Annotated in this window: 54 protein-coding genes (1 of these 54 only partly in view); 29 read left to right on the top strand and 25 right to left on the bottom strand. The window is 60.8% G+C overall.

The window, feature by feature from the left end; translation table 11 throughout:
- On the bottom strand, positions 1-786 hold the beginning of the coding sequence (secA, locus tag PMI29_RS27640; RefSeq protein ID WP_033051925.1) for a preprotein translocase subunit SecA. Its footprint begins 1,950 nt before the window's first position; the window shows 786 of its 2,736 coding nt (coding positions 1-786); the start codon lies at positions 784-786; its stop codon lies off the left edge, out of view.
- A 307-nt stretch (positions 787-1,093) separates the two neighbouring features.
- On the opposite strand from secA, the gene PMI29_RS27645 reads away from it, so the two are divergent.
- Complete coding sequence (locus PMI29_RS27645; protein WP_007993705.1) at positions 1,094-1,549, top strand: DUF721 domain-containing protein; 456 nt, start codon at positions 1,094-1,096, stop codon at positions 1,547-1,549.
- A gap of 37 nt (positions 1,550-1,586) precedes the next feature.
- Here the strand turns inward: PMI29_RS27645 and PMI29_RS27650 are convergent, their stop codons facing one another.
- A complete protein-coding gene (locus PMI29_RS27650; protein WP_033051927.1) occupies positions 1,587-3,065 on the bottom strand; it encodes a helicase HerA-like domain-containing protein in 1,479 nt (492 codons plus the stop codon).
- Between the two features lie 188 nt (positions 3,066-3,253).
- Here PMI29_RS27650 and PMI29_RS27655 point away from each other — a divergent pair, with 188 nt between their 5' ends.
- The 4 genes from PMI29_RS27655 to PMI29_RS27670 all read left to right on the top strand — a co-directional run bounded on the left by PMI29_RS27655 (position 3,254) and on the right by PMI29_RS27670 (position 8,229).
- Positions 3,254-5,143 carry a methyl-accepting chemotaxis protein gene (locus PMI29_RS27655; RefSeq protein WP_007993700.1) on the top strand — a complete coding sequence of 630 codons (1,890 nt, stop codon included), beginning with the start codon at positions 3,254-3,256 and terminating at the stop codon, positions 5,141-5,143.
- 212 nt (positions 5,144-5,355) lie between these two features.
- Complete coding sequence (locus tag PMI29_RS27660; RefSeq protein ID WP_007993698.1) at positions 5,356-6,468, top strand: glycosyltransferase family 4 protein; 1,113 nt, start codon at positions 5,356-5,358, stop codon at positions 6,466-6,468.
- Entirely contained in the window at positions 6,461-7,237 is a 777-nt protein-coding gene (locus PMI29_RS27665) for a DUF2334 domain-containing protein (protein ID WP_033051924.1), read from the top strand. The genes PMI29_RS27660 and PMI29_RS27665 overlap by 8 nt, the downstream gene beginning before the upstream one ends.
- The gene (locus tag PMI29_RS27670) at positions 7,234-8,229 is read left to right on the top strand and encodes a lysylphosphatidylglycerol synthase transmembrane domain-containing protein (protein WP_007993695.1); all 996 of its coding nucleotides are present in this window, start codon (positions 7,234-7,236) and stop codon (positions 8,227-8,229) included. Before PMI29_RS27665 ends, PMI29_RS27670 begins: the two co-directional genes overlap by 4 nt.
- On the opposite strand, the gene PMI29_RS32225 is transcribed toward PMI29_RS27670, so the two are convergent.
- Both PMI29_RS32225 and purU read right to left on the bottom strand, forming a co-directional pair.
- Positions 8,216-8,392 carry a hypothetical protein gene (locus PMI29_RS32225; protein ID WP_007993693.1) on the bottom strand — a complete coding sequence of 59 codons (177 nt, stop codon included), beginning with the start codon at positions 8,390-8,392 and terminating at the stop codon, positions 8,216-8,218. The genes PMI29_RS27670 and PMI29_RS32225 overlap by 14 nt on opposite strands.
- An 86-nt stretch (positions 8,393-8,478) precedes the next feature.
- Entirely contained in the window at positions 8,479-9,327 is an 849-nt protein-coding gene (gene purU, locus PMI29_RS27675) for a formyltetrahydrofolate deformylase (protein ID WP_007993692.1), read from the bottom strand.
- A gap of 336 nt (positions 9,328-9,663) precedes the next feature.
- Here purU and mvaT point away from each other — a divergent pair, with 336 nt between their 5' ends.
- Positions 9,664-10,041 carry a histone-like nucleoid-structuring protein MvaT gene (mvaT, locus tag PMI29_RS27680; RefSeq protein ID WP_007933316.1) on the top strand — a complete coding sequence of 126 codons (378 nt, stop codon included), beginning with the start codon at positions 9,664-9,666 and terminating at the stop codon, positions 10,039-10,041.
- A 99-nt stretch (positions 10,042-10,140) separates the two neighbouring features.
- On the opposite strand, the gene sbcB is transcribed toward mvaT, so the two are convergent.
- A complete protein-coding gene (sbcB, locus tag PMI29_RS27685) occupies positions 10,141-11,571 on the bottom strand; it encodes an exodeoxyribonuclease I (RefSeq protein ID WP_007993690.1) in 1,431 nt (476 codons plus the stop codon).
- A gap of 186 nt (positions 11,572-11,757) precedes the next feature.
- Here sbcB and PMI29_RS27690 point away from each other — a divergent pair, with 186 nt between their 5' ends.
- Genes PMI29_RS27690 through PMI29_RS27715 form a run of 6 tightly spaced genes read left to right on the top strand, consistent with a single transcriptional unit; the run spans position 11,758 to position 18,459 of the window.
- A complete protein-coding gene (locus PMI29_RS27690) occupies positions 11,758-12,483 on the top strand; it encodes an RDD family protein (RefSeq protein ID WP_007993688.1) in 726 nt (241 codons plus the stop codon).
- A complete protein-coding gene (locus tag PMI29_RS27695) occupies positions 12,480-13,457 on the top strand; it encodes a stage II sporulation protein M (protein WP_007993687.1) in 978 nt (325 codons plus the stop codon). Before PMI29_RS27690 ends, PMI29_RS27695 begins: the two co-directional genes overlap by 4 nt.
- On the top strand, positions 13,444-14,976 hold the full coding sequence (locus PMI29_RS27700; protein WP_007993686.1) for a DUF4129 domain-containing protein: 1,533 nt from the start codon (positions 13,444-13,446) through the stop codon (positions 14,974-14,976). Before PMI29_RS27695 ends, PMI29_RS27700 begins: the two co-directional genes overlap by 14 nt.
- Positions 14,973-16,136 carry a DUF4350 domain-containing protein gene (locus PMI29_RS27705; RefSeq protein ID WP_033051922.1) on the top strand — a complete coding sequence of 388 codons (1,164 nt, stop codon included), beginning with the start codon at positions 14,973-14,975 and terminating at the stop codon, positions 16,134-16,136. Before PMI29_RS27700 ends, PMI29_RS27705 begins: the two co-directional genes overlap by 4 nt.
- A complete protein-coding gene (locus PMI29_RS27710; RefSeq protein ID WP_007993684.1) occupies positions 16,133-17,134 on the top strand; it encodes an AAA family ATPase in 1,002 nt (333 codons plus the stop codon). Before PMI29_RS27705 ends, PMI29_RS27710 begins: the two co-directional genes overlap by 4 nt.
- Entirely contained in the window at positions 17,131-18,459 is a 1,329-nt protein-coding gene (locus PMI29_RS27715) for a DUF58 domain-containing protein (protein WP_007993683.1), read from the top strand. The genes PMI29_RS27710 and PMI29_RS27715 overlap by 4 nt, the downstream gene beginning before the upstream one ends.
- Before the next feature lie 37 nt (positions 18,460-18,496).
- Here the strand turns inward: PMI29_RS27715 and PMI29_RS27720 are convergent, their stop codons facing one another.
- Entirely contained in the window at positions 18,497-18,856 is a 360-nt protein-coding gene (locus PMI29_RS27720) for a PilZ domain-containing protein (protein WP_007993681.1), read from the bottom strand.
- Positions 18,857-19,089: 233 nt separating this feature from the next.
- The gene (locus PMI29_RS27725; RefSeq protein ID WP_007993678.1) at positions 19,090-19,473 is read right to left on the bottom strand and encodes a tetratricopeptide repeat protein; all 384 of its coding nucleotides are present in this window, start codon (positions 19,471-19,473) and stop codon (positions 19,090-19,092) included.
- A 171-nt stretch (positions 19,474-19,644) separates the two neighbouring features.
- Between PMI29_RS27725 and pyk the strand changes: the two genes are divergently transcribed.
- Complete coding sequence (gene pyk / locus PMI29_RS27730; protein WP_007993677.1) at positions 19,645-21,096, top strand: pyruvate kinase; 1,452 nt, start codon at positions 19,645-19,647, stop codon at positions 21,094-21,096.
- Positions 21,097-21,285: 189 nt separating this feature from the next.
- Here the strand turns inward: pyk and PMI29_RS27735 are convergent, their stop codons facing one another.
- The 3 genes from PMI29_RS27735 to PMI29_RS27745 are packed head-to-tail and all read right to left on the bottom strand — an operon-like array spanning position 21,286 to position 24,099.
- Positions 21,286-22,035 carry an enoyl-CoA hydratase-related protein gene (locus tag PMI29_RS27735; protein ID WP_007993675.1) on the bottom strand — a complete coding sequence of 250 codons (750 nt, stop codon included), beginning with the start codon at positions 22,033-22,035 and terminating at the stop codon, positions 21,286-21,288.
- A gap of 29 nt (positions 22,036-22,064) precedes the next feature.
- Positions 22,065-23,000: an iron-sulfur-binding ferredoxin reductase gene (locus PMI29_RS27740; RefSeq protein ID WP_007993673.1), complete on the bottom strand. Its 936-nt coding sequence runs from the start codon at positions 22,998-23,000 to the stop codon at positions 22,065-22,067.
- On the bottom strand, positions 22,993-24,099 hold the full coding sequence (locus tag PMI29_RS27745; RefSeq protein ID WP_007993672.1) for a GGDEF domain-containing protein: 1,107 nt from the start codon (positions 24,097-24,099) through the stop codon (positions 22,993-22,995). The genes PMI29_RS27740 and PMI29_RS27745 overlap by 8 nt, the downstream gene beginning before the upstream one ends.
- Before the next feature lie 495 nt (positions 24,100-24,594).
- On the opposite strand from PMI29_RS27745, the gene PMI29_RS27750 reads away from it, so the two are divergent.
- The 7 genes from PMI29_RS27750 (at position 24,595) to PMI29_RS27780 (ending at position 33,063) form a co-directional block, all read left to right on the top strand.
- Entirely contained in the window at positions 24,595-26,118 is a 1,524-nt protein-coding gene (locus tag PMI29_RS27750) for a fumarate hydratase (RefSeq protein WP_007993671.1), read from the top strand.
- Between the two features lie 165 nt (positions 26,119-26,283).
- Positions 26,284-26,502, top strand: a complete 219-nt coding sequence (locus PMI29_RS27755) for a hypothetical protein (RefSeq protein ID WP_007993670.1) — start codon at positions 26,284-26,286, stop codon at positions 26,500-26,502.
- A gap of 480 nt (positions 26,503-26,982) precedes the next feature.
- Complete coding sequence (locus tag PMI29_RS27760; protein ID WP_007993668.1) at positions 26,983-28,749, top strand: sensor histidine kinase; 1,767 nt, start codon at positions 26,983-26,985, stop codon at positions 28,747-28,749.
- On the top strand, positions 28,743-30,077 hold the full coding sequence (locus PMI29_RS27765; protein ID WP_007993665.1) for a sigma-54-dependent transcriptional regulator: 1,335 nt from the start codon (positions 28,743-28,745) through the stop codon (positions 30,075-30,077). The genes PMI29_RS27760 and PMI29_RS27765 overlap by 7 nt, the downstream gene beginning before the upstream one ends.
- 301 nt (positions 30,078-30,378) lie before the next feature.
- Positions 30,379-31,698 (top strand): MFS transporter, encoded by a 1,320-nt coding sequence (locus PMI29_RS27770; RefSeq protein ID WP_007986116.1) that lies wholly within the window; start codon positions 30,379-30,381, stop codon positions 31,696-31,698.
- A 224-nt stretch (positions 31,699-31,922) separates the two neighbouring features.
- Positions 31,923-32,156: a hypothetical protein gene (locus PMI29_RS27775; protein WP_007993663.1), complete on the top strand. Its 234-nt coding sequence runs from the start codon at positions 31,923-31,925 to the stop codon at positions 32,154-32,156.
- A 283-nt stretch (positions 32,157-32,439) separates the two neighbouring features.
- Positions 32,440-33,063, top strand: a complete 624-nt coding sequence (locus PMI29_RS27780; RefSeq protein WP_007993661.1) for a flavin reductase family protein — start codon at positions 32,440-32,442, stop codon at positions 33,061-33,063.
- A gap of 5 nt (positions 33,064-33,068) precedes the next feature.
- Here PMI29_RS27780 and PMI29_RS27785 read toward each other — a convergent pair whose 3' ends face one another.
- Both PMI29_RS27785 and PMI29_RS27790 read right to left on the bottom strand, forming a co-directional pair.
- Positions 33,069-33,299, bottom strand: a complete 231-nt coding sequence (locus PMI29_RS27785; RefSeq protein ID WP_007986112.1) for a hypothetical protein — start codon at positions 33,297-33,299, stop codon at positions 33,069-33,071.
- Positions 33,300-33,340: 41 nt separating this feature from the next.
- Positions 33,341-33,694, bottom strand: coding sequence for a putative quinol monooxygenase (locus tag PMI29_RS27790; RefSeq protein ID WP_007993660.1), 354 nt, complete (start codon positions 33,692-33,694; stop codon positions 33,341-33,343).
- Positions 33,695-34,033: 339 nt separating this feature from the next.
- Between PMI29_RS27790 and PMI29_RS27795 the strand changes: the two genes are divergently transcribed.
- Positions 34,034-34,963, top strand: coding sequence for an AraC family transcriptional regulator (locus PMI29_RS27795; RefSeq protein WP_007993658.1), 930 nt, complete (start codon positions 34,034-34,036; stop codon positions 34,961-34,963).
- A 130-nt stretch (positions 34,964-35,093) separates the two neighbouring features.
- Here the strand turns inward: PMI29_RS27795 and PMI29_RS27800 are convergent, their stop codons facing one another.
- The 6 genes from PMI29_RS27800 to PMI29_RS27825 all read right to left on the bottom strand — a co-directional run bounded on the left by PMI29_RS27800 (position 35,094) and on the right by PMI29_RS27825 (position 42,594).
- The gene (locus PMI29_RS27800) at positions 35,094-36,149 is read right to left on the bottom strand and encodes an ABC transporter ATP-binding protein (protein ID WP_007993656.1); all 1,056 of its coding nucleotides are present in this window, start codon (positions 36,147-36,149) and stop codon (positions 35,094-35,096) included.
- Between the two features lie 18 nt (positions 36,150-36,167).
- Positions 36,168-37,016, bottom strand: coding sequence for an ABC transporter permease (locus tag PMI29_RS27805; protein ID WP_007993655.1), 849 nt, complete (start codon positions 37,014-37,016; stop codon positions 36,168-36,170).
- Complete coding sequence (locus PMI29_RS27810) at positions 37,013-37,921, bottom strand: ABC transporter permease (RefSeq protein WP_007993653.1); 909 nt, start codon at positions 37,919-37,921, stop codon at positions 37,013-37,015. Before PMI29_RS27810 ends, PMI29_RS27805 begins: the two co-directional genes overlap by 4 nt.
- Positions 37,922-38,087: 166 nt before the next feature.
- Positions 38,088-39,191 (bottom strand): ABC transporter substrate-binding protein, encoded by a 1,104-nt coding sequence (locus PMI29_RS27815; protein ID WP_007986100.1) that lies wholly within the window; start codon positions 39,189-39,191, stop codon positions 38,088-38,090.
- A 320-nt stretch (positions 39,192-39,511) separates the two neighbouring features.
- Entirely contained in the window at positions 39,512-40,960 is a 1,449-nt protein-coding gene (locus PMI29_RS27820; RefSeq protein ID WP_007993649.1) for an aldehyde dehydrogenase family protein, read from the bottom strand.
- Positions 40,957-42,594 carry a 5-guanidino-2-oxopentanoate decarboxylase gene (locus PMI29_RS27825; RefSeq protein WP_007993648.1) on the bottom strand — a complete coding sequence of 546 codons (1,638 nt, stop codon included), beginning with the start codon at positions 42,592-42,594 and terminating at the stop codon, positions 40,957-40,959. The genes PMI29_RS27820 and PMI29_RS27825 overlap by 4 nt, the downstream gene beginning before the upstream one ends.
- Before the next feature lie 159 nt (positions 42,595-42,753).
- Here PMI29_RS27825 and PMI29_RS27830 point away from each other — a divergent pair, with 159 nt between their 5' ends.
- Complete coding sequence (locus tag PMI29_RS27830) at positions 42,754-43,635, top strand: LysR substrate-binding domain-containing protein (RefSeq protein ID WP_007986091.1); 882 nt, start codon at positions 42,754-42,756, stop codon at positions 43,633-43,635.
- Positions 43,636-43,765: 130 nt separating this feature from the next.
- Here the strand turns inward: PMI29_RS27830 and PMI29_RS27835 are convergent, their stop codons facing one another.
- Both PMI29_RS27835 and PMI29_RS27840 read right to left on the bottom strand, forming a co-directional pair.
- Complete coding sequence (locus PMI29_RS27835) at positions 43,766-44,380, bottom strand: NAD(P)-dependent oxidoreductase (protein WP_007993647.1); 615 nt, start codon at positions 44,378-44,380, stop codon at positions 43,766-43,768.
- A 102-nt stretch (positions 44,381-44,482) separates the two neighbouring features.
- Positions 44,483-45,367 carry an MBL fold metallo-hydrolase gene (locus PMI29_RS27840; protein ID WP_007993646.1) on the bottom strand — a complete coding sequence of 295 codons (885 nt, stop codon included), beginning with the start codon at positions 45,365-45,367 and terminating at the stop codon, positions 44,483-44,485.
- A gap of 226 nt (positions 45,368-45,593) precedes the next feature.
- On the opposite strand from PMI29_RS27840, the gene PMI29_RS27845 reads away from it, so the two are divergent.
- Entirely contained in the window at positions 45,594-46,499 is a 906-nt protein-coding gene (locus PMI29_RS27845) for a LysR family transcriptional regulator (protein ID WP_202948966.1), read from the top strand.
- 204 nt (positions 46,500-46,703) lie between these two features.
- Positions 46,704-46,880: a hypothetical protein gene (locus PMI29_RS32220; RefSeq protein WP_007993642.1), complete on the top strand. Its 177-nt coding sequence runs from the start codon at positions 46,704-46,706 to the stop codon at positions 46,878-46,880.
- A 9-nt stretch (positions 46,881-46,889) separates the two neighbouring features.
- Here PMI29_RS32220 and PMI29_RS27850 read toward each other — a convergent pair whose 3' ends face one another.
- On the bottom strand, positions 46,890-47,786 hold the full coding sequence (locus tag PMI29_RS27850) for a helix-turn-helix domain-containing protein (protein WP_007993640.1): 897 nt from the start codon (positions 47,784-47,786) through the stop codon (positions 46,890-46,892).
- A 190-nt stretch (positions 47,787-47,976) separates the two neighbouring features.
- On the opposite strand from PMI29_RS27850, the gene pobA reads away from it, so the two are divergent.
- Both pobA and PMI29_RS27860 read left to right on the top strand, forming a co-directional pair.
- A complete protein-coding gene (pobA, locus tag PMI29_RS27855) occupies positions 47,977-49,161 on the top strand; it encodes a 4-hydroxybenzoate 3-monooxygenase (RefSeq protein WP_177323263.1) in 1,185 nt (394 codons plus the stop codon).
- 78 nt (positions 49,162-49,239) lie between these two features.
- A complete protein-coding gene (locus tag PMI29_RS27860; RefSeq protein WP_007993635.1) occupies positions 49,240-50,757 on the top strand; it encodes an MDR family MFS transporter in 1,518 nt (505 codons plus the stop codon).
- A 160-nt stretch (positions 50,758-50,917) separates the two neighbouring features.
- Here the strand turns inward: PMI29_RS27860 and PMI29_RS27865 are convergent, their stop codons facing one another.
- The 3 genes from PMI29_RS27865 to PMI29_RS27875 all read right to left on the bottom strand — a co-directional run bounded on the left by PMI29_RS27865 (position 50,918) and on the right by PMI29_RS27875 (position 53,848).
- On the bottom strand, positions 50,918-51,790 hold the full coding sequence (locus PMI29_RS27865; protein ID WP_007993633.1) for a hypothetical protein: 873 nt from the start codon (positions 51,788-51,790) through the stop codon (positions 50,918-50,920).
- A 117-nt stretch (positions 51,791-51,907) separates the two neighbouring features.
- Complete coding sequence (locus tag PMI29_RS27870) at positions 51,908-52,900, bottom strand: NAD-dependent epimerase/dehydratase family protein (protein WP_007993631.1); 993 nt, start codon at positions 52,898-52,900, stop codon at positions 51,908-51,910.
- 54 nt (positions 52,901-52,954) lie between these two features.
- Positions 52,955-53,848, bottom strand: coding sequence for a LysR family transcriptional regulator ArgP (locus PMI29_RS27875; RefSeq protein WP_007993627.1), 894 nt, complete (start codon positions 53,846-53,848; stop codon positions 52,955-52,957).
- Between the two features lie 96 nt (positions 53,849-53,944).
- Between PMI29_RS27875 and PMI29_RS27880 the strand changes: the two genes are divergently transcribed.
- The 3 genes from PMI29_RS27880 (at position 53,945) to PMI29_RS27890 (ending at position 55,715) form a co-directional block, all read left to right on the top strand.
- Complete coding sequence (locus tag PMI29_RS27880) at positions 53,945-54,346, top strand: ACT domain-containing protein (protein ID WP_007993625.1); 402 nt, start codon at positions 53,945-53,947, stop codon at positions 54,344-54,346.
- A gap of 6 nt (positions 54,347-54,352) precedes the next feature.
- Complete coding sequence (locus PMI29_RS27885; protein WP_007993623.1) at positions 54,353-54,955, top strand: LysE/ArgO family amino acid transporter; 603 nt, start codon at positions 54,353-54,355, stop codon at positions 54,953-54,955.
- Positions 54,956-55,118: 163 nt separating this feature from the next.
- Positions 55,119-55,715 carry a superoxide dismutase gene (locus tag PMI29_RS27890; protein WP_007986065.1) on the top strand — a complete coding sequence of 199 codons (597 nt, stop codon included), beginning with the start codon at positions 55,119-55,121 and terminating at the stop codon, positions 55,713-55,715.
- 179 nt (positions 55,716-55,894) lie between these two features.
- Here the strand turns inward: PMI29_RS27890 and PMI29_RS27895 are convergent, their stop codons facing one another.
- Entirely contained in the window at positions 55,895-56,161 is a 267-nt protein-coding gene (locus tag PMI29_RS27895) for a DUF6124 family protein (RefSeq protein ID WP_007993621.1), read from the bottom strand.
- Positions 56,162-56,712 lie beyond the last annotated feature (551 nt).

Genomic DNA, 56,712 nt, shown 5'->3' with positions numbered 1-56,712 from the left:
GTGACCGGCCTGGGTCACTTCGCCTTCGACTTCTTCGACGTGCAGCTTCAGCTGCGGGATCAGCTTGTTGACCTCGATGTACAGCTTGGAGCTGTCCTCGGCCTGACCGGAGATGATCAGCGGCGTACGGGCTTCGTCGATGAGGATGGAGTCGACTTCGTCGATCACGGCAAAATTGAGTTCGCGCTGGAATTTTTCTTCCATGCTGAACGCCATGTTGTCGCGCAGGTAATCGAAACCGAATTCGTTGTTGGTGCCGTAGGTGATGTCGGCGGCGTAGGCAGCGCGCTTCTCTTCCGGCGGCTGGAACGGCGTGACAACGCCGACCGTCAGGCCGAGGAATTCATACAGCGGGCGCATCCAGTTGGCGTCACGGCGGGCCAGGTAGTCGTTCACCGTCACAACGTGCACGCCGTTGCCGGACAACGCGTTCAGGTAAACGGCCAGTGTTGCCACCAGGGTCTTGCCTTCACCGGTGCGCATTTCCGCGATCATGCCTTCATGCAAGGTCATGCCGCCGATCAGCTGGACATCGAAGTGGCGCATGCCCATGACACGCTTGCCGGCTTCACGGGCGACCGCAAAGGCTTCTGGCAGCATTTTGTCGAGGGATTCCCCTTTGGCGATGCGGGCCTTGAACTCGCTGGTCTTGGCACGCAATTGATCGTCCGAAAGGGCCACCATTTGCTCTTCGAAGGCATTGACGAGTTGCACCGTCTTGAGCATGCGTTTGACTTCACGCTCGTTCTTGCTTCCAAAAAGTTTCTTTAACAAAGGCGCAAACATATCGGCAGGATCTTCCACACTAAAGGGATGGAGGGCGGCCCCGTGAGTCGCCCGTGCAGCCCTCATGGCCGCATGCGAACGAGCATTCTACCCGGAAACGATGGAGAGGAAAGTGGCGATATTCCACGATGCTGGCACAGCGCTTTGACGGGGCTCACTTAAAATAAGGGCGTTTTGCTCAACTTCAAGCCGTTCAAGGCAGAAGTTAGTTGTTGATTTAATGGGTAAAGCGCCCACAAAAGCAATGGGCGGGTGCATTCGGTGCTTTCTGCTACCATGGCGCCTCTGTTACTTCAGGTGTCTGATCATGGCATTTCGCCCACTTACGGCCAAAGTACCTGCCGTTCTACTACGCGAAGCCAAGCCGCTGAAAGCCATTCTCGGCCACGCACAACGCCTGGGTCATCTGCAACGATTGCTCGAAAGCCAATTGCAACCCGCCGCTCGCGAGCATTGCCACGTGGCTTCCTGGCGCGAAGGCAGTTTGTTACTGATTGTCACCGACGGTCATTGGGCCACCCGCCTGCGCTACCAGCAGAAGCGCCTGCAACGGCAACTGCAACTGTTCGACGAGTTTGCCAGCCTGACGCGAATCCTGTTCAAGGTGCAGCCGCCTACCGTCCAGCGGGGCGCGGCCGGGCACACCATGGATCTGTCGGATGATGCGGCCGCGACCATCCAGGCCACGGCCGACGGAATCAGCGACCCGAATCTGCGGGCAGCGCTGGAGCGACTGGCGGCGCACGCCAAGACCAAATCATGACACAGGCTCGCTCCTACACTGACTGTGTTCGCTCAAGCTAGCGGCGTTTGCTGCCACCCAGCAATGAGCCCATCAAGCCGCGTACCAACTGTCGGCCAAGCTGGTTCGCCGCCTGTTGCATCGCCGATTTCAGTGCCTTCCCTGCCGCTGTGCCGAGGAACTCTCCCGCCTGTTCGGTGAAACTCGGTTCCTGCTTGCCTTGCTCCGCCTCGGGCTCAGGTGCCAGTCCCTTGCGTCCCATCAGCACTTCATAGGCTGATTCACGATCGATCGGCTGGTCATAACGCCCTTTGAACGGTGAACCTGCGATCAACACCTTACGCTCGGCGTCGGTCAACGGCCCGATCCGCGATTGCGGCGGTGCTACCAGCACCCGCTGGACCATTTCCGGCGTGCCCTTTTCCTGCAGGGTGCCGACCAGCGCCTCGCCGATCCCGAGCTCGGTCAACACCGACAACGTATCGAACGCCGGATTCGGCCGGAAACCTTCGGCCACTGCGCGCAGGGACTTTTGCTCCTTGGCGGTGAACGCACGCAAGCCATGCTGGATGCGCAAGCCCAACTGCGCCAGTACATCATCCGGCAGGTCACCGGGTGACTGGGTGACGAAATACACACCCACGCCTTTTGAACGAATCAGCCTCACGACTTGTTCCAGACGGTCACGCAATGCCTGGGGCGTACCGTTGAACAGCAAGTGAGCCTCGTCGAAGAACAGCGCCAGCAACGGCTTTTCGGCATCGCCACGCTCTGGCAACTGTTCGAACAGCTCGGCCAGCAGCCACAACAGGAACGTCGCGTAGACTTTCGGCGCTTCATGCACCAGACGACTGGCATCCAGCAAATGAATGCGCCCGCGGCCATCAGCAGTGGGTTGGAGGATGTCTTCGAGTTGCAGCGCCGGCTCGCCGAACAGGGCCTCGGCGCCCTGTTGCTCCAGGGTCGCCAGACGCCGCAGCAATGCCTGACTGGAACCGGTGGTCATCAATGCCGCATCGTCGCCCAGCAACAGGGGGTTGTCCCGCAGGTAATTGAGCAACGCCTTCAGATCCTTCAGATCGAGCAACAACAGGCCTTCGCGGTCCGCTACCTTGAACGCAGCGTATAACGCCGACTGCTGACTATCGGTCAATTCCAGCAGACTGCCCAGCAGCAACGGCCCCATTTCACTCAAAGTCGTGCGCAATGGATGACCGGACTGACCGTGTACGTCCCACAACGTCACCGGATAAGCCTGAGGCTTGTGGTTGAGCCAGGGCATCCCGGCAATCCGCTCGGCGATCTTGCCCTGAGGGTTGCCCGCAGCGCCGAGGCCGCACAGGTCACCCTTGATGTCAGCGGCGAACACCGCCACGCCGGCATCGCTGAAGGCTTCGGCCATTCGTTGCAAAGTGACGGTCTTGCCGGTGCCGGTCGCGCCCGCGATCAAACCGTGGCGGTTCGCCAGGCGCATGGCCTGGGCAACCGGCAGCCCTTCGAGATCGGCGCCGATAACGAGTTGCAATGAGTCAGGCATTTTGTCACCCATGATTAATCTTTGGTCCTACACGGCCGATAGTGATAACGACAAAGCAGTCAGACACGATCTGGTCAGAAATTTCCCTAAGGAGAGTCGGAAAATTCACTTGCTTTCAACCTTGCCCGTTGTGCGCCCCTTTATAAAAGCACGCGCTGGACATTAAGACCTTAGCGGAACCCCAAGCCATGAACAAAAATCTGCGTTTCAGCCATAAAATCCTGCTTGCCGCCGCCCTCATTGTTATTGCCGCCTTCGCCTCATTCACGCTGTACAACGACTATTTGCAGCGCAACGCCATTCGCGAAGACCTGGAAAATTATCTTCAGGAAATGGGCGCAGTGACCGCCAACAATATCCAGACCTGGTTGAACGGGCGCAGCCTGCTGATTGAAAACCTGTCACAAACTGTCGCGCTCAATCCCGATGCTGACAACGTTTCCAGGCTGCTTGTACAAAAAGCCGTGACCTCGACCTTCATGGGCGCCTACCTCGGCAGCAAGGATGGCACTTTCATCATTCGCCCGGACAGCAAGATGCCCGATGGCTATGACCCGCGTGCACGCCCTTGGTACAAGAGCGCGCAAGGCAGCAGCGGTTCGGCTTTAACCGAACCTTATATCGATCTGGCCTCCGGCCAGCTGGTGATTTCCATTGTCGACAGCGTTATCAAGGACGGCCAGAGCATCGGCGTGGTCGGTGGCGACCTGAGTTTGCAAGTGATCGCTGACAGCCTTGGCACGCTGGATTTCGACGGCAAGGGTTATGCCTTCCTGGTCAGTTCCGACGGCAAGATCCTGGTACATCCCGACAAAGCGCTGGCGATGAAGACGCTCAAGGATGTCTACCCGCAAGACACGCCGGCCATCAGCAGCGCACTGAGCGAAATCCAGGTCGACGGCAAAACCCGCATCGTGACCTTCACCCCGATCAAAGGCTTGTCGTCGGTCAACTGGTACATAGCTCTGTCGGTCGACAAAGAAAAAGCCTACTCGATGCTCAGCGAATTCCGCACCTCCGCGGTGATTGCGACGATCATCGCCGTGGCCATCATCATCGCCCTGCTCGGCATGTTGATCCGCCTCCTGATCCAGCCTTTGCACGTCATGACCCGTGCCATGGCTGACATCGCCGACGGCGAAGGCGACCTGACCAAGCGCCTGACCATCCAGAACAACGACGAATTCGGAACCCTCGGCACCGCGTTCAACCGCTTCGTCGAGCGCATTCACGGCTCGATCCGCGAAGTATCCTCGGCGACCGGGCAAGTCAACGAAGTGGCGTTACGCGTGGTGGCCGCTTCCAACTCGTCGATGTTCAACTCCGATCAGCAAGCCTCGCGCACCAGCAGCGTTGCGGCCGCGATCAATCAGCTCGGCGCCGCCGCCCAGGAAATCGCCCGCAATGCGGCACAGGCCTCGAGCCAGGCCAGCGATGCCCGCAGCCTGGCTGAAGACGGCCAGCAAGTGGTCGACCGCAGTATCGTGGCGATGAATCAACTGTCGAGCATGCTGAGCGCATCGAGTACCAATATCGAATCGCTGAACAGCAAAACCGTGAACATCGGGCAGATCCTCGAAGTCATCACCAGCATTTCCCAACAAACCAACCTTCTGGCGCTCAACGCCGCGATTGAAGCCGCCCGCGCCGGTGAGGCCGGTCGCGGTTTTGCCGTGGTGGCGGACGAGGTGCGTAACCTGGCACACCGCACGCAGGAATCGGCGCAACAGGTACAAACCATGATCGAGGAGCTGCAAGTCGGCGCCCGGGAGTCGGTCAGCACCATGAGCGACAGCCAGCGCCACAGCCAGGACAGCGTGGAAATCGCCAACCTCGCGGGCGAACGCCTGAACAGCGTGACGCTGCGTATCGGTGAAATCGACGGCATGAACCAGTCGGTGGCCACTGCGACCGAGGAACAGACTGCGGTGGTGGAGTCGATCAACGTCGACATCACCGAGATCAACACGCTGAACCAGGAAGGTGTGGAAAACCTGCAATCGACGTTGCGCGCGTGCTCGGACCTTGAGCAGCAGGCGGCGCGGTTGAAGCAGTTGGTGGATAGTTTCAGGATCTGAGGCAACCTCACCAGCAGCTATCGCGAGCAAGCTCGCTCCCACAGTAGATCTCCAGTGCGACAAAGATCCCTGTGGGAGCGGGCTTGCCCGCGAAGGCGGCCTGTCAAACGATACATATCCCCGCTGACACCCCCACCCGCACAACCCCAACCGAACATCTATCCTTCATATAGGTCAACCAAGGGAGTACCGGGACAGGAGGATTGTTCATCGTGCATATCGCTGACATCACCATGTTCTACGCCCCTGCCAGCGGTGGCGTGCGCACTTACCTGGATGCCAAACACCGTCGTTTGGGGATCAAACCGGGCATTCGCCACAGTTTGCTGATTCCCGGATCTTCTTTTAGCGAACAGGATGGCATCTACACGGTTCCGGCACCCGCCCTGCCCTTCGGCAAGGGCTATCGCTTTCCTCTGCGCCTCGCGCCCTGGCGCAATGTCCTGCAAGACTTGCAACCCGATCTGATCGAAGTCGGCGACCCCTATCTCACCGCTTGGGCAGCGCTGGATGCACGGCGCCAACTCGATGTACCGGTCATCGGTTTCTATCACTCGGACCTGCCGCTGCTGGTCCGCAACCGCATGGGCAATTGGGTGACCAACAACGTCGAGGCTTATGTCAGCAAGCTCTACGGCAACTTCGACCGGGTCCTGGCGCCCAGTCGGGTCATGGCTGACAAGCTCACCGGGCTTGGGGTCAAGAATGTGTTTGTGCAACCGCTCGGCGTCGACCTGCAAACCTTCAATCCCGATGCCAAAGATCCCGGGCTGCGAGCCGAGCTGGGCCTGGATGAAAACACCCACCTATTGATCTTCGCCGGGCGCGGCGCCAAGGAAAAAAACCTGCCGGTGCTGCTCGACTGCATGAGTCGCCTGGGCCGTCGCTATCACCTGTTGCTGGTTGGCTCGTCGATGCCCACGGCCGTGCCGTCGAACGTGACGGTGATCGACGAGTTCTGCCCGGCTGCACAAGTTGCCCGCCTGATGGCCAGTGCCGATGCACTGTTGCACGCCGGCGATCAGGAAACCTTCGGCCTGGTGTTACTCGAAGCCATGGCCAGCGGCATTCCGGTGGTGGCTGTGGCCGCCGGGGCCTTCGAGGAAATCGTCACCGATGACTGCGGTGTGCTCTGCGCACCGAACAACCCCGCCGCAATGGCCACCGCCGTTCGAGAACTGTTCGGGTCGGGCAGCGCAGCGTTTGGCCAACAAGCACGATTGCATGTCGAACGGCATTACGCCTGGGATACGGTGGTCAACAGCTTGTTGCGCCACTACCACGCCGTGCTCGGCAGCCAATGGCCGTTGACAGCCAATGGTTGAGCCCATGAACAGCCCCGCTTTACTACTGGTACTGCACGACGTGGCACCGCCAACCTGGGCCGATTACCAGCCTTTTGTGCAGGCCGTCGACGCCTTGGGTGGCGTACCGATCACCTGGCTGGTGGTACCGGATTTCCACAAACACAACAACCTGGACGCCCATCCGCAATTTCGCCGCCAGCTCAGTACCAGGCTCGCCCGGGGTGACGAACTGGCGCTGCATGGTTACTTCCACTGCGACGACGGGCCGATGACCGGCAATCCCCGAGACTGGTTCATGCGTCGGGTCTACACCCATGAAGGCGAGTTTTACCGTTTGTCGCGAGAAGACGCCCTCGCCCGCCTGCGTTCGGGCATCGAGATGTTCGAACGTCATGACTGGCCGCTGGAAGGGTTCGTCGCCCCGGCCTGGCTGATGAGCCCGGGCACTCGCCAGGCATTGCGCCAATTGCCGCTGAGTTACACCAGCGACTCGCAGCATTTATACCGTTTGCCGGATTTCACCGCGATCGAGGCGCCGGGACTGGTATGGAGCGCGCGCAGTGCCTGGCGCCGGGGTGTATCGAAGCTCGTCAGCGACCGCCGTGAACAACGCTGGCAGCACGCCCCGGTGATTCGCCTGGGCCTGCACCCGGAGGACATGCGCCATGAGTTCTCGCGTCGATACTGGCTACAAACCCTCGAACGCCTGCTCGACAACGGCCGCGTTCCGATGACCAAGGCCCATTGGCTGGCGCTGCAAAACGACCTTGTGGGTCGTGCGGCATGAGTCGCGGACTGCTGTTGCTCGTCGGCCTGCTCGCGGCGGTGCTGATTCCATCACTGTTGGGCGGCAGCGAAACCTGGTCTCGGCTGACCGGTTTTCCGCTGCCGTGGTTGCTGATCATGTTCGGCATGATCCTGCTGTGTTGGGCAGTGAACACCCTGCGTTTGCGCCTGTTGCTGGGGGATCAATGCGACAAGGTCAACCGGCTCAGGAGCCTCGGCGTGGTGATGGCCGCCGAATTTGCCTACTGCGCCACGCCCGGCGGCAGCGGCGGGCCTCTGACGATCATGGCTTTGCTGGCGCGACACGGCGTGCGTCCGGCCAGGGGTAGTGCAGTGTTTGCCATGGACCAACTGAGCGATTTGCTGTTTTTCCTCTGCGCCCTGAGCGGGATTCTGATTTACGCACTGTTCCAGCACCTCAGCCAGCGCATGGAATGGATGCTGATGCTCAGCGCCGTCTCGCTGTTCGCCGGCCTGATCGTTTGCGTCATGGTGGCCCGGTATCACCGTTTATTGATTCGCCTGAGCGGCCGATGGCTCGCCCGAGTCAATGTCAAAGCGGCCACTCGAATGCGCTGGGCGCGCAAGCTCCTGCAGTTTCTGGCGGCGTTTACCGACACGTTGAAGTTGCCCGTGCAGACCTTGATCAAGGTATTCGCCCTGACCTGTGTGCATTGGGTCCTGCGCTACAGCGTGCTGTACCTGGCGTTGCGTGGGCTGGGCGCGGATTTGCAGTGGGCCTGGTGTTTTCTGGTCCAGATGCTGGCGCTGAGCGCCGGACAATTCAGCCTTCTGCCCGGTGGAGCCGGGGCGGCTGAACTGACGTCCGCTGCGCTGCTGGCGCCCATGGTCGGAAAATCCACGGCGGCAGCGGCGATTCTGATTTGGCGGGCAGTGACGTATTACTTCTACTTGCTGGTCGGTGGCCCGGTGTTCTTGCTGATGCTGGGTCGATCGCTGCTGATGAAGCTGATGAAACTCAGACAGGCTTAGGTTTGTCGTCGGGCGCCTGCTGCAACTGCTCCCACAACTGCGCGGCATCCGGAAACTCCGTGCCCGTTTCAGGCCCCATGTCATCCGGGTCGTAGCGGCTCAGGCAGCCCTCGCCCAGCGTGGCGGGAGCCTTGGAGGTGGCTTTATCCAGTGGATCGGCCATGGTCATGTCCTCAGTGCAGAAACGGCGAAGGGCCTGAAGCGATTGAACGCCCAGGCCCTTCGAATTTCAACTGCGCCGTACGTCTGTCAGAAGACAACGGTTTTATTGCCGTGGACCAGTACCCGGTCTTCCAGGTGATAACGCAGGCCACGGGCCAGCACCATCTTCTCGACATCACGGCCGAAACGCACCATGTCTTCGATGCTGTCGCTGTGGCTGACACGCACCACGTCCTGCTCGATGATCGGGCCGGCATCCAGCTCTTCGGTCACATAGTGACAAGTCGCGCCGATCAGCTTCACGCCACGCAGGGACGCCTGGTGATACGGCTTGGCACCGACGAACGACGGCAGGAAGCTGTGGTGAATGTTGATGACCTTGTGCGCGTATTCACTGCACAACTCGGGCGGCAGGATTTGCATGTAACGGGCAAGCACCACCACTTCGGCATCGTGCTGTTTGACCAGGCGCGAAACCTCGGCGAAGGCCGGTTGCTTGTCCTGCGGATTGACCGGGACGTGGTAGTACGGAATACCGTGCCACTCCACCATGCTGCGCAAGTCATCATGGTTGGAAATCACACAGGAAATTTCGCAGTCCAGTTCATCGCTGTGCCAGCGGTGCAGCAAGTCGGCCAGGCAGTGCGACTCACGACTGGCCATCAGGACCACGCGTTTCTTTTGTTCGGTATCGGTGATGCGCCAGTCCATCGAGAACTCTTCGGCGATCGGGGCAAAGGCTTCGCGAAACGCTTCGATACCAAATGGCAGGGAGTCGGCACGGATTTCGTGACGCATGAAGAACCAGCCACTGAGATTGTCCGAGTGATGGCTCGCTTCAGTGATCCAGCCGTTGTGTGATGCCAGAAAGTTACTGACTTTGGCAACGATGCCAACACGGTCCGGGCAAGAAATCACCAGACGAAAAGTGCGCATGAGGGGGAAACTCCAGAACTTCGCAAAGGCCGCCATTCTAGCGATTACGCAGCAAAACTGCAGTATTGTTGACGTTTCGCCTTGCCGGAAGGTCGGTGCGGCAGGGCGGACAGCACCGCTGCCAGTTCGCCCGGATGCTCTAGCGGTGCCAGTCATTTGTTAATTTATGTATATCTGTCAGACCCGGACCACACTTACAACTGCATTACCAATGTGCGCCGAAACCACAGCAATTAAATTAAATAAAGTTGGCTTAAATGTTTACTTGATGAAACACCGTGACTATTATTGCCGCATTGTCACCTGCCATCCAGCGCACAACATAAGGTAGTCCACATGTCCTTGATCAACGAATATCGCGCCACCGAAGAAGCTATCAAAGAGCTGCAAGCCCGTTTGAAGAACCTGTCCCAAGACGACAAACTGCAAACCGAGCTGGAATTTGAAGGCAAACTGCGCACCCTGATGGGTGAATACTCCAAGTCCCTGCGTGACATCATCGCGCTGCTGGATCCAGAATCCAAAACCAAGGCACCACGCGGCGGCGCAGTGAAAACTACCGGCACCAAGCGTGCTCGCAAAGTTAAACAATACAAAAACCCGCACAACGGTGAAGTCATCGAAACCAAAGGTGGCAACCACAAGACTCTGAAAGAGTGGAAAGCCAAGTGGGGCGGTGACGTGGTGGAAGGCTGGGCTACCCTGCTGGGCTAAGCCTCAGAGCTTGTCGCAGACGGAACCGTGACAAAAAATAACGCCAGCAAATGCTGGCGTTATTTTTTACGGGGTATTTAAGCCCAGGCATGTTCGATTTCAAAGACACAAACGCTGGCGCAGTCCCTGGACATAATCCTGCCACTCACTGAGTACCCCCTGCTGAAACGGAGTAGCACTAACGCTCAACTGGGCCGCGGCTTCTACAAAACTTTCAAGGGTATTTGGCGCCCCCCACCCGGGTTCTGACAAACGTTTCTGACAGAATATTCGCCAGCGTTCCTGCTCTTCGGGATTCAACGTATCGGGAAAGTTGCGTGCGCGATATCGAAACAGCAATTCAGGCAAACGTTCGTCATCGAAAGGCCACTGCTCTTGTGCCAATTGCATCGGGTCAACGGTTCTGACTTGTTCACACAATCGCCGATCCCGATCACCGATAAATCCATCATATAACTGCTGCTCCGGATCCTGGCTCGGGGAAAAATCTTCGCGGGCATAAATCGCCAGGATTTTATCCAGCCAAACTTTCTGCGCGTCATTTAGCCGCAACACCCGCTGCTGATACAGCGTCATATCCAGCCCCAGACGCTGCTGATCTTCTTGACGAAGTACGGACAACGGTGCCACTACCGGGCACTTGTTGATGTGAATCAGCTTCAACGGCACCGGCAACTCCCCCTCGGCCAGTTCGTCGCGGCGGGTATACAAGCGCTGACGCAAGCTTTCGGCATCCAGGTCGATCAGGCCCTGGGGATCGAGGTGCAGGTCACAGACAATCAGGGCGTTCTTGTTGCGCGGGTGCCAGGCCAGCGGCAACACCACACCCACATAGCTGCGCGCGGCCGAAAAACGCCCGGATACATGCACCAGCGGTTGCAGCAGGCGTATCTGGTCCATGACTTTTTGCTTGCTGCGCAACTGAAACAGCCAATCGTACAGCTTTGGCTGTTTTTCCCGTATCAGGCGTGCCAGGGCGATCGTCGCGCGAACGTCCGACAGCGCTTCGTGGGCATTGCCATGATCGATGCCATTGGCAGCGGTCAGGCGTTCGAGCTTGAGCGTGACCCGCCCCTCGTCATCGGTCGGCCAGACCATGCCATCGGGGCGCAAGGCATAGGCGGCGCGCACCACATCGATCAGGTCCCAACGGCTGTTGCCGCCCTGCCACTCCCGCGCATAAGGGTCGAAAAAATTGCGGTACAGGCTGTAGCGGGTCATCTCGTCGTCGAAACGCAAGGTGTTATACCCCGCGCCACAGGTACCGGGCGCCGCGAGCTGGGCATGCACCCGGGTCATGAAATCGGCTTCGCTCAAGCCCTGCGCCTGCAGTTGCCCGGGCGTGATTCCCGTGATCGCACAAGCGGCCGGATGCGGCAGGATATCGTCACTGGGTTGGCAATAAAGATTGACCGGCTCGTCGATTTCATTGAGATCGAAGTCGGTGCGCAGGCCGGCCATTTGCAACGGACGGTCGCAACGGGGATTGATGCCAGTGGTTTCGTAGTCGTACCAGAAGATGGAGGTCACGGGCGATTCCTGAACTGAAGATCGGCAAAGTCTAGGCGTTCACCTCCCGCCCCGGCCAGTAGTCTGTCATTCAAGCACCTTGCGCGGCTCGCCCGGCCATACACAGTTATGTCGTTTCCCTGCGCATTGGCTGCTAGCATCGGATAGACAGAGAATCCCGATCCAGGCCACATCATCAGGTTGCCCATGCTCGAGACCACAGCACAGCCAGGGAATGCGCCGCTGTCACCGCCACTGGATACGCGGTATCACGTCGAAACGCCGGAGGGCGTCGACCTGCCGCTGCGCCCGGCCGGGTTGATGGTCCGTGCGCTGGCGTTCGTCATCGATCTTGGTTTGCGCGGCCTGGTCCTCGGTGTGCTGTTCATTGCGCTGGCGATGCTCGGCAAATTGGGCGCCGGGCTCGGATCGATCCTGCTGTTCGGGGTGAGCTGGTGGTACATGGTGCTGTTCGAGGTGCTCAATCAGGGTCGTTCGCCGGGCAAGCTATGGATGGGGCTACGAGTGGTGCACGACGATGGCACCCCGGTCGGCTGGTCCGCTTCGCTGCTGCGCAACCTGCTGCGCGTTGTCGACCTGTTACCCTTCGGTTACTTCCTCGGGGCCATCAGCTGCCTGCAACACCCCCACTTCAAGCGCCTTGGCGATATCGCCGCCGGGACCCTGGTGATCTACCGCGAACGCTCGCACACCCGCCCCGAACTCCCCGAAGCCCAGCCCCGCCGTACGGCATTTGTCCTGACGCTCAGCGAGCAACGGGCCATCCTCGGGTTTGCCGAGCGCCAGGGTGAACTCTCCCAGGCGCGGGTCGATGAACTCGCTGCGATCGTCACCCAACCGTTGCAAGTCACGGCCCCGCAGGCGGTGACCGAGCTCAACGGCATCGCTCGCGGCTTGTTGGGGCCGCCATGAAACAAAGCCTTTTTGAAAACCGGCACAAGGCCGAATGGGAACAGTTCGCTCGCCTGCTCGAGCAATTGGAGCACGACAGGAAAGCCACCGGGGTCGGCAATTTCCCGAGGGACTACCGCCGTCTCTGCCAACACCTGGCACTGGCCAGGGAGCGTGGCTACAGCAGTTTTCTGATCGACTCCCTGCAGCAACAGGTGCTGCGCGGGCACCAACAGCTTTACCGTCATCGCAGCCGTCTGGGGGCCAATGTGCTGGCATTCATCCTGGCCGACTTTCCGCGACTGGTGCGCGAACAGTGGCGTTTCGTACTCGCCGCCAGCCTGATGTTTTTTGGCAGCCTGGCCGGCTTCGCGCTGCTGGTGTACCTGTACCCGGACCTGGTCTACAACCTGATCCCCGCCAAGCAGGTCAGTGAAATGCAAAGCATGTACGACCCCGTTGCCGGTCACCTCGGGCGCACGGCGGAACGAGCCGCCAGCGAGGACTGGGCGATGTTCGGCTACTACATCATGCACAACATCGGCATTGCCTTTCAGACCTTTGCCAGCGGTTTGCTGCTTGGTTTGGGCAGTGTGTTTTTCCTGATCTTCAACGGTCTGATGATCGGTGCAGTGGCCGGCCACCTGACTTACATCGGCTACGGGCAAACCTTTTGGTCATTCGTGATCGGCCACGGCGCTTTCGAACTCAGCGCCATCGCCCTGGCCGGTGCCGCCGGCCTGAAGCTGGGCTGGGCGTTGATCGCCCCGGGCCGCCTGCCACGCGCCGAGGCCTTGCGCCTGGCAGCGCGCAAGAGTGCGCTGCTGATCTGCGGCGTCATTCTGTTTCTGTTGATCTCGGCATTTATCGAAGCCTACTGGTCGTCAATGACTCACCCGTCGCACCAGACCAAGTACCTGGTCGGCGCGGCGCTCTGGTTGCTGGTGGGGGTTTATCTCGTATTTGCCGGACGTCACCGCCATGCGCCTGAGTGACGCCACGGTGGTGATTCGCCCACGCCCGACCTGGGAAGCCATGGACCTCGGGGTGCTCCTGAGCCAGCGCCACCGACGCCTGTTGATGACCAGTTGGGCCATGGTCACCTTGCCGGTTTTCGCGCTGCTCAGTTGGGGATTCCGGGATTCGCCCTCTCTCGCCGTGTTCATTTTCTGGTGGCTGAAGCCGGCGTTCGAACGCCTGCCCTTGTACATCCTGTCCAAAGCCATGTTCGGTGAAACGCCGACGCTCAAGCAGGCCCTCTATCAATGGCCACGATTGCTCAAGCCACAACTGCTGGCCAGCCTGACCTGGCGCCGCCTGAGCCTGCACCGCAGCTTCCTGATGCCGGTGATGCAACTGGAAGGCCTGGACGGGCGCGCGCGACAGCAGCGTTTGCACGTATTGCTGCAGCGAGACGCTGGCGCGGCGCGATGGCTGACGATCATCGGTGCGCATCTCGAAGGTGCGTTGTGGATCGGCTTGATGGTGCTGTTCTATCTGCTCCTGCCACAACAGGTCGTGCTCGACTGGAGGTGGCAGTCGCTGATTTCTGCGGCCACCCAGGACGGGCGCTGGTTGGAACACCTGACCAACGCGTTTTATGCCTTGGTACTGGTGGTCTGGGAACCGGTCTATGTCGCCTGCGGTTTCAGCCTTTACCTGAACCGGCGCACCGTTCTGGAGGCCTGGGATATCGAACTGGTGTTCCGCTGGATGCGCCAGCGTCTCTTCAGTGCAGGTGCTGTCCTGTTGATCGCCGTGATAGTGCTGATGCCGACCACACACAGCGTGTGGGCCGCCGAACCCGCCATTTCGCCCGACAGCCCGCGCCTGCTGGGCCAGCCCCTGAACAGCCAGGCCTCCAGGGACAACATCAAGGCAATCCTCGAACAGCCACCCTTCAAGAACCGGGAAACGGTGACACGCTACCGTTTGGGCGAAGACAAACCGGGCGCCGGAGCCCCGACACCGCAATGGCGGAAGGCCCTGTTGAAGCTGTTTGAGCGGCAGCACTTCGGGGCCTTGGCGACACTGATTGAAATCGTACTGTGGGGCACGGTCGTCGCAGCCATCGGCCTGTTGATCTGGCGCTATCGCGACTGGTTGCAGGCGTTCGTCAGCCGACGACCGGCACTCAATGTCAAAACCACACGGCCGTTACCGCAGCAGGCATTCGGCCTGGACCTCAAACCCGAGTCCCTGCCTGCGGACATTGCCGCCAACGCAGAAAGCCTCTGGCAGACCCACCCGCGCGAAGCGCTCGGCTTGCTCTATCGCGCCCTGCTCAGCCGCCTGGTGCACGACTTCAACATCGCGCTCAAAGCCGCCGACACCGAAGGTCAGGTTCTTCGGCGTGTCGAACTGTTACAGCAACCGGCCTTGCTGGCCTACAGCACAAACCTGACCGGGCACTGGCAAAACATGGCTTACGGTCATCGCCTGCCGCCCGATCATGTACAACAGCAATTGTGTAACGGCTGGCGTGTATTGTTCGGCCCCGGGGCCGCCCGTTGAGTCGGCGCTGGGGGACGATAGCCGTGGCGTTGATCGCCGTGTCGGTGGTTGCGCTGAGCGTTTATCTGTACCTCAAGGTTATCCCTTACCAAACCGTAATCGACCACGGTCCCTCCCCCGAAGCCAAGGCCAACCCTTATCTGGCGGCGGAGCTCTTTCTGCGCAAGCAAGGCCTGAGCGTCGAGCACGCCAATGACCTCGACATCCTGCCCGGTCTCGACCCGCGTCGACGCAGCCTGCTGTTGCTCGGGGACCACAACAACATGACCCCACGACAGATCGACCAGGTAATGAACTGGTCCCGGGCCGGTGGGCGGCTCCTGTTCGTCGCCGAGTCACTGTGGAATAAAAAACTCGGCCACAGCAAAGACCTGCTGCTCGATCGGGTGCAACTGCACCAGTCCCTGAGCAAAGACCTCAAGGAACCGCCGCCCAATGTCGGCGACGATCCTTTCCCGCTACTGACCAAGCTCTATCTGGAAAACGAAGACGCCCCGGCCTATGCCGGTTTCAATACCGCGTTCCATCTCGAAGACCCGAAAAACCTCGCCCAGGCCTGGGCCAACAGCGCCAGGGCCACGCACATGATGCAACTCAGCCACGGGCGCGGCTCGATCACCGTGGTCACCGATGCCGACTTGTGGAAAACCCCGGCCATTGGCCAGTTCGACAATGCCTGGCTGCTCTGGTACCTGACTGCCGATACCCGCGTGACGCTGATTTTCAATGCCGATCACGACAACCTGCCGACCTTGCTGCTGCGCAATTTTCCCCAGGCGCTGGTCGCGTTGCTCGCTTTGATCGGCCTTGGTTTCTGGCACGTTGGCGTGCGTCAGGGACCATTGCTGGAGCCGGCACCGAAAGCACGCCGGCAATTGCAGGAGCACCTGCGTGCCAGTGCCGACTTCCTGTTGCGCCGCAACGGTCAGGCCGGTCTGCTGCAAGCCTTGCAGCAAGACATCCTTCGACGGGTGCGGCGTCGCCATCCCGGTTTTGAACAACTCGGCGTTGCCGAACAATGGCTGGTGCTCGCGCGCCTGACCGGCCAACCCACACGCGCCATCAGCCAGGCCATGAGCCCGCGACCGAAGCAACGGCTTTCCAGCGTTGAATTCAGCCGTCAGGTCGCCCACCTGCAATCCTTGAGGAACGCCCTATGAGTCAACCCATCGAGCCTGACGCAGCGAGCCATGCCGCTCAACAACGTCAGCGTGCCAGCCACCTGGCCCAGGCCGTACGCCTTGAATTGCAAAAAGCATTGATCGGCCAGGACAGTGTGATCGACGACGTGCTGACGGCGCTGATCGCTGGTGGCCATGTATTGCTGGAAGGCGTACCGGGCCTGGGCAAGACCCTGCTGGTACGCGCCCTCGCCCGCTGTTTCGGCGGCGAATTCGCGCGCATCCAGTTCACCCCGGACCTGATGCCCAGCGACGTTACCGGGCATGCGGTGTATGACTTGCAGACCGAGCAATTCAAACTGCGCAAAGGCCCGTTGTTCACCAATCTGTTGCTGGCCGACGAGATCAACCGTGCCCCGGCGAAAACCCAGGCGGCGCTGCTCGAAGCCATGCAGGAGCGGCAAGTCACCCTCGAAGGCCGCCCATTGCCCATTACGCAACCGTTCATGGTGCTCGCCACGCAAAACCCGATCGAACAGGAAGGCACTTACCCGCTGCCGGAAGCCGAGCTGGATCGCTTCATGCTCAAGGTGCGCATGGATTATCCCGACGCCGGGCAAGAGCTGAACATGGTGCGTCAGGTCAACCGCTCGACCCGGGCCGACATGCTTGATGTACAACCGCTGCGTGCGCTGTTGCAGGCCAAGGACGTGCTGGCCTTGCAACGCATCGCCAGCGACTTGCCACTGGACGATCAAGTGCTCGATTACGCCGTGCGCCTGGCCCGCACTACACGCAGCTGGCCGGGCCTGATCCTCGGTGCCGGACCGCGTGCCTCCATCGCGCTGGTGCGTTGCGGCCGGGCCAGGGCGCTGCTGCGCGGTGGCGAATTCGTGATTCCGGATGACATCAAGGGTTGCGCCCTGGCCGTGCTGCGCCATCGTGTGCGCATCGCGCCGGAACTGGACATCGAAGGGCTGGACGTCGATCAGGTGCTCCAGCAGTTGCTCGACCAAGTGCCGGCGCCGCGCCTGTGAAACCCTCGCGCCTGATGCTCGCCTGGCTGTTGATCCTGCTGGTCTGCGGCATTGTATCGGGCACTTTGCGGGCATTGGAGTTCGCGGTTCCGGCGAATCTCATGGCGATCAACTGGGGGTTGCTCCTGGCGCTGCTGGCCCTGGCCCTGCTGGACGCTGCTCGCGTGAAGCGCCTGCCTTCGCCCCGGCTGAAACGCCAGGTGCCCGGCAGCCTGGCGCTGGGTCGATGGAGCGAAGTGCAACTGACTGTCGAACACGATTTTACACAAGCGCTGAACATACAAGTCTTCGATCACGTACCACCGGGCCTGAGCTTCGAAAACCTGCCGCTGACGGTCGAACTGCAACCCGGTCAGCACAGCCTGGCCGGTTATCGCCTGCGTCCGCTCAAGCGTGGCCACTTCAGCTTCGAACACTGCGAAATCAACCTGCCAAGTCCCTTGGGGCTCTGGTCTGACAGACGCTTGCTCGACCTGCCCGATGCCACCCGCGTCTATCCCGATTTCGCCCGCCTCTATGAAGGGCAGTTGCTGGCTGTGGACAACTGGCTCAGCCAGCTCGGTGTACGCCAGAAGCAACGACGGGGCCTGGGCCTGGAATTCCATCAATTGCGCGAATTTCGTGAGGGCGACAGTCTGCGCCAGATCGACTGGAAAGCCACCGCCCGTCAACGCACGCCGATTGCCCGGGAGTATCAGGACGAGCGCGACCAGCAGATCATCTTCATGCTTGATTGCGGCCGACACATGCGCAGCCAGGACGATGAGCTGTCGCACTTCGACCATGCGCTCAATGCCTGTTTGCTGCTCAGCTACGTCGCCCTACGTCAGGGCGACGCGGTGGGCCTGAGCACCTTCGCCAACGAACAGCCGCGCTATCTTGCGCCGGTAAAAGGCACCAGCCATCTCAACACCTTGCTCAACACCGTCTATGACTTGAACAGCAGCCAACGCAGCGCCGACTATCAGGCCGCCGCAACGCAACTGCTGGCACGGCAAAAGCGCCGGGCACTGGTGGTGCTGGTGACCAACCTGCGCGAAGAGGACGACGATGAGTTGCTCTCGGCGGTCAAGCGCCTGAGCCAGCAGCACCAAGTGCTGGTCGCAAGCCTGCGCGAAGACGTGCTCGACACTTTACGCCAGACACCGGTACAGACCTTGCCCGAAGCACTGGCCTATTGCGGGACCGTGGATTACCTGAATGCACGCGCTGAACTCCATGAACGCTTGAACGCCCATGGAGTGCCGGTGATGGATGCGCGGCCCGGTGAGCTGGGGGCCAAGTTGGTGACCCAGTACCTGGGCTGGAAAAGAACTGGACTCTGAGCCTGAGCAATCACTCACAGCCGGTTTTGCAGTGATCTCATGCCGAAGCCGGCAACGTCTGAAAACTGAAATACTGCTTCAGCGCCCCCACCAACTGCTGATATTCCGGAGGAGCCCGTTGCAGGCTGAAGCCGGCGTCATAGTGGTGAGGGGTTGCGTCTTCATGACACCACAGGCAACAGGCCTGCAGGTCGATGATCCGCTGGCCACCTTCGCTGGCGGGAATTTTCAGGCGCAGGTTGAAGTCCGCGCCGATCATCATCGGCAGCTGGCTGATCAGCATCAGCCCGTCTTCGGAGACATTGCCCAGATAGCCTATGGGTTTGCCGGTGATGCTGTTGAACACTTTCAGGAAGGACGGCAGTTGATGCCGCTCGATTCGGCGGTCGGTAAACATGTGCAATTTCGCTATGCAAGGCTCTTAAGCAGAGCCGCACTACTGCTTCGGAACGGGTACGCATCAAGTCTTTGCCCGCTCTCCCCGCTCCCGGTGCGCCAGTCCTGACAGCGCTGAGTCCTGCTTGTGCCGGTCACAGGTGTTGCCCCGGTTCAGAGGCAAGGCTCTAAAACCGGTTCTCTGGACTATAGCTCACCACCGCCGGTGATCCAGCGATCAGAAGGTTACTGCCATCAGAACTGCGTCGGTTTAACGGCCGCTGCACTGCGCGTCGGATAGTGGCCCAGGCTCTGCAGGGTTTCAATGCGGGCATGGGCGCGGTAGGCATACTCGCTCTGTGGATAGGACGCCATGATGAACTGATAGGTCTTGGCCGCGTCGATAAACATCTTCTGTCGCTCCAGGCACAGGCCACGCATCATCGACACTTCCGGCCACACGTAAGGCCGCGCGCGGCTGTCGCGTTCGACCTTGGACAGTTCAAGCATCACCTGCTCGCAATTGCCCCGGTCATAGGCGCTGTAGGCATTGTTCAAATGATGGTTCATCGACCAACGGGTGCAGCCCGTGACGCTGAGGGCGCTGACGGCTAGGGCGGCAATGAGCACGAATCGCATGGGGGGATCTCCTGTCTTGAACCCTGTATCGACCCGTGGTCGGAAATCTTCAGGCTGCGGATGCAAAGTTGTGGAGTTCAATAAAGAAAGCGATAAGTAGTGCATTCGAACAATGACTACAACTTCGGAGCATAGTAGCCTCACTCAGCGCTTGAACTCAGGAGTCTTTGCATGTCCGTCCGTCGTACCAAAATCGTCGCCACCCTTGGCCCGGCCAGTAACTCGCCGGAAGTTCTCGAACAGCTGATTCTGGCTGGCCTGGACGTCGCCCGCCTGAACTTCTCCCACGGCACCCCCGACGAGCACAAGGCTCGCGCGAAGCTGGTGCGTGACCTTGCCGCCAAGCACGGCCGCTTCGTCGCCCTGCTGGGTGACCTGCAAGGCCCGAAAATCCGTATCGCCAAATTCACCAACAAGAAGATCGAGCTGAAGATCGGTGATCAATTCACCTTCTCCACCAGCCATCCTCTGACCGAAGGCAACCAGCAAGTGGTCGGCATCGACTACCCGGACCTGGTCAAGGACTGCGGCGTGGGCGACGAGCTGCTGCTCGACGACGGTCGCGTGGTGATGCGCGTCGATACCGCCACCGCCACCGAATTGAACTGCACCGTGACCATCGGCGGCCCGCTGTCCGACCATAAAGGCATCAACCGTCGCGGTGGCGGCCTGACTGCTCCGGCCCTGACTGAAAAAGACAAGGCTGACATCAAGCTCGCTGCGGAAATGGAAGTCGACTACCTCGCGGTATCCTTCCCGCGTGACGCCGCCGACATGGAATACGCCCGTCAACTGCGCGACGAAGCCGGCGGCACTGCCTGGCTGGTGGCGAAGATCGAACGCGCCGAAGCCGTGGCCGATGACGAAACCCTCGACGGCCTGATCAAGGCGTCCGACGCTGTGATGGTTGCCCGTGGTGACCTGGGTGTGGAAATCGGCGACGCCGAACTGGTGGGCATCCAGAAGAAGATCATTCTGCACGCACGCCGCCACAACAAGGCGGTGATCGTCGCGACCCAGATGATGGAGTCGATGATCCAGAACCCGATGCCAACCCGCGCCGAAGTGTCCGACGTAGCCAACGCAGTGCTCGACTACACCGACGCCGTGATGCTCTCGGCCGAAAGTGCTGCCGGCCTGTACCCGCTGGAAGCCGTTCAGGCCATGGCGCGTATCTGCATCGGTGCCGAAAAGCACCCGACCAGCAAGACCTCCAGCCACCGCATCGGCAAAGAGTTCGAGCGCTGCGACGAAAGCATCGCACTGGCAACCATGTACACCGCCAACCACTTCCCGGGCGTGAAGGCGATCATCGCCCTGACCGAAAGTGGCTACACCCCGCTGATCATGTCGCGTATCCGTTCCTCGGTGCCGATCTACGCGTTCACCCCACACCGCGAAGCCCAGGCTCGCGCGGCGATGTTCCGTGGCGTGTACACCATCCCGTTCGATCCGGCCTCGCTGGCGCCGAACGAAGTCAGCCAGAAGGCGATCGACGAACTGGTCAAGCGCGGCGTGGTCGAGAAAGGCGACTGGGTCATCCTGACCAAGGGCGACAGCTACCACACCACCGGCGGCACCAACGGCATGAAGATCCTGCACGTTGGCGATCCGATGGTCTGAGTGACCGCTCGCTGAAAAACAAAAGCCCTGCCATGTGAATGGCGGGGCTTTTTGCTTTCTGATCCATTTTTTGTGTTGCCTGATCCGGCCCCTTCGCGAGCAAGCTCGCTCCCACAGTTTTTGCGGTGAATCCCAATCCCTGTGGGAGCGAGCTTGCTCGCGATGGGGCCAGCCCAGTCAGCGAAAGATTCAATGCCGCTTGATAAACCCGGTCAACTCCGCCAACGCCTCCGGCGAACGCAGCCGCTGGGTGAACAACGCCCCCTCCTCTTCTATTACCTTGCGCAGCAGCTCCCGGTCCGGCGCTCTCATCAGTTGCTTGCTGATGCGCACCGCTTCCGGCGGCAGCGACTCAAAACGCAAGGCCATCTCCCGCCCCTTGGCCAGGGCCTCTTCGCCACTGCCCAGGGCTTCATTGGCAATGCCCCACGCAGCCGCCTGTTCACCGCTGAAGCCCTCGCCCAGCAGCAACAACTCCGCCGCTTTAGCCTGCCCGAGCAGACGCGGCAGGATCAGGCTGGAACCGAACTCTGGACACAAACCAAGGTTGACGAACGGCATGCGCAACCGCGCATCACGGCTGACATAGACCAGATCGCAATGCAGCAGCATCGTCGTGCCAATGCCCACCGCTGCGCCGGCCACGGCGGCGATCACCGGTTTGCGACATTCGAGCAGGCCCCGCATGAACTGGAACACCGGGCTGTCGAGACCGCTCGGCGGTTGCTGGATGAAATCGGCGATATCGTTGCCGGCGGTGAAGCACTCGGCGGAACCGGTGATCAGCACGGCGTTGATCCCGGGGTCGCCGTCGGCCTGTTTCAACGCCTCGGCCAAGCGGCTGTACATGGCGCGGGTCAGGGCATTTTTCTTGTCCGGGCGATTCAGGCGCAGGGTCAACAGGCCGCGTTCGCGTTCAACTTGGATGGCATCGGTCATGGCAGGTCTCGCGTCTGAAAAGTCAGCGCTCAACCACGGGGCAGGAACACATCGGCCAGCAGTTGATTGCGCGGCAATCCCATCAGGTACAGGCGCCGGGCGAAGGCGTCGACACTGTCAGGGGCTCCGCAGAGTAAGGCCAGGGTTTGCCGGGAAACAAGCCGCAGTTGCGCCAAATCCGCTGGCAACCCGGCCGGGGTCCACAGCTCGACACTCAGGTTCGGACGGCTGGCGGCCATGGCCTGCAGTGGTTTGGCCAGGTAGTGTTCATCGGCATCATGGGCCAGGTGAATGACGCGAATGGCGCCCTGGTGATCCTGACGCAGCGCTTCGCGCAGCACACCAAACAATGGCCCCAGCCCGGTACCGGCCGCCATCAACCACAACGGCCGGGCGTGCCAGTCCGGATCGTAATGCAAGGCACCGCCGCGCAGTTCACCGAGACGGATCGGATCGCCGATGCGCAATTGCCTGGCCGCATCGCTGAACTCCCCGGGCTTGCGGCAATCGAGATGGAACTCCAGAAAACGGTCTTCCTGCGGCAGGCTGGCGAGGGAATACGGCCGCGCCACGTTGCCCGCCCACAACACCAGGTGCTGGCCGGCGCTATAGCGCAATGAGCGCTGCGGGATCACCCGCAAGCGCAGCACCGTGGTGCTCAGCCAATCGACGGCAGCCACCTCGGCCGGTCGGCCATCGGTTTGCGGGTCGAAGGCGTGCACCTGCAAGTCCTCGACCACCTGGCACTGGCACGCCAGACGCCAGCCCTGTTCACGCTGCTGTGCGCTCAGGGCATCGGGGCGGCTGTCGCTCGGCAGGCCCCGCACACATTGCACCAGGCACGCATGGCAACTGCCGGCGCGGCAACTGTATGGCACCGCAACGCCGTTCTGATTCAACGCGTCGAGCAGATTGCTGCCCGTCGCCACCGACCAGTGCCGCTCGCCAACCCGCAGCTCAGGCATCGATGTTCTCCCACGCCGCCGCGCATCGGTTGCGACCGTCACGCTTGGCGCGATAGAGCGCCTGATCGGCCTGCTGCAGGGCGTCATCGAGGTCGTCGCCCAGCTCCAGCAGGGTCATGCCGGCGGACAGGCTGAGGTTGCGCACATTCAGACCGATCAACTCGACATCGGTGAACGCGATGCGCAGCCGCTCGCAGCACGAAGTCAAACTGTCGGCATCGCAATCGGGCAGCAGCACCACGAACTCTTCGCCGCCGTAGCGGGCCAGAACATCACCGTCGCGCAGGCACGCGGTGGCAACGCCGGCAAAGGCTTGCAGGACCTGATCACCTGCGGCATGACCGTGCAGGTCGTTGATGCGCTTGAAATGGTCGAGGTCGATCAGCGCCAGGCCATGCACGACACCAGCCTCCATGGCCTTCAGCTCGCGGGAAGCCAGGCGCAGAAAATGCCGGCGATTGAACAGGCCTGTGAGCTCGTCGGTGGCCACCAGGCCTTCAAGCTGGCGCATCATTCCCCGCAGAGTGTCCTGGTGCGCCTGCAACGCAAAACGCCGCTGGCGCATACGCTTTCGCGAGGCCTGGACATGGCGGGCATACAGCACCAGCCACACCAGCACGATGAACAGCACGCAGACCTGCAACACCGCCATGGCCGGGTCGGGCAGCTGGAAGTGGTAGCCCTCCCACAGCGTGATCGCACTGAAACTGAGAAACACCAGCAACGCGCAACGCACAAAGGATCGGCGCGACAGATGGAACAGGCCAAACAGCAGGATCAGGACGTAAAACACCAGAAACGCACCCCGGGCTTCGTCCAGATGGGCGATCAGCCAGGTTTGCCAGCCCAGCCCCAGCAACACTTGTGCCTCGGTCAGGCTGGGGTCGGCGAAACGCAGGTTGCAGCCGCTGTAAAACACCGCGAACAGGGTGGCCTGGCTGATCACCACCAGCGCACTGCCGATGGCGACACTGGAAAGCGGCGCGTCGTAGTGACCAGTAAAAAATGCCAGCCAAAGCAAGAGCAAGGCCAGGGCATAGGTGCCGGCCGCAAGGGCGAAACGTTTGAGCAACAGGCGCTGGATGGCGTTTTGGGTCAATCGTTGACTCACCAAATGAAAGGAGACTGACAGAGCGTCCTACTCTACAGACCGTATGTCACTTTAGTGGCGTGGCCGATAAATGACCATTCAATTTTCGGGGGTGGATAGTAAGAGCATCGCAGGACTCTGTGGCGAGGGGGCTCGCCCCCGCTGGACTGCGAAGCAGTCCCGAAAACAGACAGGTCGATGTGTCAGGCGGATTGTTTTCACCGGTTTTGCGGCTGCTTCGCAACCGAACGGGGGCAAGCCCCCTCGCCACAAAAGCCACGCACTACTCTTGCAGCTTCAGTCTTGCCGCTTGCATCTGCGCCTATGCGACCAACGATTGACTACCGGCGCGTGTGCCCTTGGGCGATGCGCGCTATACTGCCGCGCCTTTTTAGCGTCGCGCCAGCATGCCCGGCGTGCCTTGAAAGGTGCTTGCAACCGACCGATGCACCCAAGCTGCAAGCACCTTATTGAATGTTCCCGTCTTTTAGAGGAGCGCGACTCATGACCGTGATCAAGCAAGACGACCTGATTCAGAGCGTTGCCGACGCCCTGCAATTCATTTCCTACTACCACCCCGTGGATTTCATCCAGGCGATGCACGAGGCCTACCTGCGCGAAGAATCGCCAGCGGCCCGTGACTCCATGGCGCAAATCCTGATCAACTCGCGCATGTGCGCCACCGGCCACCGTCCGATCTGCCAGGACACCGGCATCGTCACCGTGTTTGTCCGCGTGGGCATGGACGTGCGCTGGGATGGCGCCACCATGGGCCTGGACGACATGATCAACGAGGGCGTACGTCGCGCCTACAACCTGCCGGAAAACGTCCTGCGTGCTTCGATCCTCGCCGACCCGGCGGGCGCTCGCAAGAACACCAAGGACAACACCCCGGCTGTGATCCACTACTCCATCGTTCCGGGTAACACCGTGGAAGTGGACGTGGCAGCCAAGGGCGGCGGCTCCGAGAACAAGTCGAAGATGGCCATGCTCAACCCGTCCGACTCGATCGTCGACTGGGTGCTGAAAACCGTCCCGGAAATGGGCGCCGGCTGGTGCCCACCGGGCATGCTCGGCATCGGCATCGGCGGCACCGCCGAGAAAGCCGCTGTCATGGCCAAGGAAGTGTTGATGGAATCCATCGACATTCATGAGCTCAAAGCGCGTGGTCCGCAGAACCGCATTGAAGAAATGCGCCTGGAGCTGTTCGAGAAGGTCAACCAGCTGGGCATCGGCGCCCAGGGCCTCGGTGGCCTGACCACCGTGCTCGACGTGAAGATCATGGACTACCCGACCCACGCCGCCTCCCTGCCGGTGTGCATGATCCCGAACTGCGCCGCCACCCGTCACGCGCACTTCGTGCTCGACGGTTCCGGTCCGGCCTCGCTGGAAGCGCCACCGCTGGACGCCTACCCGGAAATCGTCTGGGAAGCCGGCCCGTCGGCCCGTCGCGTCAACCTCGACACCCTGACCCCGGAAGACGTGCAGAGCTGGAAGCCGGGCGAAACCGTGCTGCTCAACGGCAAGATGCTCACCGGTCGTGACGCCGCGCACAAGCGCATGGTCGAGATGCTGAACAAGGGCGAAACCCTGCCGGTGGACCTCAAGGGTCGCTTCATCTACTACGTCGGCCCGGTCGATCCGGTCGGTGACGAAGTGGTTGGCCCGGCAGGTCCTACCACCGCGACGCGGATGGACAAGTTCACCCGTCAGATCCTCGAGCAGACTGGCCTGCTGGGCATGATCGGCAAGTCCGAGCGCGGCCCGACCGCGATCGAAGCGATCAAGGACAGCAAGGCCGTGTACCTGATGGCCGTCGGCGGCGCCGCTTACCTGGTCGCCCAGGCGATCAAGAAGTCCAAGGTGCTGGCGTTCGCCGAACTGGGCATGGAAGCGATCTACGAGTTCGAGGTCAAGGACATGCCGGTGACCGTTGCGGTCGACAGCAAAGGCGAGTCCGTACACATCACCGGTCCTGCCATCTGGCAGAAAAAGATCAGTGAAAGCCTGGCGGTGGAAGTGCAATAAGCACTAAACCGCTTATTAAAAAAGAGCCGCGCTGTTTGTACGACAGCGCGGTTTTTTTGTACCTGCTGGTCAACACCCCCCGGGGACTGACCTACCATCACTTGTAGTGAGTGGTTTTACGCGCACGCAGCCCCTGTCATTCCTCGCCAAAAGGCCTAGTTTTGAATGTCCGTGACCTACCTGCCGCTGGAAGCCTGGAATAAACACTGGACACTCGACGGCTCGCTGGTGCGCTGCCGGCTGTGTGGGAGCGTTCAGGACCTCACGGACGCCGGCGCTTTTCGGCATGCACTCGGCTGTAAAGCCTGGGGACTGCAAGCTCAATACCCCAGCGGGGAACTAGCTGCGCTGCTGCAGCAGAAAATCCAAGCGGGGTTGTTTTGATGAGCGCCATGTTCGAGGGCGGCGCCGTGCGTGAGGTGCTGGTCATTCGAAGCGTTTCACAGTGAAACGCTTGGGAATGTTCTCGGGGTAACGCCGCACAAGGCGACTCATCAGCGGCCATTTACTCGTCGAGTTTCCCCCTGAACATGGGAAACGTTTCTCCGTGAAACACTCATGCGTTTTCACCAGTTCGCCCTCTACCGAACCCGTGGAGCCCATCAGTATCCCGGCGACAGCCCGTCTGAACAGACCGGGTTAGCCAACAGAATGGATGAAGCACACTTGAACAATGATGATCTGAGTAACTCCGGGAGCTCGGTAGTTTCGTTGGGGAAACTGACAGATGAACTGGAACAGATGAGACGAAACATGAATCGTTGAAAGCTCAAGGTATCCACTCGGGCGCAGTGAGATGAGATCTGGCGCAAGATAGTCCGCATGCTATCTTGCGCCTCCTATCTTTTGTCCGATTTCCGTTCGATGCTCCCGACCTCCAGATCCCTGCGCCTGGCGCTCTACACCTTGTTGATCATCGCCGGCGCCGCCATCGCCGCCACCCTGGCCATGCGCCACACCGTGCGCCAGTCTATGGTCGAAGACGCCGCCCGCGCCAATCAGCAATTGGCGCTGTATGCCACGTCCCTGCATACCCTGATCGAACGCTACCGCGCCCTGCCCGCCGTGCTGGCGCTGGATCCGGAGCTGCGCCTGGCGCTCAAGGGGACGGTGAGTCCCGAGCAGCAGGATGCGTTGAACCGCAAACTGGAAAAGATCAACGGCGCCGCCAACTCCTCGACCCTGGAATTGCTCGATCGCACCGGCCTCGCCGTGGCGGCGAGCAACTGGCGTTTGCCCAGCAGTTATGTCGGCCACAACTACGGTTTCCGGCCCTATTTCAACCAGACCCGCACCCAGGGCACCGGGCGCTTCTACGCCGTGGGGGTGACCAGCGGAATTCCCGGTTACTTCCTCTCCAGTGCGGTCAGCGATGACGACGGCCAATTCCTCGGCGCCATGGTGGTGAAACTGGAGTTTCCCGAACTGGAACGCGAGTGGCGTCAGGGCAGCGACACGCTGCTGGTCAGCGATGCACGCGGGATCATCTTCATCGCCAACCAGCCGGGTTGGCGCTATCGCCTGCTCAAGCCGCTGAGCGACAGCGATCACACTGAACTCAAGGCCACCCGCCAGTACGACAAGCAGCCGCTGACGCCGCTGGAGTTTCAATCGTTGCGGCGTTTCGACGACAACAGCGACCTGGCCCGGGTCGATGGCCCGGACGGCAAGGCGGATTACCTGTGGGAATCCCTGCCGCTGAGCACCGAGGGCTGGACCCTGCACCTGCTGCGTCGCCCGCAGGTCGCCTTCGAAGACAGCCGCAACGCCGCGCTTGCCGCGGCCGGTTTGTGGCTGACCCTGGTGTTCCTGTTGCTGTTTCTCAACCAGCGCTGGCGTCTGGCCAAACTGCGTCAGCGCAGTCGCGAAGAACTCGAACGACTGGTAGAAGAACGCACCCGCGACCTGCGCACCGCCCAGGAAGGCCTGGTGCAATCGGCCAAACTCGCGGCGCTGGGGCAGATGTCCGCCGCCCTGGCCCATGAGATCAACCAGCCGCTCACCGCCCAGCGCATGCAGTTGGCGACCTTGCGCCTGCTGCTTGACCACGGCCGGGTCGACGACGCCTACAAGGCGCTCAAACCGGTGGATGAAATGCTCACGCGCATGGCCGCCCTCACCGGCCACCTGAAAACCTTCGCCCGCAAAAGCCCCAGCGGCTTGCGCGAACGCCTGGACCTGGCGGCGGTGGTCGACCAGTCGCTGCAACTGCTCGACACCCGGCTGCGCGACGAACAGGTCAGCACGGTGCTGCACCTGACCCGCCCTGCCTGGGTGCGTGGCGATGCGATTCGTCTGGAACAGGTGCTGATCAACCTGCTGCGCAACGCCCTCGATGCGATGCAGGATAAACCCTGCAAACGCCTGGAAATCCGCCTCGAGGCCGACGAACAATTGTGGCGCCTGAGCGTCATCGACAACGGTGGTGGCATTGCCGAGGAAAATCTGTCCAAAGTCTTCGATCCGTTCTTCACCACCAAACCGGTGGGCGAAGGACTGGGGATCGGGCTGGCCGTGTCCTTTGCCATCGTTCACGAATCCGGCGGGCGCCTGAGTGCCGGTAATCATGACAAAGGTGCCGTGTTTACCCTGACCTTGCCCATCGACCAAGAGGTGCATGAACCATGCTGAACTCAGTGATGGTGGTCGACGACGAAAGCAGCATCCGCAGTGCCGTCGAGCAATGGTTGAGCCTGTCGGGCTTCGAGGTGCAGCTGTTCAGCCGCGCCGACGAGTGCCTGGCGCAGTTGCCGAAGCATTTTGCCGGGGTGATTCTCAGCGATGTGCGCATGCCCGGCATGACCGGGCTGGAACTGCTGGCCGAGGTGCAACGACGGGATGCCGATTTGCCGGTGATCCTGCTGACCGGACACGGCGATGTACCTATGGCCGTCGAGGCCATGCGCGACGGGGCCTACGATTTCCTCGAAAAACCCTTCAGCCCGGAAACCCTGCTCGGCAGCCTGCGCCGCGCTCTCGACAAGCGCCGGCTGGTCCTGGAAAACCGCGCGCTGCACGAGCAGGCGGACAACCGCGCCAAACTGGATGCCACGCTGCTCGGCGTGTCCCGGGGCCTGCAAACCCTGCGTCGACAGGTGCTGGACCTGGCAGCCCTGCCGGTCAACGTGTTGATTCGCGGGGAAACCGGTAGCGGCAAGGAGCTGGTTGCGCGTTGCTTGCACGACTTCGGGCCGCGAGCCGACCAGCCCTTTGTCGCGCTCAATTGCGCAGCCATCCCCGAGCAACTGTTCGAGGCCGAGCTGTTCGGCCACGAAAGCGGCGCGTTCACCGGGGCGTCCGGCAAGCGCATTGGCAAACTGGAATACGCCGACGGCGGCACGCTGTTTCTCGATGAAATCGAAAGCATGCCCTTGGCCCAGCAGGTGAAATTGCTGCGGGTGTTGCAAGAGCAAAAACTTGAGCGACTGGGTTCGAACCAGAGCATCCGCGTGGATTTGCGCATCATCGCCGCGACCAAACCGGACCTGCTCGACGAGGCTCGGGCCGGGCGTTTTCGTGAGGACCTGGCCTATCGTCTGAACGTCGCCGAGTTGCGTTTGCCGCCGTTGCGCGACCGGCGCGAGGATATCCCGTTGCTCTACGAGTCGTTTGCCCGCCACGCTGCCGAACGCCTGGGCCGGACCTTGCCGCCGTTGAGCGGTCCGCAGTTGAGCCATCTATTGAGCCACGACTGGCCGGGCAATGTGCGCGAACTGGCGAACGTCGCCGAGCGTCAGGTATTGGGGCTCGGTGAGCCGGAGCCCTTGGGCATAGAGCCCGGCCAGTCACTGGCGGCGCAGCAGGAAGCGTTCGAAGCGCAATGCCTGCGCGCCGCGTTGACCCGGCACAAGGGCGATGTGAAAGCGGTGCTCGAAGAACTGCAACTGCCGCGCCGGACCTTCAATGAAAAGATGCAGCGGCATGGGTTGAGCCGGGAGATGTTCCTTCAGGAGAACTGAATTTTTTGCGGTGCCTGTTCTGGCCTCTTCGCGAGCAAGCTCGCTCCCACAGTGGGTCTGTGTACGCCGAACATTGTGGGAGCGAGCTTGCTCGCGATGAGGCCGGCAAAGGCAGTACAAACACACCGCCAGATGAGCAACTTTCCGCTCACCACCACCCGCAGATAAGCGGATTTCCGCTCAACAAAACACCCTACCCCCTCTAAACCGGCCCTCTCCCCCTTGGCACAGCTCCTGCTATAGCCCCTGCAGGCTGCGTTTAAACGCGCTCCACAAAAACAATTAAACGAAGGATCCTTCAATGGATAACTCCAACTCCCTGCCGCTTGGGTCGGCTGCCGTGCCGGCCAAAGAAAGAACCACGTCCAGCCGCATCAAATCGATCTTCAGCGGCTCCGTTGGCAACATGGTCGAGTGGTACGACTGGTACGTCTACGCCGCTTTCTCCCTGTACTTCGCCAAGACCTTCTTCCCCAAAGGCGACACCACCGCCCAACTGCTCAACACCGCCGCGATCTTCGCCGTGGGCTTCCTGATGCGTCCGATCGGCGGCTGGCTGATGGGGCTGTATGCCGACAAAGTCGGGCGCAAAAAGGCCCTGATGGCCTCGGTGTACCTGATGTGCTTCGGCTCGCTGCTGATCGCCCTGAGCCCAAGCTATGAAGTCATCGGCATCGGCGCGCCGATCCTGCTGGTGTTCGCGCGCTTGCTGCAAGGCTTGTCGGTCGGTGGCGAATACGGCACCTCGGCCACGTACCTCAGCGAGATGGCGACCAAGGAACGTCGCGGCTTCTACTCCAGCTTCCAGTACGTGACGTTGATCTCCGGCCAGCTCATCGCCCTGGCGGTGCTGATCGTGCTGCAACAATTGCTGACCACCGAAGAGCTCTACGCCTGGGGCTGGCGCATCCCGTTCGCCATTGGCGCGTTGTGTGCCGTGGTTGCGTTGTACCTGCGTCGCGGCATGGAAGAGACCGAGTCCTTCACCAAGAAAGAAAAAGCCAAGGAAAGCGCGATGCGCACCTTGATGCGTCACCCCAAGGAACTGATGACCGTGGTCGGCCTGACCATGGGCGGCACCCTGGCGTTCTACACCTACACCACCTACATGCAGAAATACCTGGTGAACACCGTCGGCATGAGCATTTCCGACTCCACCACCATTTCCGCCGCCACGCTGTTCCTGTTCATGTGCCTGCAACCGGTCATCGGCGGGCTGTCGGACAAAATCGGTCGCCGGCCGATCCTGATTGCCTTCGGCATTCTGGGTACGCTGTTCACCGTGCCGATCCTCACCACCCTGCACACCATCCAGACCTGGTGGGGCGCGTTCTTCCTGATCATGGCGGCGCTGATCATCGTCAGCGGCTACACCTCGATCAACGCAGTGGTGAAAGCCGAACTGTTCCCGACCGAAATCCGTGCCCTGGGCGTTGGCCTGCCGTACGCACTGACCGTATCGATCTTCGGCGGCACCGCTGAATACATCGCGCTGTGGTTCAAGAGCATCGGCATGGAGACGGGTTATTACTGGTACGTCACGGCATGTATTGCCGTGTCGTTGCTGGTGTACGTCACCATGAAAGACACCCGCAAGCATTCGCGGATTGTCACCGACTGATCGCCAACCGGCGCTCACTGCAACAGTGAGTGCCATGGCCCTTCGCGAGCGACCTCGCGAAGGGCACCATTCATCTCCCCCTCCAGCAAGATAATCATCGGTTAATTCACCGGCCGCACCCTGCAGCCGAGTGCATCCAAAACAACAGGACGCACGTATATCCGTTACAGGCCTCGAAAGAGTGTCTGAACGTACCCATTGCGAACGTACCTGGAGTACCCGTCATGAAAACCCGACTGATCCTTGCCCTGACCCTTTCCGTGCTGGCTGCCAATGCCTTTGCAGCTGACGGTTACGACAAAACCGGTTCGGCCTCCTACGGCGCCGGTACCAGCGCTGCCATCGAACACGCCCATTCGGGCACCTATGCCTCCGATGGCTTCGATAAAACCGGCAGCGCAGGCGCCATCGCCGCCGACGGCTTCGATAAAACCGGCAGCGCAGAAGCTATCGGCTGAATGTGGAGGGAAGTTCACAGCCCGGCTTCGGCCGGGCTTAGTCGTTTTTTGGGGTAATACAACTCTTCCGGCAGACCACAAACCTGTGGGAGTGGCGGTGCGACGATTCGACTTGCTCGCGAAGACGGTGGCCCATCCAATATCAATGTGACTGGCACACCGCTTTCGCGAGCAAGCCCGCTCCCACAGAGCGATCTCATCATTTCAAGTACTGAATCCGACTGGAAATCTGCGCCGCATGCTTGCACCATGAGCGTCTCCCGCAAGTTCCGGAACTCACCCCATGCCCGACGACATCCACTTCTACGAACCCACCAACGGCCACGGCCTGCCCCACGATCCGTTCAATGCCATCGTCGGCCCGCGTCCCATTGGCTGGATCTCTTCACAGGATGCCGGGGGCCGCTTGAACCTGGCGCCCTACAGTTTCTTCAATGCCTTCAACTACATTCCGCCGATCATTGGCTTTTCCAGCATCGGTCGCAAAGACAGCCTGAACAACATCGAACAGACGGGCGAGTTCGCCTGGAACCTGGCCACTCGGCCGTTGGCTGAACAGATGAACCAGAGCTGCGCCAATGTCGGACCGGATATCAATGAATTCGAATTGAGCGGACTGACCACCGTTGCTTCAAAAATTATCCAGGTGCCACGCGTTGCCGAAAGCCCGGTGTCCTTCGAGTGCAAGGTCACGCAGATCATTCAGTTGCAACGGGCGGACGGCAATGTGGTGCCGACATGGCTGATTCTCGGCGAGGTGGTCGCCGTGCATATCGCCAAATGGCTGTTGAAGGATGGGATATACGACACCGCCGCGGCAGAACCGATTCTGCGCGGCGGCGGGCCGGCGGATTATTTCCAGCTGGGGCCTGAGGCCTTGTTCAAGATGTACCGCCCGGGGCGGTGAAGTCATTACCAGAGCAGGTCGGTGTCTTCTTTGACGTCCTTGAGATGGAGCAGCTCTTTGGCGGCGGCCAGATCGGCATCATGGGCGGTTTTAAAGACCTGGCCTTCCAGCACTTTGTGAAAACGCGGGGCGCCGGAACCATCCAGCGCTTTGACAGCGATAGCGGCGTGGTAACCACCCTCGCCCGGTACTACAGCGGAAACAGCTTCGAAGTGATCAAAGGCTTTACGTGCCATGTCGCGAATCCTGGCTGGTTGAGAATGCTGTCATTAAACCCTCAACCGGCCAGTTTGTGTACCTCTGCCCCGGACTGACCGAGGGCCTGCGCCGCCGACACATCCTTGAAGGTGTGGAAATCCAGGCTGTTGACCACCAGATCCTGCACCAGCTCGGCAAAAACCTCCATCGCCGGCGTGCTGAAGTACGCGGTCATGGCCTGTTGATTGCTCCAGAAACCGGACACCAGCCACAGCTGCGGATCGCACTGCGAATGCTGCAAGGCAAAGCTCAGGCAGCCTGGCGCTGCGCGGGACGGTTCGATCAGGGCGCTGAGGCGTACACCGAGTTCCGCCGAACGACCGGCGCGCGCTCGAACGAAGGCCATATGACTGACGGGGATCTGCTTGGACATGTTCAACCCTCCCGGGGAGTCGCGTGGCAGCCGGGGGACGGGCTGCGACAGGATCCAAGGTTAAGGGCCGCGACGCCTGTCTCGTTAGTCGATTCCTGCCGGCGTGTTGCACAATCCTGCGAAACTGCATGGACAGCCTGTAACAAGCGGTAAAACCCTGTCACGGTTCTGTCATACGAGTTTCAAGCAAGTTTTTCAGGCACAAGGCTCTAGTGGTAACGCCACCGGTCGACCCCAGGCAGAATCAGGCAAGCATCCGGCAGGATGTGTCTACCGCTGCCACTTGCACAAACTTATGCTCTGCTCCATTCCCTCCATGCCTTGCCGAGGATGCCGCGCATGTCGACGCTCGATCACTTTCAAGCCCCGCTGGACACCGACATGGAAAAGCAGCGCGCGGAACTGGCGGCGATCATCCGCCGTAACACCGCCGAAGATGGCAGTTATGCCACGGCCATCGGTTCGCTGTTCATGTCGCGCCACAGCCAGTCCCATGAGTTCGCCCCGGGGCTGGCGCAACCGGCGCTGTGCATCATGGCCCAGGGGCGCAAGGAAGTTCGGCTGGCCGATGAATACTTCAATTACGACCCGTTGAACTACCTGGTGGTCTCGGTCTCGATGCCGCTGAGTGGACGGGTGGTGGATGTCTCGGCCGAGGAGCCGATCCTGGCCTTGCGCCTGGACATCGACCCGGCGGAAATCACCGCACTGATCGCCGACGCCGGCCCCCTCGGCGTGCCCACCCGGCCGACCGGGCGCGGGCTGTATGTCGAGCGACTCGACACCGCCATGCTCGACGCTGTGCTGCGCCTGGCACGCTTGCTGGACACGCCGAAAGACATCGCCATGCTGGCGCCGCTGATTCGCCGGGAGATCCTCTATCGATTGTTGCGCAGCAAGCAAGGGCATCGGCTGTACGAAATCGCCATCACCAACAGTCAGAGCCATCGCATCAGCCAGGCGATCAAATGGCTCAACGGCAATTTTGAACAGCCGTTGCGCATCGATGATTTGGCCAAAGAGGTGAACCTGAGCGTGTCGACGCTGCATCACCGCTTCAAGGCGATGACGGCGATGAGTCCGTTGCAGTATCAGAAGCAGTTGCGTCTGCAAGAAGCGCGGCGGTTGATGCTGGCCGAAGGGCTGGAAGCCTCGGCGGCGGGGTATCGCGTCGGGTATGAAAGTCCGTCGCAGTTCAGCCGTGAATACAGCCGGTTGTTCGGGGCGCCGCCGTTGCGGGATCTGGCTCGGTTGCGCTTGTCAGTCTGAGCTTGTTTCTTTGCAAGCAGTACCGGCCTCATCGCGAGCAAGCTCGCTCCCACAGGGTCCGGCGTACACCGTCCAATGTGGGAGCGAGCTTGCTCGCGATGAGGCCAGTACAAACAGCATCAAACCTGGATCAAGCCCCGAGTACCCGGCAAGCCTCCACCGGCAAGGTCACCGACACTGGATGCCCAACGCTCAGGCCAAAGCCCTGACACGGCGTGCTCAGTGCGGTAAACGACACTCCGGAACATTCGACCGTGGTCTCGATGGTCGCGCCGATATCGCGCACGAACGTCACCTTGCCCAGCAAGCGGTTGCCCGCGGTCGCCTGAGGTGCGGACAGTTGCAGGTCTTCCGGGCGAATCAGCATCTTCACCTTTTCCCCTGCCGCAATGCTCGTGCAGATTGGCACTTGCAGCGCATCGCCACCCGGCAGGCTGACCTTGCCGTTACCCAGCGCCGTGGCCGGGAAGATGTTGCCCGAGCCGATGAAGTCCGCGACGAACTCGTTGGCCGGGTGCCGGTAGATTTCAATCGGCGTGCCCACCTGCTGCACTTTGTGTTCACCCAGCACAACCACGATATCGGCCATGGTCATGGCCTCGCGCTGGTCGTGGGTCACCATGATGGTGGTGATGTTCAGGCGTTGTTGCAGTTGACGAATCTCCACCTGCATCGACTCACGCAGCTTGGCGTCCAGCGCCGATAGCGGTTCATCCAACAGAAGGATTTTCGGGTGATTGGCAATTGCCCGGGCAATCGCCACACGCTGGCGTTGCCCGCCGGACAGCTTGGCCACGGGACGATCAATCATTTGCTGCAACTGGATCAGCTCCAGCAACTCCACCACCCGCGCCTGCTGATCAGCCTTGCTGACCCCGCGCAACTTCAACGGATAGGCGATGTTCTCCCCCACGGTCATGTGCGGGAACAGCGCCAGGGACTGGAAGACCATGCCGAAGTTGCGCAGGTGCGCCGGGGTGTTGCCGATGTCCTCGCCGTCCAGGCGAATCTCGCCGCCGGTCAGGGTTTCAAGGCCCGCAATCATGCGCAGCAAGGTGGTTTTGCCGCAGCCCGAAGGGCCGAGGAAACACACCAGTTTGCCCTCGGGCAAATGCAGGTTCACATCCGTTACCGCGCAGGCCGAGCCGTAATGTTTCTCGACGTTTTCCAGAATCAGACCAGTCATGTGAATTACCTCAAGAAATCAGAACGAAACGCCACCTTCACCAACCAGCTTCTCCAGCGCCCAGATCAGGACGAAGTCGATCAGCACGATCAGCACGGCAAACGAAAATACGGTTGGGTCGAGCGAAGACACGGTGCGGCTGTACATCCAGATCGGCACGGTCATCACATCGATGGTGTAGAGGAAATAGGTCACGGTGAATTCGTTGAACGAGACGATGAACGCCAGCAGCATGCCCGCCAGGATCCCCGACTTCATCAACGGCACCACCACATCGACAATCGCCCGCAGCGGTGAGGCACCGAGCATTTGCGCGGCCTCTTCGACTTCGCTGCCGATGGAGAGCATTGCCGCCGTGCAGTTCTTCACCACGAACGGCAACGCCAGAATCACGTGGGCAATCACCAGCCGCGAGGTGGTCATCTGGAACGGCAGGCTGTCGAACACCAGCAGCAACGCCAGGCCCAGCACCACCATCGGAAACACCAGGGGCAGCGACATCAATTGCAGCGCCACGGCCTTGCCGCGGAACTCGCAACGGGTCAGCGCGTATGCCGCCGGCACTGCAATGATCGTGGCGAAAACCATGGTCAGGCACGACACCATCAGGCTGGTGGTCATGGCTTTGCCCAGGCTCAGCACATCGCTGGCGTCCGGCGACACAAAAGTGTGCCAGGCGGCTTTGTACCATTGCAGGCTGTAGCTGGTCGGCGGGAAGTCGAGGTTCGACGCGCCGCTGAACGACATGACGATCATGGTCAGGATCGGCAGTACCGCCAGCAGCAGGATGAAGCCCGAAAGGATGCCGGCAAACTTGCCGGTCTCGCCGGGCAACAGCCCATAACGCTTCTTGGTCAGGGTGCTCATTGGGAAGCCTCCAGCATGCGCCGACGACGGCCAGTGATGTATTCGGACAGGGTCATGATCGCGAGCGTGGTGACGATCAGCACCACACCGGCAGCGGACGCGGCGGGCCAGTTCATCAGCGGGGCGATCTGGTCATGCACCATCACCGCCAGCATCGGCACGCGCCGGCCACCGAGCAGCAAGGGCACCACGAAACTGCTGGCGTTGTAGGCGAACACCAGGGTCGCGCCGGTAATGATCCCCGGCAGACTCATCGGCAATACCACTTGGCGGAACACCTGGAAACGACTCGCGCCCAGGGTGGCGGCAGCTTCTTCGTAGCTGCGGGCGACGCCGCGCATGGCGCTGGCAATCGGCAGCACGGCCAGCGGGAAGGCGGTTTGCACCAGGCCCATCAACACGCCGTTCTGGTTGTACAACAGCATGATCGGGCGCTTGATCAGGCCCAGGCCCATCAGGGTCTGGTTGAGCATGCCACCGGGGCCGAGGATCACCAGCCAGCCGTAGCTTTGCAGCAGCAGGTTGACCAGCAGCGGCAGCAACACCGCCGCAAGGAAGATCCGTCGCACGAACGGCGAGGTCAGGCGCGACATGGTGTAGGCCACCGGGATCGCCAGAATCACTGCGATCACTGCGCTGATCAGCGCCAGGCGCAAGGTCAGCATCAGGGATTTGAGGTAATAGGGTTCCAGCAACTGGGCGTAACTGGCCAGGCTGAACCCGGACCATTCCGCGCCTTTGGTGCCCACGCTCATGCGCAGTACCAGCAGGCTGGCGGCAATCAGTACGCCAAGAAACAGCATCGACGGCGAGAGGAAAAACCAGGCGCGCGCCGTTGGCGAAACACCCCGAACGGCGCGCACGGGGGCGGCACTCAACGGATGAGTCAGAGGTTGGTGTTCCATAGCAAAGGGTCTCGTCAATGGAGGATCAATGGCACACGGAAGCGGGGTGTCACCCCCGGCCCCCTGTAGGAGCGAGCTTGCTCGCGAAGGACGTGACGGCGCCGCGCTCATTCAGGCAGCCCTCGTCATCGTTAACGTCCATCGCGAGCAAGCTCGCTCCTACAGATCAGGAAGAAAAGATTTCCGTGTAACGACGAATCCACTGGTCATGCACAGTCGCCAGGAAGGCGTTGTCGTGCATGATCGCCTTCTCGGCAATCTGCTCCGGCGTGAGGATGTACGGGCTCTTGCGCGCTTCGGCGGAGATGATCGCCTTGGCGTTGACCGGGCCGTTGTAGATGTCTTCAGCCATCTTGCCCTGTACCAGCGGGTCCAGAGAGTGGTTGATGAAGGCGTAGGCCATGTCGGTATCGCCCGGACGGTTCTTCGGCATCACAGACAGCATCAGGTCGGTGTAGAAGCCTTCCTTCATGCCGAACGTGGCACCCAGGCCGTAGTTCGGATCGCGGATCTGTTTCGGGAAGAAGGCCGGCGCGTACAGGCCGCCCATGTCCAGGGAACCGGTGCGGAACAGCTCGGCGATCTGGTTCGGGTTTTCACCCAGGGTCACCACACGATCTTTCAGCTCGGCGAGTTTCTTGAAGCCAGGCTCGATGTTGTGTTCGTCACCACCGGCCAGTTTGGCAGCGATGATGATCAGGTCCATGGCCTCGGTCCAGTTCGGCGGCGGCAGGAAGATGTTCGGGGCCAGCTCCGGGTCCCACAGGGCCGCATAGCTGTCCGGCGCTTGTTTCTGGGTGCGGGTGCTGTAGACCAGGCTGTTGCACCACAGCAGGTAACCGATGCCGTGGCCGTTGGCGCCGGTGCGGTATTTCTCTGGTACGTCGACGAGGTTGGGAATGCGGTTGAGGTCGGGTTTTTCCAGCAGGTTGGCGGCGGCCAGACCTTCGGCGCCGACGCCGGCCAGGGTGATGATGTCGTACTGCGGACGATCACCGCCGGCCTTGAGTTTGGCGACCATTTCCGAGGTACTGCCGGTGCGGTCAGCGATGACCTTGCAGCCGTACTTGTCTTCGAAAGTCGCGGCGATGTTGCGCAGTGCAGCCAGGCCGGTGTCGTCGGACCAGGTCAGCAAACGCAGGGTCTTGCCGGCAAAACGTGTATCGCTGGCATTGGCCTTGATGAACGGCATGCTCATGGCTGCCGCTGCAACCGAGGCTACGCCCACGGTCTTGATAAATTGACGTCTGTTCAGATCATGCTCGCCCATTACGGACTCCCTTTGTTTTTGTAGGTATGAGGCAGGTCGAAACTGTTGCATCCGCGCGACCGGACCAGCGTTAGCCCCTCTATTTTCGGGGGCTTGGCTGAACCAGCAAGTTCATCCTGAGGTCGTGTAAAACACCTGACTATCGATAAAAACTCATTGAAGCCATGACGCCAGCGCATGCCTACTTTCGGGGCATGCGGATGGGTTTTCTGTAGGAGCGAGCTTGCTCGCGATGGGTGCACGGGCGCCGCGTACATTCAGGCGCCCCACGTCATCGTTGACGTCCATCGCGAGCAAGCTCGCTCCTACAGTAATTGGCGTCAGACAGCCCGAATCACGTGTTTGATTTCCTGGAAAGCCTGCAAGCCCCACGGCCCCAATTCGCGGCCGATGCTGCTCTGCTTGTAGCCGCCCCAGGCGGTCTGCGGGAAGATCACCTGCGGTGCGTTGATCCACACAAGCCCCGCCTGCAAAGCGTTGGCGACGCGGTCGGCGGTCTCGGCATTGCGCGTCACCACACTGGCAACCAGGCCGAACTGGCTGTCGTTGGCCAGGGCAATCGCTTCGGCTTCAGAGGCAAAACTGCGTACGCAGATCACCGGGCCGAAAATCTCTTCACACCACAACGCACTGTCGAGGGGCACTTCGGTGAAAACCGTCGGCTGCAAAAAATATCCGCGTGGCAGGTCGGCCGGGCGATTGCCACCGCAAACCAGCTTGGCGCCGGCGCTCAAACCGCGATCGATGTGACCGAGCACGCGCTGGTATTGCGCCTGATTGACCAGCGCGCCCATCTCCACGTTCGGGTCGAACGGGTCGGCCACACGAATGGCTTCGGCACGAGCCTTCACACGGGTAAGGAATTCGTCGGCCAGCTCATCGGCAACCAGCACGCGACTGGTAGCGGAACACATCTGCCCGGCGTTGAAGAAACCACCGCCGCAGGCCACTTCCACCGCCAGGTCGAGATCGGCATCGGCCAGCACCAGCAGCGATGATTTTCCGCCCAGTTCCAGGCTCACGCCTTTGACGGTTTCCGCCGCCCGCTGCATGACCTGCACGCCGACCGCATTGCTGCCGGTGAAGGAAATTTTCGCGATCCGCGGATCCGCCGACAACGGCGCGCCAACGGCCAGGCCGGTGCCGCACACCAGATTGAACACACCCGCCGGCAAACCGGCTTCAGCAATGATCGTTGCCAGTTCCAGCTCCGGCAGCGGCGTGACTTCCGAAGGCTTGAGCACCACGCAGCAACCGGCGGCCAGGGCCGGCGCGAGTTTCCACGCAGTGGTAACCATCGGGAAGTTCCACGGCACGATCAAGCCGACTACACCGCAAGGTTCACGGCGCAGACGAGCGCTGAAGTCGTCAGTCGGCAGCTCAATGGCGCTGTCCTGTTTCGCGTCCAGCCCTTCGGCCAGACCGGCGTAGTACTCGAACGTGGCGATCACGTCATCGACGTCGATCGCTGCTTCGAACTGCGGCTTGCCGTTGTTGCTCGATTGCAAGTGCATCAATTTTTCACGATTGGCCTGCACGCCCACGGCGATTTTGCGCAGGATCGCACCGCGTTCGGCACCCGTGGTTTTCGACCAATCGGCGAAAGCCTGGGTCGCCGCACTCACGGCTTGAGCAACAGCGCGCTCATCGCCACCATTCACCGTGGTCAACAGGGCTTCGGTCGCCGGGTTGATCACGCGCAGGTGTTCGTTACCGGCCGACCATTGGCCGTTGATGTACAGGCCATCCAGAGTCGTAGGAAGCGTCATTTCGACACCGCCTGCATCCACTTGGCCTGGTCGATTTCAATCAGGGTCGGGCCCTGGCGATCGGTGGCCATACGCAATGCACCACGCAGTTGCTCGACACTGCTGACCGCTTCGGCCGCACAACCCAAGGCCTTGGCCACACCGATGAAGTCCGGGGTGTAGATGTCCACGCCGACCGGCTCGATAGCGCGGTTGACCATGTATTTCTTGATCTCTTCGTAGCCCTGGTTATTCCACAGCAGCACGATCACCGGGGTACGCGCTTCGACGGCGCTGGCCAGTTCCGGCAGGGTGAATTGCAGGCCACCGTCACCGATCAGGCACACCACCGGCGGGCGGGCACCGTTTTCAGCGCTGCCGCCAAGCCATGCGCCAATCGCGGCCGGCAAGGCGTAACCGAGGGTGCCGTAACCGGTGGACGAGTTGAACCAGCGACGCGGGCGCTCCGGGTTGAACGTCAGGTTGCCGGTGTACACCGGCTGGGTCGAATCGCCGACGAACACCGCGTCCGGCAGTTCGTGCAGCACGGTTTCGAGGAAACGGGTCTGGGCCAGGGTCGGTGCGTCCCAGGTCGCGGCCAGGTCTTCACGCAGACGTGCGGCGCGTACCTGGCCCCAATCGTTGCTGCGCTCGGCCAGGGATTTGTGCGACAGGGCGCTGAGCAAAGCCTGGGCGGCGTTGCGCGAGTCGGCCACCAGTGCCACGTGCGGCGGGTAGTTGCGCACGGTCTGGTCCGGGTCGATGTCCACGCGCAGCAGTTGGCCAGGAATCTCGAAGCCACCGGCGAAGGTCACGTCGTAGTCGGTCTCGGCCAGTTCGGTGCCGATGGCCAGGACCACATCGGCCTCGGCGACCAGCGCACGGGTGGCGACCAGGCTCTGGGTCGAACCGATCAGCAGCGGGTGGCCGGAGGCGAGCATGCCCTTGGCATTGATGGTCAGCGCGACCGGCGCGTCCAGCATCTCGGCCAGTTCAGTCAGCTCGGCCGCCGCGTCGATGGCACCGCCACCGGCGAGAATCAGCGGACGCTTGGCGCCAGCCAGCAATTCGGTCATGCGCGACACGGCGCTCGGCGAAGCACCGGCGCGGTCGATATTGACCGGCAGGCTGGTGAGCAAGTCGTCAGCCTCTTCAACCAGAACGTCCAATGGAATTTCAATGTGCACCGGGCGCGGACGGCCAGCCTGGAACAGCGCAAAGGCGCGGGCCAACACGCCCGGCAATTCCGACGCCGACATCAGGGTGTGGGAGAACGCCGCCACACCGGCGCACAGTGCGCCCTGGTTCGGCAGCTCATGCAGCTTGCCGCGACCGCCACCCAACTGGCTGCGCGATTGCACGCTGGAGATCACCAGCATCGGGATCGAATCGGCGTAGGCCTGGCCCATGGCGGTGGTGATGTTGGTCATGCCAGGACCGGTGATGATGAAGCACACACCCGGTTTGCCGCTGGTGCGGGCGTAGCCGTCGGCCATGAAGCCGGCGCCCTGTTCATGGCGCGGCGTGACGTGGTTGATGCTCGAACGGGCCAGCCCGCGATACAGTTCCACGGTATGAACCCCCGGAATGCCGAACACCTGCTCGACTCCGTAGTTTTCGAGTAACTTGACCAATACTTCGCCGCACGTCGCCATGTCTTTGCCCTTTTTGTTCGTTTGAGACGCCGGGGCTGCGGTGTGTTTATGATGGATTCGCAGGCCCGGGAATGGCCTCATTGGAACGGGCGACACGTAGCCGCAACAATGGATAAAAAGTCATACTAGCCATGTCCTCACGTCATACCTTGGATCCCAATGAAACGACTGCCCCCCCTGCCGGCACTGCACACTTTTCTGATTACCGCGCAGTGCTGCAATTTCACCCGGGCCGCCGAACAACTGCACATCACCCAGGGCGCGGTGAGTCGGCAGATCGCCGGGCTGGAAGACCATCTGGGTTATGAGTTGTTCATCCGCCAGGCCCGAGGCCTGGACCTGACAGCCGAGGGACGGGAATGGCTGCCACGGGTCCAGCAGATTTTCGGCCTGATCGACGAAGCGGTTGAGCAGATCGGCGAGAAGCGCGAAACCCTGCAACTCAAGGCACCGACCTGCGTCATGCGCTGGCTGCTGCCGCGTCTGTTGCAATGGCAAAAGGAACGCCCGGACGTGCCGGTGGAACTAACCACCACGGTCAAGCACGGCGTGGATTTTCATCTCGAACAGTTCGATGCGGCGGTGATGTACGGCGCACCGCCGGACAATTCATTGATGTCGCAAAAACTCTTCGACGAACAACTCACGCCGGTGTGTTCCAGACCGATGCTCGAAGGCCCCATGCCCCTGCAGATACCGGCCGATCTGCAACAACACCTGCTACTGCACCCGACCCGCGACGAGCGGGACTGGAAGGCCTGGCTGAAAGCCGCGGATGTGCATTTGACCAATGTCGGTAAGGGCCAGCATTTCGAAACCCTGGACCTGGCGATGTCGATGGCGTCCCAGGGAACAGGGGTGGCGATTGGCGATTGGTCGCTGATCGGCGATGACCTGAATGCCGGGCGGCTGGTCATGCCATTCGAATTGAAGGTAACAACGGGACTGGCGTATTACCTGGTTTTCCCCGAAAAACCCGGACCTTCACCGAAGTTGCGCGAGTTGATGGGCTGGTTGGTGGAGCAGGCGCAGAGCCGCTGAACTCTGAAAGGCCTGGCATGTAACCCTGTGGGAGCGAGCTTGCTCGCGATGGCGTCGGGTCAGTCGACATCAATGCCGGATGATCAACCGCTATCGCGAGCAAGCTCGCTCCCACAAGTGATCAGTGAACTCAATACCCGACTGTAAAGCGCTGCCGCGAATGCTTCGGCGCTTCCACTTCGTCGAGCATCGCAATCGCATAATCGGCGAATGTGATCCAGCTACGCCCTTCGCTGCTCACCAGCAAATCATCCTGGCCGGTGCGGAATTTCCCGCTGCGTTCGCCCTCGACAAATTCGGCCGATGGCGACAGGAAGGTCCAGTCCAGATCCTTTTCCTGCTGCAGGCTCCCCAGGAACTCGGCACCGGCGCCGGCTTCGGCCTTGTACGCGTCCGGAAAACCTTTGCTGTCGATCACCCGCGTTCCGTCTGGCAACAACAGCGAACCGGCCCCGCCCACTACCAGCAAGCGTTTTACCTCGGCCCCTTTCACCGGCCCGACGACCGCGCTGGCCGGTAGCGTGGTGAAATGCGCCGCGCTGATTACCACGTCATGCCCCTTGACGGCAGCTTGCAGTGCAGCGGCGTCGAGGGCGTCGACGTTCTTGCTGACCACACCGGCACACTGGCCGATTTTCGCCGTGTCACGGGCAATGGCGGTAACGCTGTGACCACGACGTAGGGCTTCTTCCAGCAGTTGGCTACCGGCACGACCGGTGGCACCGATGATTGCGATTTTGCTCATGACGTTCTCCAGTTGGCTTGAAAATATCGGTATGTTGCATTGGAGCCTTTGTGGCGAGGGAGCTTGCCCCCTCGCCACAGGAATCCCCATTACCCCTTAAATTCATTCACCCCACTTCATTTCGCCCTTGGCGACTTTGGCGCTCAGCTCCAGGGAGCTTTCGTCACCCAGGGTCGGGAAGCGTTTTTTCATCGCGGCGATCAGTGCGGAAGAGTCCTTGGCCTTGGCGGTTTCTTCGTCGAAAGCCTTGATGTAATCGGCTGTGAACTGCACCGAGGCGAGGGCATGGTTGCCGTCGCCGAGGTAATGCCCCGGCACGACAGTCTTCGGTTTCAGGGTTTCAATGGAATGCAGCGTAGTCAGCCAATCGGCATGGGACTGCGGAGTTTGCGTGTCAGCCATCCACACGTGGATGTTTTGCGCCACCACGACACCGCCGACCACCGCCTTGATCGACGGAATCCACACAAAGCTGCGATCCGGCTGTGGGCCTTCAAGACCAAGCACCTGCAACTTCTGCCCTTCGAGCATCAGGCTGTCGCCCTTGAGCACGTTAGGCACGATGGTTTTGGCCGGCACATCGGCACCCATTTTCGGGCCCCAGAACGCCAGTTTGCCGTCGACGGTTTGCTTGATGTGGTCAACGGTCGGCTGCGAGGCGAGGACCTTGGCCTTGGGGAACGCGGCCGTCAGGGTATCGAGGCCGAAGTAGTAATCCGGGTCACCGTGGCTGATGTAGATGGTGGTCAGCTGCTTGCCGCTGGCGCGGATTTTTTCCACCACCTGCTCGGCTTGGGACTTGCCGAATTGCGCATCCACCAGGATCGCTTCTTTTTCGCCGCTGACCAGCACCGAAGTCACCGGGAAGATGGCTTTTTCGCCGGGGTTGTATACATCCAGCGTCAGGGTCGATGCGGTTGCATGGGCGGCGAAACCGAGGGCGGCGCTTGCCAGTAATACGCGCTTGAGGGTGGTGAAACCGATCATTTGTTGCTCCGTTGTTCGAATGCCGTGCTTGGCCAATGCCCTTTTTTGTAGGAGCGAGCTTGCTCGCGATGGTCGCAAACGATGACGCGTACTTATCGGGGATACGCGGTGTATTTGAATCAATCGCGAGCAAGCTCGCTCCTACAGAGGAACAGAGCTTAGTTGCCTGACTCGGTACAAAAAATGCGATGCTTGAACATAGTTTGTTTCTGAAAGCGGGCAAATCATGGATCGTCTTCAAGCAATGCGTGTGTTCGTCACGGTCGTCGACCTCGGCAGCCAGTCGGCCGCTGCCGATCATCTGGAGTTGTCACGGCCGGTGGTGTCGCGGTATCTGGCGGAACTGGAAGACTGGGTCGGCGCGCGCCTGATGCATCGCACCACACGCAAATTGAGCCTGACCGCCGCCGGTAACGAGATCCTGCCCCGCTGCCGGCAAATGCTCGACTTGTCCAGCGACATGCAAGCCGCCGTCAGCGAGCCGGACGCAGCACCGCGCGGCCTGCTGCGGATCAGCGTCAGCACCTCGTTCGGCCAGGCGCAACTGGCCGATGCCATGGCGGCTTACGTCAAACGTTACCCCGGCGTCAGCGTCGACATGCAGATGCTCGACCGCACCGTGAACCTGGTGGATGAGCGTATCGACCTGGCGATTCGCACCAGCAATGACCTGGACCCGAACCTGATCGCCCGCCGCCTGACGGTTTGCCGCTCGGTGATCTGCGCTTCCCCTGCCTACTTGCGCGAGCACCCGGCGCCGCAACGGGTCGAGGATCTGAGCCTGCACAATTGCCTGACCCATTCCTACTTCGGCAAAAGCCTCTGGCATTTCGAGCAGGATGGCGAACAGGTTTCCGTGCCGGTGCAGGGCAACATCAGCGCCAACGAGGCCAGCACGCTGTTACGCGCAACGATCGCCGGCGCCGGGGTCGCGATGCTGCCCACCTACCAGGCCGGCGTGCACATCCACAGCGGCGAATTGATTCGCCTGCTGCCGGCGGCTGAACCCCGGCAAATGAACGTGTATGCGGTGTATGCCTCACGCAAGCACATGCCGGCGGCATTGCGCAGCCTGCTGGATTTTCTGGTACTGAGATTTCCGGAAGAACCGGCGTGGGATATCGGCCTGTAACCCGATCAAACCTGTAGGAGCGAGCCTGCTCGCGATAGCGGTGGATCAGTCAACATTTTCGTCAATGAACGATTGCTATCGCGAGCAGGCTCGCTCCTACAGGGGGGCATCAGTGTTCTGAATACCGCGTCATGGCTGGCAACCCACCGGCGCTGACCTATGCTCAAAGTAATACCGAAAGGTATTCGTTCAGAGGTCAACGCCATGAACATCAGAACAAGAAGATACCTCGCGATTTTCATCACCTGCGCGGTCACGCTCGGGTTGTATGGCGCTGCCGCCTGGCGTGTCGAGCAACTGCGCAATCTGCCCCGTGAATACGCGAGCTGCAACTTCGAGCGCTGCATTCCCCACAACGCCACCCTCAACGCCCTTCAGTAACGAAGGGGGTCAGGCTTCGTTGTCCTGATCGGCCTTCAAGCGATCGCGGAACGCCTTGGGCGAAATCCCCACACGACGCCGGAACAGGCGCGTGAAGTTGGTCGGATCGGAAAACCCCAACACGTCGGACATTTCATAAATGGTCATGCTGGTGTAGGTCAGCAAGCGCTTGGCCTCCAGCAATTGCCGTTCGTGCATGATCTGCAACGCCGGTTGCCCCGCCAGCTCGCGGCAGGTGCCGTTGAGGTGGGACACGGAAATCCCCAGCCGGTGCGCCAGGTCCTCGACCTTGACGTGCTGGCGATAGGTCTCTTCCACCAGTTGAATAAAGCCGTTGAGGTATTCCCGGGCCCGCTGCGGTCGCGCCATGGCGGTGCGACGCTGGATCACCTGGCGGCTGACCCACACCACGATCACACTGACCAGCGAATGCATGAGCATTTCCCGCGCCGGTTGATGGCTGGTGTATTCGTTCTGCAAGGCGCTGAACAGGCTGTGGAGATACTCGGCATCCTTGTCTGCCGGGTAACTTTCGGCCTGGGCCAGGGCATTGACCGATTGCCCCAACTGCATCTGCAGGTGGGCAATCAGCGGCGCGGCCAGGGTCACGACAAACCCTTCCACGTCCTCGGAAAAGCGAAAGCCGTGCACCGACAACGGTGGCAGGATCTGGATCGCCGGTTCCACCAGCTGCGTACGTTTGCCTTCGATTTCAAGCTCTGCCTGACCTTTGAATACGAAGAGCAACTGGCACAAGTCCGCGTGGCGGTGGGGTTTGATTTCCCAATGATGTTCGCGACTGCGTTTGGAAATGGTTTCACAGTGCAGCAAGTCCGGGGTCGGCCAATCCAGGCTTTCACCGTAGAGCTTGAACACCGGAATCGAAGGCAGGTCAGGCTTGTTCATCACTTCAATCCAGGCCTCGGAATAGATGACGGGCGATAATCGCACCGATTGGCAGAATGTACAGCTATCCGCTCAGTTTTCACCTTCAATTGACAGACCCGCAAGGGAAAAATGCAAGCACTCGATCCATAAAAATCACTCACCGGCTCTGGTCGCGTGAAGCTTGCGAGTCATAAAAACAATGAAAACGCTGAAAACCCAGGTCGCCATCATTGGTGCCGGCCCTTCAGGCTTGTTGCTCGGCCAGTTGCTGCACAACGCCGGCATCGACACCCTCATTCTAGAACGCCAGACCCCGGACTATGTACTCGGCCGAATCCGCGCCGGCGTGCTTGAACAAGGCATGGTAGAGCTGTTGCGCCAGGCCGGCGTGAGTCAGCGCATGGACGCCGAGGGACTGGTCCATGACGGTTTCGAACTGGCTCTCGACGGGCGCCGGGTACACATCGACCTGCACGCCCTGACGGGAGGCAAAACGGTGATGATCTACGGCCAGACCGAGGTCACCCGCGACCTGATGGCCGCTCGTCGGGAGGCCGGCGCGCAGACGATTTATCAAGCAGACAACGTCGTCCCCCACGGCCTGAAAACCGATGAAGCGTTTGTCACTTTTGAGAAGGACGGCGAAACCTGGCGACTCGATTGCGACTACATCGCCGGTTGCGACGGCTTCCATGGCGTGGCGCGGCAATCGATTCCCGCCGAAAGCCTGAAAACCTTCGAACGAATCTATCCCTTCGGCTGGATCGGAATTCTGGCCGATACCCCGCCGGTCCACGAAGAACTGGTCTACGCCCGCCATGAACGCGGTTTTGCCCTGTGCAGCATGCGCTCGCCGACACGCACCCGTTATTACCTGCAAGTGCCCACCAGCGATCATGTCGATAACTGGTCGGATCAACGCTTCTGGGACGAACTCAAATTGCGATTGCCGCAAGCGTTGGCGGACAACCTGGTAACGGGGCCGTCCATCGAAAAAAGCATCGCGCCGCTGCGCAGCTTCGTGGTCGAACCGATGCAGTACGGCCGCCTGTTCCTGGTCGGCGATGCCGCGCACATCGTCCCGCCCACCGGCGCCAAGGGCCTGAACCTGGCGGCCAGTGATGTGAGTACGTTGTTCAACATTCTGCTCAAGGTTTACCGCGAAGATCGCCTTGATTTGCTGGAGAAATACTCGGAAATCTGCCTGCGCCGGGTGTGGAAGGCCGAGCGGTTTTCCTGGTGGATGACCTCGATGCTGCACCGTTTCGAGGAGCATGATGCGTTCAGCCAGCGCATTGCCGAATCGGAGCTGGAGTATTTTGTCGGTTCCGAAGCAGGTCGTAAAACCATTGCAGAAAACTATGTCGGGCTTCCTTACGAGGCTATCGAATAGCTTCCTACCGACTTACACTGGCGAGCACTACCGCTCGCCTTGCTGCTTGCGGGTCAATCACTGCCCACAGGTTTTCCCGTGACCAATCTCCACCAGCCTGAAACGCCCAAACCCGCCATCCGCAGCGTGCTGATCGCGCTGATGCTGGCGATCTTTCTCGGGGCACTGGACCAGACCATCGTCGCCGTTTCGATGCCGGCCATCTCCGCGCAATTCAAGGACGTCAGCCTGCTGGCCTGGGTGATTTCCGGCTACATGGTGGCCATGACCGTGGCAGTGCCGATCTACGGCAAACTGGGCGACCTGTACGGGCGGCGCAAGCTGATGCTGTTCGGCATGGGCCTGTTCACCCTGGCGTCGGTGTTCTGCGGCATGGCCCAGAGCATGGAGCAACTGGTCTTGGCGCGGATCTTCCAGGGCATCGGAGCCGGCGGAATGATCTCGGTGAGCCAGGCGATCATCGGTGACATCGTGCCGCCCCGGGAACGCGGTCGTTATCAGGGCTATTTCAGCAGCATGTACGCCGTGGCCAGCGTGGCCGGCCCGGTGCTCGGCGGCTACATGACCGAATACCTGTCCTGGCGCTGGGTATTTTTGATCAACCTGCCGCTGGGCCTGGGTGCCTGGCTGGTGGCCTGTCGCACGCTGGTGGGCCTGCCGATTCCGCAACGCAAACCGATCATCGATTACCTGGGCACCGTGCTGATGATCATCGGGCTGACGGCGTTGTTGCTGGGCATCACGCAGATCGGTCAGGGCCATTCGTGGCGCAGTTCCGAAGTGCTGGCGCTGCTGGCGAGTGCGGTACTCGTGCTGGGGCTGTTCGTCGCCCACGAGCGGCGGGCACGGGAGCCGTTGCTGCCCATGCATCTGTTCGCCAACCGCAATGCGATCCTGTGCTGGTGCACGATTTTCTTCACCAGTTTCCAGGCCATCTCGCTGATTGTATTGATGCCGTTGCGCTTCCAGAGCGTGACCGGCGCCGGTGCCGACAGCGCCGCCCTGCACCTGCTGCCGCTGGCCATGGGCTTGCCGATTGGCGCGTATTTCGCCGGCCGCCGTACCTCCGTGACCGGACGCTACAAACCGATGATCCTCACCGGCGCCGCGCTGATGCCCATTGCGATTCTTGGCATGGCGTTCAGCCCGCCGCAGGCATTCGTCGTGAGCAGCCTGTTCATGTTGCTTTGCGGGATTTCCTCCGGCATGCAGTTCCCGACGTCATTGGTGGGCACGCAGAACTCGGTGGAGCAACGGGACATCGGCGTGGCCACCAGCACCACCAATCTGTTCCGTTCGCTGGGTGGTGCGGTCGGCGTCGCGTTGATGTCGGCGCTGCTGCTGGCGCTGTTGCAGGATTCAAGCTTCGCGCACCTGGCCGGCTCGTCGCTGATTGCCGAAGGCCGTTCGGGGAATGTGTTGCTGGACGGCTTGAACGCCGCACCGGGTGATGCACAGAACGCCTTGCGTGCCGAGTTGTTGCTGACGTTCCGGCACTTGCTGACGGTCAGTGCGGTGGTGTCGTTGCTGGGGCTGGCGGCGGCGATTGCCATGCCGAACATGTTGTTGCGCGGGCGCGAGGACAAGGTTCGATAGACAGACCGTGTTGCCTGCAATCGCGAGCAAGCCCGCTCCCACATGTGATCTCTGGTGTACACAACACTGCAATCACTGGAGATCCAATGTGGGAGCGCGCCTGCTCGCGATATGGCCTTGTGTGGCGAGGGAACTTGCTCCCTCGCCACAAGTGCTCGTATTACTGCCGGGTGCGCAGTTGCTGCTGCAAGTTCTGGATCTGCGCCTGAAGGGTGTTGATGTTGCGGGTGACCTGGCTGCGGAACGCATCGAACTCGGCAGTGTTGGTCGAGCCCTGTGCGGCGGCCGGACGGTTGTCCTGCTGGCTCTTGAGCACGATCATGTCTTGCTCAAGACGCTCGATGGCGGCGCTCGGGTTGCCTTGCTTCTTCAGCGCGACGATATCGGCGCCCAGGCTTTTCAGCTGTGCATCGAGTTTTTCGGCGTCGGACGGGGTATTTTTCAGGGCGGCCAATTCACCGTTCAAGGTTTTGACCTGAGCCTGCAACTGCGTATTGGCTGCCTGATGTTCAGTGTCCCGGGCAGCCAGCTGCGTCAGGCGTTTGTCCAGTTCGGTGGTTTGCGCGGTCATTTGTGCCAGGCGCTTATCCAGGTCCGAGGCCTGGCCGGCAACACCTTGCTGCTGGGCGCTCTGGTCCTGGAGTTTGTTTTCCAGCTGGCGGATTTGCAGCTTCAAGGCCTCGCTGTCGGTGGTGACGTTGGTCTGACTGGCGACAACTTTTCCGGAAATATCCTGCAAGCGCCCCGCCGCTTCCTCACTGATACGCGCGAAACTTTCCTGGGTCGCCACCAATTGCTGTTCCATCAGGGAAATCTGCTGGAAGCTCCACCAGGCCAGGACCGCGAACGCAATGACCAGTGCCCCGACCAACGCCCAAAGGGGGCCGGTGCTCGCCGCCTTGACCTTCACCACCGGCGCCGGGCGCGAATGCACGACCGTGCGGGCAGTGGGCGGAAAATCGTCGTCGAGAACGTCTGCACGCAGGCTCGGTACATCGTCGAAGTCGTCGTTGGCATCGTTTCGCATGGACATTGAGTCAACCTTAGTGAATCACATAATGGCTTTCTGCCGCGCAGTATAAACCCCACAGCCGTAACCATTGACCCCGAAGCCCCGTTTCCGGTTCAGTCAGGGGTCGTTGTTCGAGCGTCAGCGATTAGCCTGGGCCTTCCACCAGCCACAGAATTCATCGAGCGCCGTCCAGAGGCTGACCTTGGGATCGTAATCCAGATAATGCCGGGCGCGGCTGATGTCCAGGGTGAAATTTTTGTTCATGACCTGCATGCCCAGACGCGACAGCGTCGGTTCGGGACGCCCCGGCCACAACTTGCACACACCCTCGTTGAGCGCCGCCACGCTGTAGGCCAGGCCGTAGGAACGGTAGCGGGTAACCTGTGGGACTTCCATGTTGCGCATGACGTAATTGACCACGTCCCACAGGGGAACCGGCGCGCCGTTGCTGATGTTGTAAGCCTTGCCCAACGCAGAACCGCTGGCTAGCAAACTGCTGAGCAACGCTTCGTTGAGGTTTTGCACGCTGGTGAAATCAACTTTGTTCAGACCGTTGCCGATGATTGCCAGGCGCCGCTTGCGCTGCATGTTCAACAGGCGCGGGAAGATGCTCATGTCGCCGGCCCCGGTGACGAAACGCGGACGCAGGGCCAGGGTTTCGAGGCCGAACTCCTGGGCGCCGAAGACTTTTTGTTCGGCCAGGTACTTGGTGGCGGCGTAAGGGTGCTTGAAGCGCTTGGGCACCTGCTCTTCGGTCAGGCCCTGGTGATCGCGACCATCGAAGTAGATCGACGGCGACGACAAATGCACCAGCCGCCGAACCCGTTGCTTCAGGCAGGCTTCGACCACGTTCTCGGTGACCTGGACGTTGCCCTGATGGAAGTCCTGATAACGTCCCCATAAACCGACAGCGCCGGCGCAATGCACCACGGCCTCGACGTCCGAACACAGTTCGCGCGCCAGTTCCGGGTCGCTCAAGTCACCCCGGATGAACTCGGCACCGCGGCGTACCAGATGCTCCACACTCTCGGCCCGGCGACCGTTGACCCGCACGTCCAGGCCCTGCTCCAGGGCAAAACGCGCAAAGCGCCCGCCAATGAAGCCGCTTGCGCCGGTAACCAGAATCTTCATGAATTGCTCCGAATATTTCGTTTTGCGTATTACGTGAGGTCTTGACGCTGCGCGTCAGTCCAAGGGCACCAGCCATTGCTTCGATGCGCTGACCAATTGATCGGTGAGCAGCCCCAGCAACTGGCCGCCATTACGCCAATGATGCCAGTACAGCGGCACATCGATCGGCTTATCTGGCAGCAACTCCTGCAAGACGCCCCTTTCCAGTTGCTCGCGCACCTGCAGTTCCGGGACCAGGCCCCAGCCGAGCCCGGCTTCCGTCAGCCGAATGAAACCTTCGGAGGACGGGCATAAATGGTGTTCGAAACCACCCTCGACGCCGAGGGACGCAAGATACCGATGCTGCAGGAAATCGTCCGGGCCAAACACCAGCGCCGGGGTACGGGCCAACTGATCGGCGCGTACGCCTCGCGGAAAATGCCGGGCAATAAAGGCCGGGCTGGCCAGTGCACGGTAACGCATAGCCCCCAGCAATACGCTGCGCGCACCCGCCACCGGACGCTCGCTGGCACAGACGCAGGCCGCCACCTCACCGGCGCGCATGCGCTTGAGGCCGACGGTCTGGTCCTCGACCACCAGATCCATCAACAAATGTTGTTCCGCGCAAAACGCCCCCACGGCCTGCGCCCACCACGTGGCCAGGCTGTCAGCGTTCAGGGCGATCCGCAGGCGTTCGGGCAGGCCCTCTTCATCCAGCGCCGGCACCAGGCTTTGCAAATCCCGTTCAAGCAAGCGCACCTGCTGCACATGGTTGAGCAGCCGCCGACCGATTTCCGTCGGCGTTGGCGGCGTGGCCCGCACCAGCACCGGCTGGCCAACCCGCGCTTCCAGCAGCTTGATGCGCTGGGAAATCGCCGATTGCGACAGCCCCAGCACCTGGGCCGCCCGTTCAAAACCGGCCTGTTCGACCACGGCCGCGAGAGCAGAAAGCAATTTATAGTCGAACATCAGTTTTCCTAATGAGCGATCAGCAAGATTTGTTTTTCTTATACAACCTTCACAAGGACAATGACCAGCAAGAACTCTTGAACAAGGATCACCCACATGGCTGGCGAAACTTCATTGGCAACACTGCTGCGCAGCATGAGCCCGCAACTCAATGCCGGCGAATACGTGTTCTGCACCCTGCGCGACGGCAAGTTGCCCAGGGATCTGGAGATTGTCGGCAGCTTCCGCGAACAGGAAGGCCTGACCGTGATTCTCGAACGCTGCCACGCCGAAAAGGCCGGATTCAGCTTCGACTACGTCGCCGCCTGGATCACCTTGAACGTGCATTCGGCCCTCGAAGCAGTCGGCCTGACCGCCGCGTTCGCCACGGCACTTGGCCAGGCAGGAATCAGCTGCAACGTGATTGCCGGCTACTACCACGACCATTTGTTTGTCGGCCAGGCCGACGCCGACCGTGCCCTGCAAGTGCTGCGGGATCTGGCAGCCAACGCGGAGTAAAAAATCATGTGGCAAAGTTATGTGAACGGGCTGCTCGTGGCCTTCGGCCTGATCATGGCGATCGGGACCCAGAATGCGTTTGTCCTGGCGCAAAGCCTGCGGCGTGAGCATCACCTGCCGGTGGCGGCCCTGTGTGTGGCCTGCGATGCCCTGTTGGTGGCCGCCGGAGTGTTCGGCCTGGCGACCGTACTGGCACAAAATCCGACGCTGTTGGCGATTGCCCGCTGGGGCGGCGCAGCGTTTCTGTTGTGGTACGGCAGCCAGGCGCTGCGTCGGGCCTTTTCGACACAGAGCCTGCAAGAGGGCGAAAGCCAGACCGTGCGCTCACTGCGGGCAGTCATGTTCAGTGCGTTGGCGGTGACGCTGCTCAACCCGCACGTCTATCTGGACACCGTTTTGCTGATCGGCTCCCTCGGCGCACAACAAACCGAGCCCGGCGCTTATGTAGTAGGCGCGGCCAGTGCCTCGCTGCTTTGGTTCTTCACCCTGGCGCTCGGTGCGGCATGGCTGGCACCGTGGCTCGCCCGCCCCAGTACCTGGCGAATTCTCGATCTGTTGGTGGCGGTGATGATGTTTGCCGTAGCGCTGCAGTTAATCGTAGCCATCTGATTCGCGAACCTCTATTCCACACAGTTGTTGCGTGGTTATGCCGTCCCCCCGGTGCTATGATCCGACTCCCTGCGCCGCAAAGAGTACAAACTCCCCGGCGCTTGTCTGGCCGCCCGTGATCGGCCTTGCGCTCACCGCAACTGACCTGATTAGGAGAATCATCATGGCTTTCGAATTGCCGCCGCTGCCGTACGCACACGATGCCCTGCAGCCGCACATTTCCAAGGAAACCCTGGAATACCACCACGACAAGCACCACAACACTTATGTCGTGAACCTGAACAACCTGGTGCCAGGCACCGAGTTCGAAGGCAAGACCCTGGAAGAAATCGTCAAGACTTCCTCGGGCGGTATCTTCAACAACGCCGCACAGGTCTGGAACCACACTTTCTACTGGAACTGCCTGGCGCCAAACGCCGGTGGTCAACCAACCGGCGCACTGGCTGAAGCCATCAACGCAGCGTTCGGTTCGTTCGACAAGTTCAAGGAAGAGTTCAGCAAGACTTCCATCGGCACCTTCGGTTCCGGTTGGGGCTGGCTGGTGAAGAAGGCTGACGGTTCCCTGGCCCTGGCCAGCACCATCGGCGCCGGCAACCCGCTGACCAACGGCGACACCCCGCTGCTGACCTGCGACGTCTGGGAACACGCTTACTACATCGACTACCGCAACCTGCGTCCGAAGTATGTCGAAGCGTTCTGGAACCTGGTCAACTGGAAATTCGTGGCTGAGCAGTTCGAAGGCAAAACCTTCACCGCTTAAGCTCGACGCCAGTCAAAAAACCCGGCTTTTGCCGGGTTTTTTATTGCCCGGGATTTCCAACGTTCGGCAGAGCCCCTTCGCGAGCAGGCTCGCTCCCACATTGGATCGGTCTACACCGGACCACTGTGGGAGCGAGCTTGCTCGCGATGAACGATGACGCGGTCAACCTGACTGAATACCTATCCCTGCGGATCGACGTTATCCAACGCACGATTTACCGCCAGTTCCGCCAGCATAATGATCTGCGCAATGGCCAACGCCGTGTTGCGCTGAGGGCCGGTCAGGAAGGTGGCGAAATCACTCGCCATGACGTTGGCTGAAGCCAGTGATTCACAGGCGTGGGCAAGAAGGCTTTCAGTGTCCATGTCGGGGACAATCATGAACATGGTGCGGGGGTTGTAGGGTTTGGTGGTGCTGCTGGGGGGATCGGGGATTAATTTGTCCATAAAACCATTCCTCTAGCGCTGGGGCCACCACTTGCCGTTTCTCACGCGGTGAAGAAGAGGTGGCAGCTATGTGCGAGGTGAGAAACCGGTATGGACACCCGGGCCAGACCTAAGTCTGCCCGCACACAGCTGCCATGACGCATTTACAGACAGCGGAATAGCTGGCGGCGATTATGCGTGCACAGGCTCTGGATGACCATAAGTAGCCGGGTTCTCACACCCGATCGCTGAGTTTTCAGCGACAGGCAAAGGTTATTCAGCCCACTTCCGACGGACAACCTGAAAACTGCGTGGGAAACTTCTGGCGCTTTCCTACACCGCGCCATCTCGCAAAAACGTAACGCGGAGCATCCCTGGCCACACTCCCACGCGGACGTGTGGAAACGATATGTTGGGGTGTGGCTGCAAATGCAATGTCGACTGTCCCGCCATCTTCGCGAGCAGGCTCGCTCACATTGGGCCCCCGGTTTTCAGTCGGTACTTCTGGTCACTGAAGATCCCCGTGGGAGCGAGCTTGCTCGCGAAAAACGCCAGGACAACGCGGGCATTCA

The sequence above is a fragment of the Pseudomonas sp. GM49 genome (assembly GCF_000282355.1).
Lineage (GTDB): Bacteria > Pseudomonadota > Gammaproteobacteria > Pseudomonadales > Pseudomonadaceae > Aquipseudomonas.
Note: the sequence above shows the minus strand (reverse complement) of the source record. Positions and strands in the feature narration are given on the sequence as shown.

Excerpts from the sequence above, each read along its gene's own strand:
- PMI29_RS27645 (WP_007993705.1), top strand. The coding sequence starts at position 1,094 with ATGGCATTTCGCCCACTTACGGCCAAAGTACCTGCCGTTCTACTACGC.
- PMI29_RS27650 (WP_033051927.1), bottom strand. The coding sequence starts at position 3,065 with ATGCCTGACTCATTGCAACTCGTTATCGGCGCCGATCTCGAAGGGCTG.
- PMI29_RS27655 (WP_007993700.1), top strand. The coding sequence starts at position 3,254 with ATGAACAAAAATCTGCGTTTCAGCCATAAAATCCTGCTTGCCGCCGCC.
- PMI29_RS27665 (WP_033051924.1), top strand. The coding sequence starts at position 6,461 with ATGGTTGAGCCCATGAACAGCCCCGCTTTACTACTGGTACTGCACGAC.
- PMI29_RS27670 (WP_007993695.1), top strand. The coding sequence starts at position 7,234 with ATGAGTCGCGGACTGCTGTTGCTCGTCGGCCTGCTCGCGGCGGTGCTG.
- PMI29_RS32225 (WP_007993693.1), bottom strand. The coding sequence starts at position 8,392 with ATGGCCGATCCACTGGATAAAGCCACCTCCAAGGCTCCCGCCACGCTG.
- purU (WP_007993692.1), bottom strand. The coding sequence starts at position 9,327 with ATGCGCACTTTTCGTCTGGTGATTTCTTGCCCGGACCGTGTTGGCATC.
- mvaT (WP_007933316.1), top strand. The coding sequence starts at position 9,664 with ATGTCCTTGATCAACGAATATCGCGCCACCGAAGAAGCTATCAAAGAG.
- PMI29_RS27690 (WP_007993688.1), top strand. The coding sequence starts at position 11,758 with ATGCTCGAGACCACAGCACAGCCAGGGAATGCGCCGCTGTCACCGCCA.
- PMI29_RS27695 (WP_007993687.1), top strand. The coding sequence starts at position 12,480 with ATGAAACAAAGCCTTTTTGAAAACCGGCACAAGGCCGAATGGGAACAG.
- PMI29_RS27700 (WP_007993686.1), top strand. The coding sequence starts at position 13,444 with ATGCGCCTGAGTGACGCCACGGTGGTGATTCGCCCACGCCCGACCTGG.
- PMI29_RS27710 (WP_007993684.1), top strand. The coding sequence starts at position 16,133 with ATGAGTCAACCCATCGAGCCTGACGCAGCGAGCCATGCCGCTCAACAA.
- PMI29_RS27720 (WP_007993681.1), bottom strand. The coding sequence starts at position 18,856 with ATGTTTACCGACCGCCGAATCGAGCGGCATCAACTGCCGTCCTTCCTG.
- PMI29_RS27725 (WP_007993678.1), bottom strand. The coding sequence starts at position 19,473 with ATGCGATTCGTGCTCATTGCCGCCCTAGCCGTCAGCGCCCTCAGCGTC.
- pyk (WP_007993677.1), top strand. The coding sequence starts at position 19,645 with ATGTCCGTCCGTCGTACCAAAATCGTCGCCACCCTTGGCCCGGCCAGT.
- PMI29_RS27735 (WP_007993675.1), bottom strand. The coding sequence starts at position 22,035 with ATGACCGATGCCATCCAAGTTGAACGCGAACGCGGCCTGTTGACCCTG.
- PMI29_RS27740 (WP_007993673.1), bottom strand. The coding sequence starts at position 23,000 with ATGCCTGAGCTGCGGGTTGGCGAGCGGCACTGGTCGGTGGCGACGGGC.
- PMI29_RS27750 (WP_007993671.1), top strand. The coding sequence starts at position 24,595 with ATGACCGTGATCAAGCAAGACGACCTGATTCAGAGCGTTGCCGACGCC.
- PMI29_RS27755 (WP_007993670.1), top strand. The coding sequence starts at position 26,284 with ATGTCCGTGACCTACCTGCCGCTGGAAGCCTGGAATAAACACTGGACA.
- PMI29_RS27760 (WP_007993668.1), top strand. The coding sequence starts at position 26,983 with ATGCTCCCGACCTCCAGATCCCTGCGCCTGGCGCTCTACACCTTGTTG.
- PMI29_RS27765 (WP_007993665.1), top strand. The coding sequence starts at position 28,743 with ATGCTGAACTCAGTGATGGTGGTCGACGACGAAAGCAGCATCCGCAGT.
- PMI29_RS27770 (WP_007986116.1), top strand. The coding sequence starts at position 30,379 with ATGGATAACTCCAACTCCCTGCCGCTTGGGTCGGCTGCCGTGCCGGCC.
- PMI29_RS27775 (WP_007993663.1), top strand. The coding sequence starts at position 31,923 with ATGAAAACCCGACTGATCCTTGCCCTGACCCTTTCCGTGCTGGCTGCC.
- PMI29_RS27780 (WP_007993661.1), top strand. The coding sequence starts at position 32,440 with ATGCCCGACGACATCCACTTCTACGAACCCACCAACGGCCACGGCCTG.
- PMI29_RS27785 (WP_007986112.1), bottom strand. The coding sequence starts at position 33,299 with ATGGCACGTAAAGCCTTTGATCACTTCGAAGCTGTTTCCGCTGTAGTA.
- PMI29_RS27790 (WP_007993660.1), bottom strand. The coding sequence starts at position 33,694 with ATGTCCAAGCAGATCCCCGTCAGTCATATGGCCTTCGTTCGAGCGCGC.
- PMI29_RS27795 (WP_007993658.1), top strand. The coding sequence starts at position 34,034 with ATGTCGACGCTCGATCACTTTCAAGCCCCGCTGGACACCGACATGGAA.
- PMI29_RS27800 (WP_007993656.1), bottom strand. The coding sequence starts at position 36,149 with ATGACTGGTCTGATTCTGGAAAACGTCGAGAAACATTACGGCTCGGCC.
- PMI29_RS27805 (WP_007993655.1), bottom strand. The coding sequence starts at position 37,016 with ATGAGCACCCTGACCAAGAAGCGTTATGGGCTGTTGCCCGGCGAGACC.
- PMI29_RS27810 (WP_007993653.1), bottom strand. The coding sequence starts at position 37,921 with ATGGAACACCAACCTCTGACTCATCCGTTGAGTGCCGCCCCCGTGCGC.
- PMI29_RS27815 (WP_007986100.1), bottom strand. The coding sequence starts at position 39,191 with ATGGGCGAGCATGATCTGAACAGACGTCAATTTATCAAGACCGTGGGC.
- PMI29_RS27820 (WP_007993649.1), bottom strand. The coding sequence starts at position 40,960 with ATGACGCTTCCTACGACTCTGGATGGCCTGTACATCAACGGCCAATGG.
- PMI29_RS27825 (WP_007993648.1), bottom strand. The coding sequence starts at position 42,594 with ATGGCGACGTGCGGCGAAGTATTGGTCAAGTTACTCGAAAACTACGGA.
- PMI29_RS27830 (WP_007986091.1), top strand. The coding sequence starts at position 42,754 with ATGAAACGACTGCCCCCCCTGCCGGCACTGCACACTTTTCTGATTACC.
- PMI29_RS27835 (WP_007993647.1), bottom strand. The coding sequence starts at position 44,380 with ATGAGCAAAATCGCAATCATCGGTGCCACCGGTCGTGCCGGTAGCCAA.
- PMI29_RS27840 (WP_007993646.1), bottom strand. The coding sequence starts at position 45,367 with ATGATCGGTTTCACCACCCTCAAGCGCGTATTACTGGCAAGCGCCGCC.
- PMI29_RS27845 (WP_202948966.1), top strand. The coding sequence starts at position 45,594 with ATGGATCGTCTTCAAGCAATGCGTGTGTTCGTCACGGTCGTCGACCTC.
- PMI29_RS32220 (WP_007993642.1), top strand. The coding sequence starts at position 46,704 with ATGAACATCAGAACAAGAAGATACCTCGCGATTTTCATCACCTGCGCG.
- PMI29_RS27850 (WP_007993640.1), bottom strand. The coding sequence starts at position 47,786 with ATGAACAAGCCTGACCTGCCTTCGATTCCGGTGTTCAAGCTCTACGGT.
- PMI29_RS27865 (WP_007993633.1), bottom strand. The coding sequence starts at position 51,790 with ATGTCCATGCGAAACGATGCCAACGACGACTTCGACGATGTACCGAGC.
- PMI29_RS27870 (WP_007993631.1), bottom strand. The coding sequence starts at position 52,900 with ATGAAGATTCTGGTTACCGGCGCAAGCGGCTTCATTGGCGGGCGCTTT.
- PMI29_RS27875 (WP_007993627.1), bottom strand. The coding sequence starts at position 53,848 with ATGTTCGACTATAAATTGCTTTCTGCTCTCGCGGCCGTGGTCGAACAG.
- PMI29_RS27880 (WP_007993625.1), top strand. The coding sequence starts at position 53,945 with ATGGCTGGCGAAACTTCATTGGCAACACTGCTGCGCAGCATGAGCCCG.
- PMI29_RS27885 (WP_007993623.1), top strand. The coding sequence starts at position 54,353 with ATGTGGCAAAGTTATGTGAACGGGCTGCTCGTGGCCTTCGGCCTGATC.
- PMI29_RS27890 (WP_007986065.1), top strand. The coding sequence starts at position 55,119 with ATGGCTTTCGAATTGCCGCCGCTGCCGTACGCACACGATGCCCTGCAG.
- PMI29_RS27895 (WP_007993621.1), bottom strand. The coding sequence starts at position 56,161 with ATGGACAAATTAATCCCCGATCCCCCCAGCAGCACCACCAAACCCTAC.